This is a genomic window from Pseudomonas abyssi (genome assembly GCF_003444685.1).
Lineage (GTDB): Bacteria > Pseudomonadota > Gammaproteobacteria > Pseudomonadales > Pseudomonadaceae > Halopseudomonas > Halopseudomonas abyssi.
On the sequence record NZ_LMAZ01000003.1, the window covers coordinates 168860 to 225850 of the forward strand.

Annotated in this window: 54 protein-coding genes (2 of these 54 only partly in view); 15 read left to right on the forward strand and 39 right to left on the reverse strand. The window is 62.1% G+C overall.

Annotation, left to right across the window (positions count from 1 at the left end; all coding sequences use genetic code 11):
- The 8 genes from rseP to rpsB form a co-directional block, all read right to left on the reverse strand.
- Positions 1–1303, reverse strand: partial view of an RIP metalloprotease RseP gene (gene rseP / locus ASB58_RS11395; RefSeq protein WP_118130858.1) — the 5' portion only. It extends 59 nt beyond the left edge of the window; 1303 of the gene's 1362 nt are visible here — the first part of the coding sequence; its start codon is at positions 1301–1303; its stop codon lies beyond the left edge, outside the window.
- Between the two features lie 8 nt (positions 1304–1311).
- On the reverse strand, positions 1312–2508 hold the full coding sequence (gene ispC, locus ASB58_RS11400; protein ID WP_118130860.1) for a 1-deoxy-D-xylulose-5-phosphate reductoisomerase: 1197 nt from the start codon (positions 2506–2508) through the stop codon (positions 1312–1314).
- The gene (locus ASB58_RS11405) at positions 2505–3320 is read right to left on the reverse strand and encodes a phosphatidate cytidylyltransferase (RefSeq protein WP_118130862.1); all 816 of its coding nucleotides are present in this window, start codon (positions 3318–3320) and stop codon (positions 2505–2507) included. Before ASB58_RS11405 ends, ispC begins: the two co-directional genes overlap by 4 nt.
- Positions 3320–4072 (reverse strand): polyprenyl diphosphate synthase, encoded by a 753-nt coding sequence (gene uppS / locus ASB58_RS11410; protein WP_118130864.1) that lies wholly within the window; start codon positions 4070–4072, stop codon positions 3320–3322. The genes ASB58_RS11405 and uppS overlap by 1 nt, the downstream gene beginning before the upstream one ends.
- 24 nt (positions 4073–4096) lie before the next feature.
- A complete protein-coding gene (gene frr, locus ASB58_RS11415; RefSeq protein WP_083724557.1) occupies positions 4097–4654 on the reverse strand; it encodes a ribosome recycling factor in 558 nt (185 codons plus the stop codon).
- 4 nt (positions 4655–4658) lie between these two features.
- Positions 4659–5393 (reverse strand): UMP kinase, encoded by a 735-nt coding sequence (pyrH, locus tag ASB58_RS11420; RefSeq protein WP_096002967.1) that lies wholly within the window; start codon positions 5391–5393, stop codon positions 4659–4661.
- Between the two features lie 185 nt (positions 5394–5578).
- Positions 5579–6448 carry a translation elongation factor Ts gene (gene tsf, locus ASB58_RS11425; RefSeq protein ID WP_118130866.1) on the reverse strand — a complete coding sequence of 290 codons (870 nt, stop codon included), beginning with the start codon at positions 6446–6448 and terminating at the stop codon, positions 5579–5581.
- Positions 6449–6586: 138 nt separating this feature from the next.
- A complete protein-coding gene (gene rpsB, locus ASB58_RS11430) occupies positions 6587–7324 on the reverse strand; it encodes a 30S ribosomal protein S2 (protein ID WP_096002969.1) in 738 nt (245 codons plus the stop codon).
- Between the two features lie 282 nt (positions 7325–7606).
- Here rpsB and map point away from each other — a divergent pair, with 282 nt between their 5' ends.
- From map to dapD, 5 genes are read left to right on the forward strand one after another with little or no spacing between them, the layout of a single operon-like run.
- On the forward strand, positions 7607–8395 hold the full coding sequence (gene map / locus ASB58_RS11435; protein WP_096002970.1) for a type I methionyl aminopeptidase: 789 nt from the start codon (positions 7607–7609) through the stop codon (positions 8393–8395).
- A gap of 52 nt (positions 8396–8447) precedes the next feature.
- On the forward strand, positions 8448–11147 hold the full coding sequence (locus ASB58_RS11440; protein ID WP_235827283.1) for a [protein-PII] uridylyltransferase: 2700 nt from the start codon (positions 8448–8450) through the stop codon (positions 11145–11147).
- A gap of 9 nt (positions 11148–11156) precedes the next feature.
- Positions 11157–12353: a succinyldiaminopimelate transaminase gene (dapC, locus tag ASB58_RS11445; protein ID WP_118130870.1), complete on the forward strand. Its 1197-nt coding sequence runs from the start codon at positions 11157–11159 to the stop codon at positions 12351–12353.
- Between the two features lie 3 nt (positions 12354–12356).
- On the forward strand, positions 12357–12710 hold the full coding sequence (locus ASB58_RS11450) for an ArsC family reductase (protein WP_118130872.1): 354 nt from the start codon (positions 12357–12359) through the stop codon (positions 12708–12710).
- A 28-nt stretch (positions 12711–12738) separates the two neighbouring features.
- Positions 12739–13773 carry a 2,3,4,5-tetrahydropyridine-2,6-dicarboxylate N-succinyltransferase gene (gene dapD / locus ASB58_RS11455; protein WP_118130874.1) on the forward strand — a complete coding sequence of 345 codons (1035 nt, stop codon included), beginning with the start codon at positions 12739–12741 and terminating at the stop codon, positions 13771–13773.
- 100 nt (positions 13774–13873) lie between these two features.
- Here dapD and ASB58_RS11460 read toward each other — a convergent pair whose 3' ends face one another.
- Positions 13874–15487, reverse strand: a complete 1614-nt coding sequence (locus ASB58_RS11460) for an ABC-F family ATP-binding cassette domain-containing protein (protein ID WP_118130876.1) — start codon at positions 15485–15487, stop codon at positions 13874–13876.
- 155 nt (positions 15488–15642) lie between these two features.
- On the reverse strand, positions 15643–16425 hold the full coding sequence (gene tcdA, locus ASB58_RS11465; RefSeq protein ID WP_118130878.1) for a tRNA cyclic N6-threonylcarbamoyladenosine(37) synthase TcdA: 783 nt from the start codon (positions 16423–16425) through the stop codon (positions 15643–15645).
- Between the two features lie 200 nt (positions 16426–16625).
- Between tcdA and rlmF the strand changes: the two genes are divergently transcribed.
- The 6 genes from rlmF to trxC all read left to right on the forward strand — a co-directional run bounded on the left by rlmF (position 16626) and on the right by trxC (position 20976).
- Complete coding sequence (rlmF, locus tag ASB58_RS11470) at positions 16626–17582, forward strand: 23S rRNA (adenine(1618)-N(6))-methyltransferase RlmF (RefSeq protein WP_118130880.1); 957 nt, start codon at positions 16626–16628, stop codon at positions 17580–17582.
- Positions 17583–17718: 136 nt separating this feature from the next.
- Positions 17719–18855 (forward strand): succinyl-diaminopimelate desuccinylase, encoded by a 1137-nt coding sequence (dapE, locus tag ASB58_RS11475; protein WP_118130882.1) that lies wholly within the window; start codon positions 17719–17721, stop codon positions 18853–18855.
- Entirely contained in the window at positions 18855–19658 is an 804-nt protein-coding gene (locus tag ASB58_RS11480; protein ID WP_118130884.1) for a putative RNA methyltransferase, read from the forward strand. Before dapE ends, ASB58_RS11480 begins: the two co-directional genes overlap by 1 nt.
- 26 nt (positions 19659–19684) lie before the next feature.
- Positions 19685–20062, forward strand: coding sequence for a hypothetical protein (locus ASB58_RS11485; RefSeq protein ID WP_065335912.1), 378 nt, complete (start codon positions 19685–19687; stop codon positions 20060–20062).
- Positions 20063–20067: 5 nt separating this feature from the next.
- The gene (locus tag ASB58_RS11490) at positions 20068–20529 is read left to right on the forward strand and encodes a potassium channel family protein (RefSeq protein ID WP_118130886.1); all 462 of its coding nucleotides are present in this window, start codon (positions 20068–20070) and stop codon (positions 20527–20529) included.
- Between the two features lie 21 nt (positions 20530–20550).
- The gene (gene trxC / locus ASB58_RS11495) at positions 20551–20976 is read left to right on the forward strand and encodes a thioredoxin TrxC (protein ID WP_096003032.1); all 426 of its coding nucleotides are present in this window, start codon (positions 20551–20553) and stop codon (positions 20974–20976) included.
- Between the two features lie 144 nt (positions 20977–21120).
- On the opposite strand, the gene ASB58_RS11500 is transcribed toward trxC, so the two are convergent.
- From ASB58_RS11500 to ASB58_RS11520, 5 genes are all read right to left on the reverse strand, one after another.
- Positions 21121–21330 carry a cold-shock protein gene (locus ASB58_RS11500; protein ID WP_065336063.1) on the reverse strand — a complete coding sequence of 70 codons (210 nt, stop codon included), beginning with the start codon at positions 21328–21330 and terminating at the stop codon, positions 21121–21123.
- Between the two features lie 148 nt (positions 21331–21478).
- Entirely contained in the window at positions 21479–22447 is a 969-nt protein-coding gene (locus ASB58_RS11505; protein WP_118130888.1) for a DUF4340 domain-containing protein, read from the reverse strand.
- Between the two features lie 10 nt (positions 22448–22457).
- Positions 22458–24299, reverse strand: coding sequence for a GldG family protein (locus tag ASB58_RS11510; protein WP_118130890.1), 1842 nt, complete (start codon positions 24297–24299; stop codon positions 22458–22460).
- Positions 24300–24315: 16 nt separating this feature from the next.
- On the reverse strand, positions 24316–25050 hold the full coding sequence (locus ASB58_RS11515; RefSeq protein WP_096003036.1) for an ABC transporter permease subunit: 735 nt from the start codon (positions 25048–25050) through the stop codon (positions 24316–24318).
- Positions 25047–25976: an ABC transporter ATP-binding protein gene (locus tag ASB58_RS11520; RefSeq protein WP_096003037.1), complete on the reverse strand. Its 930-nt coding sequence runs from the start codon at positions 25974–25976 to the stop codon at positions 25047–25049. Before ASB58_RS11520 ends, ASB58_RS11515 begins: the two co-directional genes overlap by 4 nt.
- 306 nt (positions 25977–26282) lie before the next feature.
- Between ASB58_RS11520 and plsB the strand changes: the two genes are divergently transcribed.
- Positions 26283–28760 (forward strand): glycerol-3-phosphate 1-O-acyltransferase PlsB, encoded by a 2478-nt coding sequence (gene plsB / locus ASB58_RS11525; RefSeq protein ID WP_118130892.1) that lies wholly within the window; start codon positions 26283–26285, stop codon positions 28758–28760.
- A 28-nt stretch (positions 28761–28788) separates the two neighbouring features.
- On the opposite strand, the gene ASB58_RS11530 is transcribed toward plsB, so the two are convergent.
- From ASB58_RS11530 to ppc, 6 genes are all read right to left on the reverse strand, one after another.
- Positions 28789–29577, reverse strand: coding sequence for a class I SAM-dependent methyltransferase (locus ASB58_RS11530; protein ID WP_118130894.1), 789 nt, complete (start codon positions 29575–29577; stop codon positions 28789–28791).
- 16 nt (positions 29578–29593) lie between these two features.
- A complete protein-coding gene (locus ASB58_RS11535) occupies positions 29594–30481 on the reverse strand; it encodes a DUF72 domain-containing protein (RefSeq protein WP_235827284.1) in 888 nt (295 codons plus the stop codon).
- Between the two features lie 4 nt (positions 30482–30485).
- Positions 30486–30800: a hypothetical protein gene (locus tag ASB58_RS19885; protein ID WP_139056973.1), complete on the reverse strand. Its 315-nt coding sequence runs from the start codon at positions 30798–30800 to the stop codon at positions 30486–30488.
- Between the two features lie 30 nt (positions 30801–30830).
- Positions 30831–31505, reverse strand: coding sequence for a tRNA (adenosine(37)-N6)-threonylcarbamoyltransferase complex dimerization subunit type 1 TsaB (gene tsaB / locus ASB58_RS11540; protein ID WP_118130898.1), 675 nt, complete (start codon positions 31503–31505; stop codon positions 30831–30833).
- A gap of 96 nt (positions 31506–31601) precedes the next feature.
- A complete protein-coding gene (adk, locus tag ASB58_RS11545; protein ID WP_096003042.1) occupies positions 31602–32249 on the reverse strand; it encodes an adenylate kinase in 648 nt (215 codons plus the stop codon).
- Between the two features lie 213 nt (positions 32250–32462).
- Positions 32463–35102, reverse strand: a complete 2640-nt coding sequence (gene ppc, locus ASB58_RS11550) for a phosphoenolpyruvate carboxylase (protein WP_118130900.1) — start codon at positions 35100–35102, stop codon at positions 32463–32465.
- A gap of 142 nt (positions 35103–35244) precedes the next feature.
- Between ppc and ASB58_RS11555 the strand changes: the two genes are divergently transcribed.
- A complete protein-coding gene (locus ASB58_RS11555; protein ID WP_096003044.1) occupies positions 35245–35589 on the forward strand; it encodes a pilin assembly protein in 345 nt (114 codons plus the stop codon).
- Positions 35590–35620: 31 nt separating this feature from the next.
- On the opposite strand, the gene mazG is transcribed toward ASB58_RS11555, so the two are convergent.
- Genes mazG through cysM form a run of 4 tightly spaced genes read right to left on the reverse strand, consistent with a single transcriptional unit; the run spans position 35621 to position 40953 of the window.
- On the reverse strand, positions 35621–36439 hold the full coding sequence (mazG, locus tag ASB58_RS11560; protein WP_118130902.1) for a nucleoside triphosphate pyrophosphohydrolase: 819 nt from the start codon (positions 36437–36439) through the stop codon (positions 35621–35623).
- Positions 36436–38685, reverse strand: a complete 2250-nt coding sequence (relA, locus tag ASB58_RS11565) for a GTP diphosphokinase (protein ID WP_096003045.1) — start codon at positions 38683–38685, stop codon at positions 36436–36438. The genes mazG and relA overlap by 4 nt, the downstream gene beginning before the upstream one ends.
- Positions 38686–38710: 25 nt before the next feature.
- Complete coding sequence (gene rlmD, locus ASB58_RS11570) at positions 38711–40054, reverse strand: 23S rRNA (uracil(1939)-C(5))-methyltransferase RlmD (protein WP_118130904.1); 1344 nt, start codon at positions 40052–40054, stop codon at positions 38711–38713.
- Positions 40051–40953: a cysteine synthase CysM gene (gene cysM / locus ASB58_RS11575; protein WP_118130906.1), complete on the reverse strand. Its 903-nt coding sequence runs from the start codon at positions 40951–40953 to the stop codon at positions 40051–40053. Before cysM ends, rlmD begins: the two co-directional genes overlap by 4 nt.
- Positions 40954–41117: 164 nt before the next feature.
- Between cysM and ASB58_RS11580 the strand changes: the two genes are divergently transcribed.
- Positions 41118–43904 carry a response regulator gene (locus ASB58_RS11580; protein ID WP_118130908.1) on the forward strand — a complete coding sequence of 929 codons (2787 nt, stop codon included), beginning with the start codon at positions 41118–41120 and terminating at the stop codon, positions 43902–43904.
- Here the strand turns inward: ASB58_RS11580 and acpS are convergent.
- The 13 genes from acpS to rpoE form a co-directional block, all read right to left on the reverse strand.
- On the reverse strand, positions 43893–44273 hold the full coding sequence (gene acpS / locus ASB58_RS11585) for a holo-ACP synthase (RefSeq protein ID WP_118130910.1): 381 nt from the start codon (positions 44271–44273) through the stop codon (positions 43893–43895). The genes ASB58_RS11580 and acpS overlap by 12 nt on opposite strands.
- The gene (gene pdxJ / locus ASB58_RS11590; RefSeq protein WP_118130912.1) at positions 44270–45010 is read right to left on the reverse strand and encodes a pyridoxine 5'-phosphate synthase; all 741 of its coding nucleotides are present in this window, start codon (positions 45008–45010) and stop codon (positions 44270–44272) included. Before pdxJ ends, acpS begins: the two co-directional genes overlap by 4 nt.
- 49 nt (positions 45011–45059) lie before the next feature.
- Positions 45060–45767, reverse strand: a complete 708-nt coding sequence (gene recO, locus ASB58_RS11595; RefSeq protein WP_118130914.1) for a DNA repair protein RecO — start codon at positions 45765–45767, stop codon at positions 45060–45062.
- A gap of 5 nt (positions 45768–45772) precedes the next feature.
- Positions 45773–46675: a GTPase Era gene (gene era, locus ASB58_RS11600; RefSeq protein ID WP_096003052.1), complete on the reverse strand. Its 903-nt coding sequence runs from the start codon at positions 46673–46675 to the stop codon at positions 45773–45775.
- A complete protein-coding gene (rnc, locus tag ASB58_RS11605) occupies positions 46668–47357 on the reverse strand; it encodes a ribonuclease III (RefSeq protein ID WP_096003053.1) in 690 nt (229 codons plus the stop codon). Before rnc ends, era begins: the two co-directional genes overlap by 8 nt.
- Entirely contained in the window at positions 47354–47731 is a 378-nt protein-coding gene (locus ASB58_RS11610; protein ID WP_096003054.1) for a DUF4845 domain-containing protein, read from the reverse strand. The genes rnc and ASB58_RS11610 overlap by 4 nt, the downstream gene beginning before the upstream one ends.
- 46 nt (positions 47732–47777) lie before the next feature.
- Positions 47778–48656, reverse strand: a complete 879-nt coding sequence (lepB, locus tag ASB58_RS11615; RefSeq protein ID WP_096003339.1) for a signal peptidase I — start codon at positions 48654–48656, stop codon at positions 47778–47780.
- A gap of 21 nt (positions 48657–48677) precedes the next feature.
- A complete protein-coding gene (gene lepA / locus ASB58_RS11620) occupies positions 48678–50477 on the reverse strand; it encodes a translation elongation factor 4 (protein ID WP_118131144.1) in 1800 nt (599 codons plus the stop codon).
- Positions 50478–50635: 158 nt separating this feature from the next.
- Positions 50636–52054: a DegQ family serine endoprotease gene (locus ASB58_RS11625; RefSeq protein ID WP_096003055.1), complete on the reverse strand. Its 1419-nt coding sequence runs from the start codon at positions 52052–52054 to the stop codon at positions 50636–50638.
- Positions 52055–52094: 40 nt separating this feature from the next.
- A complete protein-coding gene (locus tag ASB58_RS11630; RefSeq protein WP_118130916.1) occupies positions 52095–52556 on the reverse strand; it encodes a SoxR reducing system RseC family protein in 462 nt (153 codons plus the stop codon).
- Positions 52553–53467 (reverse strand): MucB/RseB family sigma factor regulatory protein, encoded by a 915-nt coding sequence (locus ASB58_RS11635; protein ID WP_118130920.1) that lies wholly within the window; start codon positions 53465–53467, stop codon positions 52553–52555. The genes ASB58_RS11630 and ASB58_RS11635 overlap by 4 nt, the downstream gene beginning before the upstream one ends.
- Before the next feature lie 41 nt (positions 53468–53508).
- Positions 53509–54141, reverse strand: a complete 633-nt coding sequence (locus ASB58_RS11640; protein WP_118130922.1) for a sigma-E factor negative regulatory protein — start codon at positions 54139–54141, stop codon at positions 53509–53511.
- Positions 54142–54196: 55 nt separating this feature from the next.
- Entirely contained in the window at positions 54197–54772 is a 576-nt protein-coding gene (rpoE, locus tag ASB58_RS11645; protein ID WP_083727312.1) for an RNA polymerase sigma factor RpoE, read from the reverse strand.
- Positions 54773–55155: 383 nt separating this feature from the next.
- Between rpoE and nadB the strand changes: the two genes are divergently transcribed.
- On the forward strand, positions 55156–56769 hold the full coding sequence (gene nadB / locus ASB58_RS11650; RefSeq protein ID WP_096003341.1) for an L-aspartate oxidase: 1614 nt from the start codon (positions 55156–55158) through the stop codon (positions 56767–56769).
- On the opposite strand, the gene ASB58_RS11655 is transcribed toward nadB, so the two are convergent.
- Positions 56738–56991: the 3' portion of a hypothetical protein gene (locus tag ASB58_RS11655; protein WP_096003059.1), read on the reverse strand. It continues 199 nt past the right edge of the window; the window shows 254 of its 453 coding nt (coding positions 200–453); its start codon lies beyond the right edge, outside the window; the stop codon is at positions 56738–56740. The genes nadB and ASB58_RS11655 overlap by 32 nt on opposite strands.

The following is a 56991-nucleotide window of genomic DNA, read 5'->3' on the forward strand; positions in this document are numbered from 1 at the left end:
GGCTTAACCCGATCTGCAGCCCCCATGTCTGAATTCGCTCGGAAAGAGGCTTGCCCCTGATCCACTCGGCCACGTAGTAAACCAGGTGGCCGCCATCCAGAACCGGTATCGGCAAAAGGTTCAACACCCCGAGACTGATACTCAAGTACGCGATAAAACTGAGAAAACTTTCCAGCCCCGACTTGGCCGAGGCGCCCGCCACTTTAGCAATGGTTATCGGGCCACTCAAGTTTTTTGCCGAGACCAGCCCGGTCAGCATTTTCTTCAGCGAGTCCAGCGTCAACGCCGTCATTTCCCAGGTCTTGGTCACCGCTACCGGTATCGCCACCAAGGGGTTGTAGCTGATCTGACGCTGCATGTGTGCCGGCATTTCCACCCCTTCGACACCGGCACCCACATAACCGACGACAACGTCATTGGCCGGCTTGGGGCGCGGCGTCAACGCCAGCTCCACCTGTTCACCGTCGCGCTCGACCAGAATAGTGAGGGTTTGTTGCGCGCTCGCCTGAATCGTCGGTACCACCTCGGTCAGCCAGTCACTAACCGGCTCACCGTCGATCGCCAGAATCAGATCTCCCGGCTGCAGGCCAGCCTCGGCGGCAGCCCCGTCACTGGCAACTTGCCCGAGACGCGGCGGGATCTGCGGCTGCCAACTGGTCAAGCCCAGCGCCGCCATCGGGTCCGGTTCCTCAACGCCTTTGAGCCAGTCGTCCAGCCGCAGTTGGTAGCGGGTCTCGGCGCCGCCTTCAAAGGGCTTGGCTGTCACTTCCAGCATACCGCTTTCACCAAGCCGGCGAATCAACTGCAGGTTGACGTCCTGCCAGCTGCGGATCTGCGTGCCATCAACGCCGGTCAACTCCAGGCCGGAGCGCAAACCCGCCTCGGCGGCCGGGGTACCTGCAGGCACAGGACCAAGCACAGGAGCAACGGTACTAAAACCCACCACAGCGACAATCCAGAAAGCCACGATAGCGAGCAGAAAATTGGCAATAGGACCGGCCGCTACTACCGCGATACGCTGCTTGACGGTCTTGCGATTGAAGGCCTGATCCAGCTCATGCTCGGCGACCGGGGCCTCGCGCTCATCCAGCATTTTGACGTAGCCGCCCAGTGGGATGGCGGCGATGGCATATTCAGTGCCCTTGCGGTCGTGCCAACGCAGCAGCGCCGGCCCAAACCCGATGGAGAAACGCAGCACCTTGATACCGCAGCGGCGGGCCACCCAAAAATGGCCGTATTCATGAATGGTCACCAGCAGCCCCAGGGCAACCACCGTGGCCAGCAACGTAGACAGCAGATCCATTCAGTACCTCACAAGGTGATCGACAGGCTCCGCGCGCGCACCCAGCGCTGCGCGTGAGCCCGAGCCAGCCGATCGGCTGACAGAATGTGCTCCAGATGACTTACCGACTCGCCTGGCAACTGCGTCAGAGCGTCCTCGATAATAACAGGGATATCGGTAAAGCCCACTCGACCCTCGAGAAACGCCTGCACCGCCACTTCATTGGCGGCATTGAGCACCGCACAACTGGTCCCCCCGGCCGCCGCGGCCTCGCGCGCCAGGCGCAGACACGGAAAGCGGACCGGGTCCGGCGCCTCAAAATCCAGACGAGCGGTCAACAACAGATCCAGCGCACTGACCCCCGAATCGATGCGTTCTGGCCAGGCCAGGGCATGGGCGATGGGAGTGCGCATATCCGGATTACCCAGCTGCGCCAGCACCGAGCCGTCGACGTAGTCGACCAGCGAGTGCACCACGCTCTGCGGATGAACAACCACCTCAACCTGATCCGGGCGCGCATCAAACAGCCAGCAGGCCTCAATCAGCTCCAGCCCCTTGTTCATCATGCTGGCCGAGTCGACTGAAATCTTCTGCCCCATCGACCAGTTCGGATGGGCACAGGCCTGGGCCGGCGTCACGTGAGCCAGCTCAGCCTGCGAAAAATTACGGAAAGGACCGCCGGAGGCAGTCAACAGAATACGGCGTACACCGACATGCGCGAGCCCGTCGGCATAGTTGCCCGGCATGCACTGGAAGATCGCGTTGTGTTCGCTGTCGATGGGCAGCAACTGGGCGCCGGAGGCGTGTACGGCCTGCATGAATAGGGCGCCAGACATGACCAGCGCCTCCTTGTTGGCGAGCAATACCCGCTTGCCCGCCTGGGCGGCTGCCAGCGTGGGCCGCAGCCCCGCTGCTCCGACAATGGCGGCCATGACCACATCGACACCGTCGACAGAGGCCACATCGGCCAGCGCATCCTCGCCCCAGCTCACCTCGGTAGGCAGGCCTGCCTCGCGCAAGACCTGCTGCAGCGCCGCTGCCTGCTCGCTCGTAGCGACAACGGCGCGGTCCGGGCGGTGCCGACGACATTGATCAGCCAGCTCCGCCATGCGGCTATGGCCAGTCAGTGCGTAAACCCGATAACGCTCGGGATGACGGGCAATCACATCCAGTGTGCTGACCCCAATAGAGCCGGTTGCCCCCAGCACGGTAACCGACAGGGTCACGCCAGACGACTCCCAAGCAGCAGCCAGACTGCCACGTACATGGGAATAGCCGCCGCCAGACTGTCAATACGATCCAGCACGCCGCCATGCCCGGGCAGCAGATTACTACTGTCCTTCAAACCTTCTTCACGCTTGAACAGGCTTTCGGTCAGATCACCCACAACCGAGATCAACACCACTAGCGCAGCGCCGACCAGGCCCAGCAGGATCGACGGAAACCCCCAACCCAGATACAGCATGGCTGCCAGTGCCAATGACAAACTGACCACCAGCCCACCCAAAAGGCCCTCACGGGTCTTGCCCGGACTGACGTTGGGCAGCAACTTGTTACGACCAAAACGTTTGCCGCTGAAGTAGGCACCGATATCGGCACCGAACACCAGCACGGCCAGCCCCAGCAACATCCACAACCCCTGCTCCTGAGCGCGCAGCCAGACGATACCAGCCCAGGCCGGCAGCAGAATCAGCAGACCGAACAGCTGGCGCACAAAGCTGCCACGCCACAGGCCGCTGCCGTTGGGGTAGCGCAGAATCATCACCGTGGCCATGCACCACCAGACCAGTGCCGGACCAACAAAGAAAATGATCGGCCAGGCATCACGGTACAACCCCACCATGAACAACCCCAGGGTCGCCGCGTAAACAATGCGACCACCCTGCCGAGTCTCACCGCACAGCCGCGCCCACTCCCAGGCCGCGAGCGCCACGATGGCACCAACGAACAAGGCAAACCATGCACCTTGCAGAGATACAAACCCGGCGATTGCCACAATCGCCAGGATAACGCCGGTAATAACCCGTTGCTTGAGCATCAGGCCCCCGTTGCAATCTGTTCGCTGGTTTTGCCAAAGCGGCGTTGACGACCGGCAAAGTCGGCCATCGCCTCACGCAGGGCAGCCTGCTTGAAGTCGGGCCAGTAAAGGTCGGAGAAATACAGCTCGGCATAGGCCAGCTGCCATAACAGGAAGTTGCTGATGCGTTTCTCGCCGCCAGTGCGAATGCACAAATCTGGCAGCGGCAGGTTGGCGGTGCTGAGGCGGGCCTCCAGCGCCGCTTCCGTCAGTGACTCAACGGAGCGCTCACCGCGAACAGCCTCTGCTGCCAGCGAGCGGGCTGCCTGGGCAATATCCCACTGCCCACCGTAGTTGGCTGCAACCACCAGGGTCAGACGACTGTTCTGTGCAGTGGTCTGTTCAGCCTGCTCCATTGCGGCTTGCAACTCGGGGGCAAACCGACTGCGATCACCAATAATCTGAAGTCGCACGCCGTTTTCCCGGAGCTTGCGCACCTCGCGACGCAACGCGCCGAGAAACAGCTCCATCAGCGCACCCACTTCGTCCTCGGGACGGCGCCAGTTTTCACTGGAGAAGGCAAACAAAGTCAGCACTTCTACACCGTCTTCCAGGCAGACCTCGATCATCGCCTTGACCGCATCGACGCCAGCCTTGTGGCCGGCAACACCAGGCATCAACCGCTTGCGCGCCCAGCGGTTGTTACCATCCATGATGATCGCAACGTGACGGGGCGTATTGGTATCCTTGCCAGCGGGACTTGTGATGTTCATTCGGTACTCTTGCAGCTGATGGCCTTAGATGGCCATCAGGTCCTTTTCTTTTACTTCCAGTACTTTCTCAATCTCGGCAACAAACTTGTCGGTGAGCTTCTGGATGTCATCAGCTGCGCGGCGCTCTTCGTCCTCGCTGATTTCCTTTTCTTTCTGCAGATCCTTGAGCTGGCTCAGGGCATCGCGACGAATATTACGTACGGCGATACGACCATTCTCGGCCTCGGCGCGGGCCTGCTTGGTGTAGCCCTTGCGCGTTTCTTCGGTCAGCGCCGGCATGGGTACGCGGATCGTGGTGCCGGAGGTGGCCGGGTTCAGACCCAGATCGGACATCATGATGGCCTTCTCGACCGCCTGGATCATGCCCTTGTCAAACACGCTCAGGGCCAGGGTACGGGAGTCTTCAACGTTAACGTTGGCCACCTGACGCAGCGGAGTATCAGCGCCGTAGTAGGACACGATGATGCTGTCCAGCAGGGCCGGGTGTGCGCGACCGGTACGAATCTTGGCGAAGGCATGCTCCAGCGCTTCGACGGACTTCTTCATGCGCTCCTGCGCGTCTTGCTTGATTTCGTTGATCATTGACTCAACCCTCGATCAGTGTTCCTTCGGCGCTACCGACTACTGCATTGAGCAACGCACCTGGCTTGTTCATATTAAACACCCGCAGGGGCATATTGTGGTCACGGATCAGGCAGATCGCCGTCAGGTCCATGACTTCCAGCTTGAGGTCCAGCACCTGGTCGTAGGTCAGACTCTCAAAGCGCTCGGCATCGGGGTCCTTCATCGGATCGGCGTTGTAAACACCATCAACCTTGGTTGCTTTAAGCACCAGGTCGGCATCGACCTCGATGCCACGCAGGCAGGCTGCGGTATCCGTGGTGAAGAAGGGGTTGCCCGTACCGGCGGAGAATATTACCACGTCGCCACCGGCCAGGTAGCGCATTGCCTTGCGGCGATCATAATGCTCGGTCACGCCTTCCATGGTGATGGCCGACATGACACGTGTCTGAATATTGGAGCGCTCCAGCGAATCACGCATCGCCAGCGCGTTCATGACCGTTGCCAGCATCCCCATGTGATCACCGGTCACCCGATCCATACCCGCCGCGCTCAGCGCAGCGCCGCGGAACAGGTTACCGCCACCAATCACCAGCCCAACCTGCACCCCGATACCGATCAGTTGCCCGACTTCCAGCGCCATGCGATCAAGCACCTTGGGGTCGATACCGAAATCCTCGGTCCCCATCAGGGCTTCACCGCTAAGTTTGAGAAGGATGCGCTTGTACTTGGGTTGGCGGCTACTGGGCACCTGGGCCATGCTTGACTCTCCTGTTCGGGGATGGAGAAACACTCAACGAGTTGCACCAGACAACAACGGCGCGAACTTGTTCAGTGTTTCTTGAAAAAGAGGCTTCACGCCTGCGCGGGAAGCCTCTCATATCAACCTTGTCGCCCCCGCATAATTACGAAAGCGGTGCACCGGTCAGCGTGCACTATAGCGTATTACTGCTTGGCAGCAGCCAGCTGAGCGGCAACTTCGGCAGCAAAGTCAGCTTCGGCACGCTCGATGCCCTCACCCACTTCAAAACGCACAAAAGAAACAACTTCAGCACCGGCTTTCTTGGCCAGCTCACCCACCTTCAGGTCGGGATCCTTGACGAAAGGCTGCTCGATCAGGCTGCCTTCGGAAACGAACTTGTTGATACGGCCCTTGACCATGTTTTCAACAATGTTTTCCGGCTTGCCAGCGATTTTGTCAGCGTTCAGCGCCAGGAAGATTTCCTTCTCTTTAGCGATCGCTTCTTCGGATACCTGAGAGGCATCCAGGAATTGCGGGTTGCTGGCAGCAACGTGCATGGCGATATCGCGAGCCAGCTCTTCGTTACCACCGTTCAGGGTAACAACGACACCGATACGGTGACCGTGCAGGTAGGCACCAACAACATCACCCTCAACGCGAGTCAGGCGACGGATGTTGACGTTCTCGCCCGTCTTGGCAACCAGCGCCTCACGGGCCGGCTCCTGATCAGCGATCAGCGGGGCAGCTTCGGTGTAACCCGCTTCAAATGCCTTGTCCAGGCTGGCGGCAACGAACGCCTTGAAGTCTTCCTGCAGAGCCAGGAAGTCAGTCTGGGAGTTGACCTCAATAATCACGGCGGACTTGTTGTCGGCAGCAACCTTGACGGCGATGGAGCCTTCAGCGGCGATGTTGCCGGCTTTCTTGGCAGCCTTGATGGCGCCGGAAGCGCGCATGTCGTCAATGGCTTTCTCGATGTCGCCTTCGGCGGCAACCAGTGCCTTCTTGCATTCCATCATGCCCTGACCAGTGCGCTCACGCAGTTCTTTGACCAGTGCTGCAGTAATTTCTGCCATGGACTCTTCCTCACATAACTGGATTAGTTCCTGCTTCCGTTTGACAGCAGGAAGCAACGAATCATCTTGCGGTAAACATATTGCAAAAAGGGGGCAAGGCCCCCTTTTTGCTACGGCATTGCATCAGCCGTATGCACCTCAGCCTTCAGAGGCTTCCGGAGCAGCTTCTTCAACGAACTCGTCAGCGGCGCCAGAGTTGCTCTTGCCACGCAGAACAGCGTCAGCAACAGCAGCTGCGTACAGCTTGATGGCGCGGATGGCGTCGTCGTTACCGGGGATGACGTAGTCAACGCCTTCCGGGCTGCTGTTGGTATCAACGATGCCGATAACCGGAATACCCAGTTTGTTGGCTTCGGTGATAGCGATACGCTCGTGCTCAACGTCGATGACGAACAGGGCATCAGGCAGACCGCCCATGTCCTTGATACCACCCAGGCTGCGATCCAGTTTTTCCAGATCACGGGAGCGCATCAGCGCTTCCTTCTTGGTCAGTTTGGCGAAGGTGCCGTCCTGGGACTGAACTTCCAGGTCGCGCAGACGCTTGATGGACTGACGGATGGTTTTGTAGTTGGTCAGCATGCCGCCGAGCCAGCGGTGATCAACATAGGGCTGACCAGCACGAGCCGCTTCATCAGCAATGATCTTGCTGGCAGCGCGCTTGGTGCCGACGAACAGGATCTTGTTCTTGCCGGCAGCCAGTTTTTCCACAAAGCTCAGCGCTTCGTGGAACATCGGCATGGTCTTTTCCAGGTTGATGATGTGAATCTTGTTGCGAGCGCCGAAAATGAACTTGCCCATTTTCGGGTTCCAGTAGCGGGTCTGGTGGCCGAAGTGCGCACCGGCCTTCAGCATGTCGCGCATAGAGACTTGGGTCATGATAACTCCAGTAAGTCGGGTTGGGCCTCCACGCATCCCAGCATCCAACCCCAAAGGGCACCCAGGATACCGTGTCGATACGTGTGCGGATTTAGTTTGATTTGCTGGCCGAGCCTACAGCTCTGCATTCAGCGGGGCGCTTTATACCACATCAACCCCGACGAAGAAAGCATCGGCTGCGCGGCGCAGACAAGCGGCCAGTTCAACAGCAGGCCGCAGGTCTGATAGAATCCGGGGTTTTTCCACCAACGCCAGCCGGCGCCCAATCGAGAGAGTCCAGCCATGACCGTCACCATCAAGACCGCCGAAGACATTGCCGGCATGCGGGTCGCCGGCCGCCTGGCAGCCGAGGTTCTGGAAATGATCGGCGAGCACGTCAAGCCTGGCGTCACCACCGACGAGCTGGATCGCATCTGCCATGACTATATTGTCAACGTTCAGCAAGCGATCCCCGCCCCCCTCAACTACGGCGGCGCCCCCGGCCGCATGCCCTTTCCCAAGTCCATCTGCACCTCGCTCAACCATGTGGTCTGTCACGGCATTCCGAATGACAAACCGCTGAAGAGCGGCGACTCGCTGAATATCGACGTTACCGTCATCAAGGACGGCTATCACGGCGACACCAGCAAGATGTTCATGGTCGGCGAGGTGCCGGAGTGGGCCGAACGCCTGGCACGCATTACGCAGGAATGCATGTACAAGGGTATTTCCGTCGTGCGCCCGGGCGCACGTCTGGGTGACATCGGTGCCATCATTCAGGAGCACGCCCACGCCAACCGCTACAGCGTGGTGCGCGAGTACTGCGGGCACGGCATCGGCAAGGTATTCCACGAAGACCCGCAGATCCTGCACTACGGCCGCGCCGGTACCGGTATGGAGATGCAGGAAGGCATGATCTTCACCATCGAACCAATGATCAACCAGGGCCGCCCGGAAACCCGCCTGCTGGGAGATAATTGGACTGCGATCACCAAAGATCGCAAATTGTCCGCGCAGTGGGAGCACACCATTCTGGTCACTGCCGACGGCTACGAGGTACTGACCCTGCGCAGCGAAGAGACCTTCCGCTAACAGGCAACTGATTCGCTGTCCGGCCACACCGACCTGCCGAGGAACTGAAATGATGGATGACGCGCTTTTCGATCCCGGCCAGTTTCAGGCCGAACTGGCTCTCAAGAGCAGCCCGATCGCGGCCTTCAAAAAGGCCATACGTCAGGCTGACACCGTGCTGTCCCAGCGTTTTGCCGAGGGCCGCGACATTCATCAACTGATCCATGAACGAGCCTGGGTTACCGATCAGATTCTGCAACAGGCCTGGGCGCGTCTGCCCTGCGCTGGCGACGCCGGCATCTCTTTGCTGGCGGTCGGCGGCTACGGTCGCGGCGAGCTGCACCCGCACTCTGACATCGACCTGCTGATCCTGCTGCGGGGCGATGTCGAACCCTACCGCGACGCCATCGAAGCCTTTTTGCTGCTGCTTTGGGATATCGGCCTGGAAGTCGGACAGAGTGTGCGCAGCATTGAAGAGTGCCAGCAGGAGGCGGCGGCCGACATCACCGTCATCACCAACCTGATGGAGTCGCGCACGCTGGCGGGCGACGAGGCACTGCGTCAGGACATGATGCAGGCGATCGATACCAGCCACATGTGGAACGATGCCGAGTTCTTCCGCGCCAAACGGGCGGAACAGCAGGCACGCCATGCCAAGTTCAACGATACCGAATACAACCTCGAACCCAACGTCAAAAGCTCTCCGGGCGGCCTGCGTGACATCCAGACCATCGCCTGGGTCGCCTTGCGCCACTTTGGCACCAACGACCTGCGTGAGCTGGTGCAGCAAGGTTTTCTGAACGAGCCGGAATACACCATTCTCGCGGCCGGTCGCGCCTTCCTGTGGAAGGTTCGCTTCGCCCTGCACACCCTCGCCGGGCGCGCTGAAGACCGCCTGCTGTTCGATCACCAGCGGGCGCTGGCCAAGTTACTGGGCTACGAGGGCACCGACAGCAAACTGGCGGTCGAGCGCTTCATGCAGAAGTATTACCGGGTGGTGATGTCGCTGTCGGAGTTGAACGACCTGCTGATGCAGCATTTTGAAGAGATCCTGCTGCGTGACGCCGAAGCCGCGGACATCCGCCCGCTCAACAGCCGCTTTCAGGTACGCAACCACTACATCGAAGTCACCAACCCGAACGTCTTCCAGCGCACGCCCTTTGCCATTCTGGAGATTTTCCTGCTGATGGCGCAAAATCCGGATATCCGCGGCGTGCGCGCCGACAGCATTCGCCTGCTGCGTGACCACCGCCACCTGATTGACGACGCCTTCCGCAGCGACATCCGCAACACCAGCCTGTTTATCGAGCTGTTCCGCTGCAAGGAAGGCATTCACCGCAACCTGCGCCGCATGAACCGCTACGGCATTCTCGGCCGCTACCTGCCCGAGTTCGGCAAGATCGTCGGCCAGATGCAGCACGACCTGTTCCATATCTATACGGTCGATGCGCACACGCTGAATCTGATCAAGCACCTGCGCAAGTTAAGCTGGCCCGAATACCAGGATCGCTACCCGCTGGCCTGGCGTATCTTCTGCCGCCTGCCCAAACCGGACCTGCTATATATGGCCGGGCTGTATCACGACATCGCCAAAGGGCGCGGCGGCGACCATTCGGAGCTGGGCGCGGTCGACGCCGAGCTGTTCTGCCAACGCCATCACCTGCCGGCCTGGGACACCCACCTGGTCAGCTGGCTGGTCGAAAACCATCTGCTGATGTCCACCACCGCCCAGCGCAAGGACATTTCCGACCCGCTGGAAATTCACGACTTTGCCACCAAGGTCGGCAATCAGGTGCGGCTCGACTACCTCTATGTGCTAACCATCGCCGACATCAACGCCACCAACCCGACGCTGTGGAACTCCTGGCGCGCATCGCTGTTGCGCCAGCTCTACACCGAGACCAAGCGCGCCCTGCGTCGTGGCCTGGACAACCCGCCGGATCGCGAAGAGCACATTCGCCAGACGCAGCAGGCCGCACTCGACATCCTGGTTCGCAACGGCGTGGACGAAGACGACGCCGAAGCCCTCTGGGACGAGCTGGGTGACGACTATTTTCTGCGCCACACCGCCAGCGACGTAGCCTGGCACACCGAGGCCATTGCCCAGCACGGCCAGCGCCAAAGCCCACTGGTACTGATCAAGGAAACGGCCCAGCGCGAGTTTGAGGGCGCAACTCAGATCTTCATTTACACCCCGGAGCAGAACGACCTCTTCGCGGCCACCGTGTCGGCGATGGATCAGCTCAACCTGAGCATTCAGGACGCTCGCATCATCACCTCGACCAGCCAGTTCAGCCTGGACACCTATATCGTGCTCGACTCCGACGGCGGCTCCATCGGCGACAACCCGGAGCGCATCCGCCAGATCAAGCACGACCTGGTCGACGCCCTCTCCGATCCGGACGCCTTCCCGACCATCATCCAGCGCCGCGTACCGCGCCAGCTCAAGCACTTTGCCTTTGCCCCAGAGGTCACCATCTCCAACGACCCGAGCGGGCAGCACACCATCCTTGAGCTGAGCGCACCCGACCGTCCCGGCCTGCTGGCCCGCATGGGCCGCATTCTGCTGGACTTCGATATCAGCGTGCAGAACGCCAAGATTGTCACCCTGGGCGAGCGCGTCGACGACGTGTTCGTCATTACCGACGCCAACAATCAGGCGCTGTCAGACCCGCAACTGTGCGAGCGTCTGCAGCAAACCATTATCGACACACTCAGCAGTACCCAGCCGACCGCGCAGGAGTACAGCAGCCCCATTGCCATCGGCCCCTGAGGACACAGAATGAATCACGACCTGCAGCGCCTGCAGCCCTACCCCTTTGAAAAGCTGCGCGCGCTGATCGCCGACGTCACGCCCAACCCGGCGCTGCGCCCGATCTCGCTGTCGATCGGCGAGCCCAAGCACCCGTCACCGCCCTTCGTGCTGCAGGCGCTGGCCGACAACCTCAACCAGGCGGCGGTCTACCCGACCACCCAGGGCAAGCCCGAGCTGCGCCAAAGCATCGCCGACTGGCTGACCAAACGCTTTGCGCTAAGCGCCGGCAGCCTGGATATCAACGGCAACATCATCCCGGTCAACGGCACCCGCGAGGCGCTGTTTTCCTTTACCCAGGCACTGATCGCCCGCGATCCGCAGGGGCTGGTGGTCAGCCCCAACCCCTTCTATCAGATCTATGAAGGCGCGGCGTTTCTGGCCGGCGTTGAGCCGCACTACCTTGCCTGCGACGGCAGCAACGGTTTTATCCCGGATTTCAGCGCCGTCCCGGCTGACGTCTGGCAGCGCTGTCAGCTGCTGTTTATCTGCACACCGGGTAACCCGACCGGTGCAGTCATTCCGCTGGACACCCTGCAGCAGTTGATCAAGCTGGCCGACCAGTACGACTTCGTGATTGCCTCGGACGAGTGCTACAGCGAAATCTACGCCCCGGACGGCCCCGCGCCGGTCGGTCTGCTGCAGGCCTGCGCCGCCATGGGTCGTGACGACTACGCCCGCTGCGTGGTATTCCACAGCCTGTCCAAGCGCTCCAACCTGCCGGGCCTGCGCTCGGGCTTCGTCGCCGGCGACGCCAGCCTGCTCAAACCGTACCTGACGTACCGCACCTACCACGGCTGCGCCATGCCGGTTCACAGCCAGATTGCCAGCATTGCGGCCTGGAATGACGAAGCCCACGTAGCCGACAACCGCGCCCAGTATCAGGCCAAGTTCGACGCTGTACTTGCCATTCTCGGCGAGGTGATGGAAGCGGAGCGCCCCGACGCCGGTTTCTACCTGTGGCCCAAGACGCCGATCGATGACGAGACCTTCACCACCCGCCTGCTGGCCGAGCAGAATGTCGCCGTAGTGCCCGGGCGTTACCTGTCACGGGAAATTGATGGTTATAATCCCGGCGCCGGACGGGTCCGCATGGCGCTGGTCGCCCCGCTGGACGAGTGTATTGAAGCGGCCGAACGCATCCGCGACTTCATCAGGAGCCTGTAAGCCATGATCACCCTGTACGGCATCAAGGCCTGCGACACCATGAAAAAGGCCCGAACCTGGCTGGACGAGCACGGCGTCGCCTACCAGTTTCACGACTACAAGACACAAAGCATCGACGCCGAACGGCTGCGTGCCTGGTGCACCGAACACGGCTGGGAAGTGATCCTAAACCGCAAGGGCACCACCTTCCGCAAGCTAGGCGACGCGGACAAGGAAAACATCGATACAGACAAGGCGGTTGCGCTGATGCAAGCCAACCCCTCAATGATAAAAAGACCGGTACTGGATATCGGCTCGCAGCGCCTGGTCGGCTTCAAGCCGGAGTGGTACGCCAGCGCGTTTGAATCCAATGCATAGACAGCACTAGCATCAAAGGAACCGCCCCATGAGTGAATGTTTCAGTCTGGCCTTTGGCATCGGCACCCAGAACAGCGCAGGTGAATGGCTGGAGGTGTTCTATCCGCAGCCCCTGCTCAACCCCGGCAACGCCCTGATCGACGTGATCAAGGCCGAGCTTGGCTACGCCGAAGGCAACCAGGCCATCAGCTTTGCCGCCAGCCAATGCGGCGCACTGAGCCAGGCACTGAATGCGGCCGGTTTCAGCGAGCAGGCCACCCTGGTCGCGCAGATGGCCGACAGCGCCCGCCCGCTGGTCGCCACCGTGCTGGCCAGCGACGAAGCGCCCAGCTCCACCCCGGAAGCCTACCTCAAGCTGCACCTGCTCTCGCACCGCCTGGTCAAGCCGCACGGCGTGGTCCTGGCCGGCATCTTCCCGCTGCTGCCGAACGTCGCCTGGACCACCCAGGGCGCGATCGACATCAGCGAACTGCCGCAGCGCCAGATGGCTGCCCGCATGAAGGGTGAGTCGCTGGTCGTGCACAGCATCGACAAGTTCCCGTCGATGACCGACTACGTGGTCCCGGCCGGCATCCGCATCGCCGATACTGCCCGTGTACGTCTGGGCGCCTATGTGGGCGAAGGCACCACCGTCATGCACGAAGGCTTTATCAACTTCAACGCCGGTACCGCAGGCACCAGCATGGTCGAAGGCCGCATCTCCGCCGGCGTATTCGTTGGCAAGGGTTCCGACCTGGGCGGCGGCTGCTCCACCATGGGCACCCTGTCCGGTGGCGGCAACATCGTCATCTCTGTGGGCGAAGGCTGCCTGATCGGCGCCAACGCCGGTATCGGTATCCCGCTGGGCGATCGCTGCACCGTTGAAGCCGGCCTGTACATCACCGCCGGCATCAAGGTGGCGCTGCTGGACGATGCCGACAACCTGGTCGAAATCGTCAAGGCCCGCGACCTGGCCAACCAGTCCGACCTGCTGTTCCGCCGCAACTCGCAGACTGGCGCCATCGAGTGCAAGACCAACAAGAGCGCGATTCAGCTGAACGATATGCTGCACGCCCACAACTAATCGCGTTGTGGGAGCTGCAAGCGGCAAGCTATAAGCCGCACGCAGTCCGCGAAGAGGCCCGTACCGGTTATCGGTTCGGGCCTTTTTTGGTTACTGGCGCTCACGCCGGCTGGCTGCACCAACCGTCCTCGGTCGCACGCAACCAATCGGTCAGGCCAAGACTGTGCAAAAAGGCATCATCGTGCGAGACCACCAACATCGCGCCACCGTAACTGCGCAGCATCTCCTCTACCGCCTGCAATGAGGGCAGATCCAGATGATTGCAGGGCTCGTCGAGCAACAGCAGTCGAGGTGGCACATCGGCGTACAACACGCACGCAAGCGCTGCCTTCACACGCTCTCCGCCACTCAACAGGCGACTGGCGATAGCCAACCTCTGGCCGTCCAGACCAAGCCGCGCCAGCCGGGTACGTAACTCGCCCTCAGCCGTCGTGCGATTGACTGAACGAAGCTGATCCCAAACACACCTATTCGGATCAAGGTTACGCAGGTTCTGGTCCAGATAGGCCATCTCCCCCGTCACCCAGCAGGAGCCGCCCAGCGGATCCAACTCACCGGCCAGCACACGTAGTAACGTCGACTTGCCGACCCCATTCGGGCCGACAACGCCTGTTCGCTGCTGACCGCGGACCAGCAAACTGATATGTCCAGCGGGCCTGGGGACGTAAGGCAACTGCACATCGGTCAGCTCGACAACACGGCGAGTTGAAGGCTGCACCACAGGCAGCGCATGCAACAGAATCTGCGCCTCGGCCTCCACTTTTCGCGCGGCTTCATGCACGCGCAGAGTCAACTGCTCATGGCTGGCGACCTGCTTCTTGCGCAACGCACCGGACGACGCTTCACTACGCTCCCTCTGACGGTCCAGCAAGATCTTCGCCTGATTGGCGTGCTTGCCCTGCCGACTGCCTCGCGCCTGCCGCCTGTCTACACGCTCGCGCTGGGCCTGCGCTACGCGCTGCTGGCGACGACGCTCAGCCTTGCAGGCGTGCAAATGCTCAAGAGCATTGTGGCGCTCGTGCTCTTTCGCTGCCGCATAAAAGCCGTAGTTGCCGCCATAACTGGCAAGACCGGCGGGGGACAGCTCGACAATGCGCGTCATGCATTCCAGCAGGTGCCGGTCGTGACTGATCACGATCAACCCGCGCTGCCAGCGCTGCAGCTGCGCCATCAGCGCCTGACGACTTTCTCGGTCAAGGTGGTTACTCGGCTCATCGAGAATCAAAAAATCAGCGCCCGACAGCGAGGCACCAAGCAACGACACACGCATGGCCTCGCCGCCACTGAGCGCACTCGCTGGCGCGTCTGGTCTGAGATAACCCAGCTGTTCGCGCTCCAGCGCCTGCTGCAGCCGCTGGGGCATATCCCAATGGTCGCCAACAATGTCGAAGTCTTCATCCGCAACACTGCCCGACTCTATTCGCCGCAAGGCCTCAAGCGTAGGGGCAACGCCAGCCAGACCAGCGACCGACTGATCGGCTGACAAGACGACCTGCTGAGCCAGATAGTGCACTCGACCGGTGCACCGGCACACACCGGAGGTGGGCAGCAGCAGGCCCGCGAGGATCCGCGCCAGAACACTTTTGCCCACCCCGTTGCGGCCAACCAGGCCGGTTGGGCGTTGGTCGAACTGCTCGCAGAGGTCGATGAACAGGGGGCTGCCGTCGGGCAGCAGGTAAGAAACGTCCTTCAGGACGATAGAGGTATCGGTCATGCGCACATTCCAAGATGCCAAGAACTCCCCCTGCTAGCGGGGGCGGGTGGAGACTGGCCGTCATTACAACGGCGGCATCAATGGCGCATCGGACTAATACCTCATAAAAAGGGAATGAGCAAAAATCGTACAGTTAACCTCAGCACAACACAATATCAGCGCAGCAACCGCTGCACCGCCTGCGCCGCGGCTACCATGCCGAAGGTGGCGGTAACCATGGTGACCGCGCCGAAACCGCCGGAGCAGTCCAGACGTACGCCTTCCCCAACAAAGGACTTCTGGGTGCAGACGCTGCCGTCGGGTTTGGGATAGCGCAGTTGCTCTTTCGAGTAGACGCAGGGCACGCCGAAACTGCGTTTGCTGTCGGCACGGGGGAAGTTGTGGTCGCGGCGCAGCAGTGAGCGGGCCTTGGCGGCCAGCGGGTCGTTGACGGTTTTGGACAAGTCCGCGACGGTAATCTGCGTCGGGTCGATCTGCCCGCCTGCCCCACCGGTGGTGATCACCGGGATCTTGCGGCGGCGGCACCAGGCAATCAGCGCCACCTTGGCGTTGACGCTGTCGATGCAGTCGACAACGCAATTGATGTCGTCGGTAATCAGCTTGGCCAGATTGCTGGGGGTGACAAAATCCATCACCGCGCGCACCTCGCACTCCGGGCTGATCGCCCGCAGACGTTCGGCCATCACCTCGACCTTGGGCTTACCCACCTGACCGTCCAGCGCATGCAACTGCCGGTTGACGTTGCTGACACAGACCTCGTCCATATCGATCAGACTGATACGACCAATACCGCTACGCGCCAGCGCCTCGGCCACCCAGCTGCCGACCCCGCCGATCCCGACCACCACCACATGGCTGGTCGCCAGACGCGCAAGCGCCTCTGTGCCATACAAACGGCCAATTCCGGCAAAACGGGGGTCTTCGGTGATCATGGGCATCCTCCTGCGGCGGCACAGTATACCAGCGCCCTCTTGCGCTGCATTGCGCAAAAAACAGCCAGTTTTGCGCAGCCACCAGCCTTACTGGCATTGGCATGGATATCCTGCAGTTATCCACAGCTTCATCCCCAGCTTCTGTGAACAACGGGTGACAAGGCGGCATCGGCGTGGGATGCTCCCCCTCCAGCTCAGGAGTCAACATGTCGCGCCCCCCGTCCAAGCCACCAGCACTGCATCCACGCAACCGTTATCAGGGCCGTTACGACTTTCCCCTGCTGGCCCGCAAGTGCCCGCCACTAAAGGCTTTTATCCGCCAGGGCAAGGATGGGCAGACGACCATCGACTTTGCTGATCCGGCTGCCCTGCGCTGCCTTAACGGTGCCCTGCTGACGCACTGGTACGACATCACTGGCTGGCAGATCCCGCCGGCCGCGCTGTGCCCACCCATCCCCGGGCGCGCTGACCTTATCCACCATCTGGCAGACCTGCTTGCCAGCAGCCACGACGGGGTTATCCCCAAGGGAGAGCGGCTGCGTGGCCTGGACGTCGGTACCGGCGCCAATCTGATTTATCCCCTGATCGGCAATGCTGAATACGGCTGGCAATTCGTCGGCAGCGACATTGATGCAGAGGCGCTGCGCAACGGCGAGCAGATCCTCGCGGCCAACCCGACCCTGCAGTCCCGGATCGAACTACGCCGGCAGGCCGACCCTGCGTGCATTTTCGCTGGCATCATTGGCGCAGACGAGCAATTCGACTTCACGCTCTGCAATCCGCCGTTCTATGCCAGCGCTGGCGAGGCGCAGAAAGCCAATGAGCGCAAGTGGCACGGGCTGGGCAAAGCGGCCGCCGGGCGCAACTTCGGCGGCCGCCCCAATGAGCTGTATTGCGCCGATGGCGAAGCGGGCTTTCTGCAACGCATGGCCGAGCAGAGCAAGCGCTACGCACAGCAGGTGTTCTGGTTTTCCACTCTGGTCGCCAATGCCGCCAGTCTCAAAGTGCTGCCCGAGCAACTGCGCGCCCTCGGCGCTACCGACGTGCGGGTTGTCGACATGGGCCAGGGACATAAACGCAGTCGGCTGCTGGCCTGGACCTTCCTCGACAAGAAGCAGCGGCGAGCCTGGCGGCGGGCGCGCTGGCCCGACACGCGAATCTGAACAACCGGCTCCGGTCGGTGACCAAGACCGGAGCCGAACGGTGGTCACTGAGGCAAGCTGCGCCACGATCCGGCGGGAAGCGCACCGCATGACTCTGGTATGATGGCGCCTTTCTCTGCCCAGACGAACCGGAACCATGACCGAGCTATCTCCTACCCTGCAGCTGGCCTGCGAGCTGATCTCCCGCAACTCCACCACGCCAGAGGACGCTGGCTGTCAGCAACTGATGGGCGAACGACTGGCAGCGGTCGGCTTTGCGCTGGAGCCGCTGCGTTTTGGCGAGGTCGAGAACCTGTGGGCAAGACGCGGTAGCGAAGGTCCTGTGCTGTGTTTTGCCGGTCACACCGATGTGGTGCCAACCGGCCCGGTCGAGCAGTGGCAGACCAACCCCTTTATACCGCAGATCGTTGACGGCATGCTGCACGGGCGCGGCGCAGCCGATATGAAAGGCAGCCTGGCGGCGATGCTTGTCGCGGTTGAGCGCTTTGTTGCCGCCCATCCCGAACACAAGGGTTCCATCGCTTTTCTGATCACCAGTGATGAGGAAGGCCCGGCAACCGAGGGCACAGTGAAGGTAGTGGAGACGCTGGTTGAGCGCGGCGAGAAGGTCGACTGGTGCATCGTCGGCGAGCCCTCCAGCACCGAGCTGGTGGGCGATATCGTCAAGAACGGGCGCCGCGGCTCACTCAACGCCCGTCTGGTGATTCGCGGCAAACAGGGTCACGTGGCCTACCCGCATCTGGCGCGCAACCCGATCCATTTGGCTGCTCCGGCGCTGGCTGCACTGGCCAGTGAGGTCTGGGACGAAGGCAACGCCTTCTTCCCGCCGACCAGCTTCCAGATCTCCAACGTTCACTCCGGCACCGGTGCCACCAATGTCGTGCCGGGCGAGCTGGAAGCGCTGATCAACTTCCGCTTCTCGACCGAGTCCACCGTCGAGGGCCTGCAACAGCGTGTGCGCGATCTGCTGGACAGCCATGGATTGGAGTATGAGCTGCACTGGACGGTGTCCGGCCTGCCGTTTCTGACCGAACCAGGCGCTCTGCTCGACGGTGTCTCAGCCGCGATCAAGCAGGTCACCGGCCGTGACACCCAGCCTTCGACCTCCGGTGGCACCTCGGACGGTCGCTTTATTGCCACCATGGGCACGCAAGTAGTCGAGCTAGGCCCGGTCAACGCGACCATTCACCAGGTCAACGAGTGCATCAAGGCCGATGACCTCGACTTGCTGACCGATATCTATCAGGTCACGCTGGAACGGTTGCTGACCTGATGCTGCAGCTGATCTGCCCCCACTGTCACGCCCTGCTCAGCAACACTGAGCGCCAATGGCGCTGCGCGGCCGGGCACAGTTATGACCAGGCCCGTCAGGGTTACCTGAATCTGCTACTGGTGCAGCACAAGAACAGCAAGCAGCCGGGTGACACGCCGCAGATGCTGGCCTGCCGTCAGGCGTTTCTCGATGCGGGCCACTACCAGCCGGTCAGCGACGCGATCAACCAGCTATTCGCCGCGCTGGCGCCAAAGACCCTGCTCGATATGGGCTGCGGTGAAGGCTACTACACCGAACGGCTGGCCCGCGCCCTGCCGGATGCCGCCATCGGCGGATTCGACATCAGCAAAGACGCCATCCTCAAGGCCTGCCGGCGCAGCCGCAGCATCCGCTGGATGGTTGCTTCCAGCGCAAGACTACCAGTGGCCGACCAGAGTCTGGACGCCGCGCTTAGCGTGTTCAGCCCCTGGTCGGCGGACGAGTGCCTGCGCACCGTCAAACCCGGCGGCCGGGTGCTGATCGTTGGGCCCCACGGGGATCACCTGCTGGCCCTGCGTGAACGCCTGTACGATCAGATTCACCCGACACCGGCGCTGATCAAGGCACTGCCGGACGGGCTGCGCATCGCCTCGGAGCAGACCCTGCGCTATCCTCTGCAACTGACGGGTGAAGATCTGGGTAACCTGATCGGCATGACACCGCACGGTGTGCGCAGCCGCCCCGAGCGCCAGCAGGCCATCGCAGAGCAAGGTATCGACGGGCTCGATGTGGCCATGCAAATGATCATGCTGGAACGTTGCTGAGACCACGAACACGCCAAGGAGTAGCCGTGCGCCAACCCGATATCGAGATCTACCTGCGCGATGACCACGTTAACGACCTGCTGGACTGGCTGCACAGGGTCATGGGGCCACTGACACTGGACGAGCCCAAGGGCCTGACCCAGCACGGCGCACTACACGCAGATCAAACCATCCCGCTGATGGTGGTACGTAAAGCGGCAGGCAAGTGGGCCAGCATCTGGTTTGACAGCGATGCCACCCCCTGGCAAAGCGACCGCGACTGCGCCCGCGCCGTGCATGCAGCGCTCGGCCACGAGGTGCGCTGCTCGGTGGGCGGCTGGGAAGAAGCCGATGGCGAGGCTGACGCCGACCGCTGGCTGAAGGTAAACGCCGAGGGCGAAGCCGAGTTCAACTGGGCGCACTGAAACGCATGCTGCCTGACATAGATAGCTTCCATTGGATTACCGTCGGCGTCAGCTGCCTGATCGTCGCCATCGCGGTGGTATTGCATTACGAGGTTCTGTCGCGCCTGCACCGCTTCCTCGATACCACGCACATGGGTGAGCGCCCACGTATTCTCACCCTGATTTTTGTGCTGCTGTTTACGCATATTGCAGAGATCTGGCTGTTCGGCCTGGGCGCCCTCTACCTGCTGCAGACGCCGGAGCTGGGTGGCATAGCCAACCTGCAGCACGTCACCCTGTTCGATACCGTCTATCTGTCAGCGACCACCTACACCACCCTGGGCTACGGCGATCTGACGCCCACCGGCAATATTCGCTTTTTGTACGGTATGGAATCGCTAACCGGCCTGGTGCTGGTGACCTGGTCAGCCTCACTGACCTTTATCGAGCTGCAACGCCAGTGGCAAGGCATGCGGCGCAAGCCCTGAAACCCCTGACGAGATCCTGCTATGCTGATTTGCTGCCCACACTGCCTGCGCAAAAATCGACTGGAGGCCACCCGCCTGACGGCCAATCCGGTCTGCGGCGCCTGCAAGCAGCCGCTGTTCACCGGTCAGCCAAGCGCAGTCGATGCTGCCGGGTTTGACCGCCATGCCAGTGCAGATTTGCCACTGGTCATCGACTTCTGGGCCAGTTGGTGCGGCCCCTGCCAGCAGTTTGCGCCCACCTTCAGCCAGAGCTGCGCCGCTACCGAACCACGGGCGCGCTTTTTAAAAGTGGATACAGAAGCAGCCCCGGAGCTGGCTGCCCGCTTCGCCATCCGCAGCATCCCGACACTGATCATCATCCAGCAGGGCAAGGAACTGGCGCGCCTCAACGGTGCCCTGCCACCGGGCGAGTTCGCCCGCTGGCTGCAACAGCAGCTGCCGGGTTGATGGTCGGCTCGGAGCAAGCACAGCGCCAAGCCAACAGGCCCGACGTGAACAGTCGGCCAGCGTACTGAAAAAGAAACGCAAGCAAGCGACCGGCCAGCGCGCAGGCTAGCCGGGCAAGACACGGAGCTGGCGCAGCAGTCGTGTCTAAAGCTTGGTCACGTCCTCAGCTTGCAGGCCCTTCTGGCCCTGGGTCACGGTAAATTCAACCTTTTGACCCTCTACCAACGTGCGGTGCCCGTCACCGCGAATGGCGCGAAAGTGCACAAACACATCCGGCCCGGATTCGCGCTGGATAAAACCAAAGCCCTTGGCATCGTTGAACCACTTAACGGACCCCTGCTCACGCTCAGCCATTACTACATTCCTCACAACACCGATCTGATCCGTTGCCGTCGCGCGGCAACACGTACGTACCCCGCCTGCTGGCAGGGTATTGTTGGAGTCTAGTAGAAGATACTGGGGCCGCAAGCGGCCACCGGATGGTGGCCGCGGCAACGGCGAGTTACTGCTGGGCGGGGGTCTCTGTGGCCTGCAGGTCTGACTGACGCAACGCCATGCGGTCGTGCTGAGCGACGCCGAGCTGGAAGGCCCAGCGCGCGTCATCATAAACCTTAAGCGGCTGCTCCTCGCTCTGAGTCAGCGCATCAATGGTCAGCCAGTAGGCGCCATCGACTTCATACATCGACGCCTTGAGCTGGGCACCAGACCAGCTTACCAACTGCATCTGCAGCGTAGGCGCAGGCAACGCAAGACTGCTGCGCAGCGCCACGTTCTGCGCCCGCAGGTCAGCCAATGCGAGCACCATGGAGTTCAACTCCCGCTCGTGGCCGCCGGCGTCACCCTCAGTCAGCTTGAAGTTATAGTCACCCTCACTGGCCTTATCCAGCTGCAGGGATTCGCCATCAGCGTACTGCCACTGGGCGCGAGCCACCTGTTCCAGCGGGATCTGACTGACCTGCAGATCCAGCCAGTCCTGCGCATTGACCGACATGTTCAGGGCGCGGTTGATCAACCAGACCTGATCCTCGCCGTCCATACGCACCAGCTGATCGCTGCCAACAGGGTTGCCAAACAGCACACCGTATTGGCTTTGATCGGACGCTACGCTCACACGCAGGGCGGCATCGCTGGCCAGCCCCAGACGGGCGTGATACTCGGGATTGCCGGTCTTGGCCTCCAATACGCGAGCCTCACGCAGCGCCAGCAGCAGCGCCGCCAGACGCTCACGCTGCAGCGGGTACTGATCACGGTTGGCAACGGTCCAGTCGCTGCCGTCGCGTTGCAGCACGACCTCCTGCTCGCCGCGTGCCAGGGTGAGCTGCTCTACGTCGGCCAGAGCGGCCTGCTGAGCCTCATCCAAAAGCGGACGACTCTCAAGGTCCGCGACCCGGTCGCTGTCACGCACCTGCAGCGCCACCGCCACCAGGGCGATGGCGACCAGCAGCAGGGCGATAAAAATGATCTTGCGCATGACTATCTCCTCACCCCTTGCGACGCGCGCGGCCCAGCAACCACCAGAGCAGCACGGCCAGCGTCAGCAGCAGCGGCATGAGCATGGTGTTGAGCAGCTTGAGCTGGGTACCCAGGGCGTCGATGTCGGCATTCAGCTGGAAACGCACATCGCGTAGCTGCTTGCGAATCGCCACCTTCTCATCCAGGAAGGACTGAATGGTCTCGCGCTGCTCGGCAGTCAGCTCGCTCAGCTGGGTCGGGTCCTGCCCCTGCTGCAGCTGGGCGAGCTTCTGGTCGGTTTCGGCCAGACGTTCCTGCAGGCGCTGCTCACTGGCACGGAAGCGGCTTTCCGCCTTGCGCTGCAGCTCTTCCACCACAGTAAAGGGACGGCTGAAATCACCGCGCGAGCGCACGCTGATCAGGGCGTCGGAGCCGGACAGGTTGTCCAGCGCGTTCACCAGCAATCCACCGTTGTCAGCCCAGGGTTGGGAGATGCGCTGACCAAACAGATCCTGCACCTGCACCCACATGCGATCACTCAGCATGTCAGTGTCGGCCACCACCACCACGTTGATGTTGTCAGCCTCTTGCAAGCCCGCCTCACGCCCTTCCAGACCATCCGGGAAGGCAGTCGCAGCCGGACCACTCAGACGCGCGGCCAGGGTATAGGTCTCGGCGTCCGGGGCAAAGCCCTGCAGCAGCTCTTCCGGGTCCTGCAGCTTGGTAAAGCGTTCGCTGGGTACCAGTGCACTGTCAGCGGTGCTTTGCAGCAGCGGGGTGAACTCGGTCTGGCTACCCTCGACCGGCACCAGCGCGCCACCGGTGGCCACGGTCAGCAGCTGCAGCGGTGCGGTGATGGTGTCTTCACGATTGATCTGCGCGGGCTCAACCTCGAGCCAGCCGATGTGTCGTGCCGGACGCTGTCCCTGACCACGGCCAACGGCCATGCCCTGACGCGCATCAACCACCACCCGCTCCGGGTTATAGGCGACGCCCCAGGCCTGCAGCAGCGGGCCCAAATCCGACGCCTTGCCGTCAGCCATGCCTTCGATCATCGCCTCCATGCCCTGATCTGCCTCGGCGAACGGGTCAACAAAGGCCAGCAGCTTGCCACCGCGCAGCACAAACTGATCAACCGCGTAGAGCGCCGCCTCGCTGAGTGCCTTGGGATGGATCAGCAGCAAGACCTGGATGTCCTCGGGAATCGCATCCACATCCTCAGCCAGGGTTTTGACATCAAACACCTGACGCATCTGCTCGATAGCGACCCAAGGCGCCTGCGGCTGCTGCGAATAGGGATTCATGCCGCCCTCGACGGGCAGGCCGCTGATCAAGCCAACCTGCGGCTTGTCGGGCTTGGCCAGGGTGCTGACCAGACGACTCAACTCGTACTCGAGCATGTTTTCCTGCTCAAGTGCGAAGAAGGGGATGATTTCGCGCTGGGCCAGCTCGTTGGTGCCGGCCAGACCGAAATAAAGCGAATCACCGCTCTCACTCAGCGGGATAGCCTGCAGACCAAATTCAGCAGCACGATCTTCCGCCTCGGAGAAGGGTTCCGGGTCAATAATGTGCAGACGGATCATGCCATCGGCACGGCGCTCATACTCCTTGAGCATTTCCGCCACACGGCGCTGATAGTTGCGCAGCACCACCAGGTCCTTGCTGGCGCCCTCGGAGAAGAAGAAATACAGATCAATCGGCTCTTCCAGCTCTTGCAGAATCTCCCGGGTGCCGTCCGACAGGGTGTACAGCTTCTGTTCGGTCAGATCCAGGCGAGCTCCCGGCAGCAAAACCCCGGTCGCCATGTTGAAGGCAAAGAAGGCCAGCAGCAGTACCAGCAAGCCGGCACCGGAATACATAATACGTTTCATCTCAAGCTCCTTTGCCTCAATCGGCCTTTTTCAGGTCGATGACGATCGCCGTGGCAAACAGCCAGACGGCCATCAGCGAGAAGAAATACAGCAAGTCACGCAGATCCAGCACGCCCTTGCTGATGGCATCGAAGCGAATCAGGAAACTGAATGAGGCAATGGTGTCCAGCACCCACTGGGGAGCCCAGCCGCTGAACAGGTTCTGCACCATGGACACGCCACTGACGATAAACACGAAGCAGGCAACCACGCTGACGATAAAGGCAATCACCTGGTTCTTGGTCAGTGCCGACATGCACGAGCCGATCGCCAGATAGCCGCCAGCCAGCAGCCAGCTACCGATGTAACCGGTGATGATGGCGCCGTTGTCCGGGTTACCGAGATAGTTGACCGTCAGCACCATCGGGAAGGTCAGCAGCAGAGCAATGCCGATAAACACCCACGCGGCGAGAAACTTGCCCAGCACCATGGCACCGCGCGACACCGGCAGAGTCATCAACAGCTCGATGGTGCCGGACTTGCGTTCCTCGGCCCACAACCGCATGGCGACGGCAGGGATCAGAAACAGGTACAGCCAGGGGTGAAAGTTGAAAAAGGCATTCAGGTCGGCCTGACCGGCCTCGTAGAACGCCCCCAGATAAAAGGTGAAGACCGAAGCCAGCACCAGAAAGATCACAATAAAGATATAGGCCAGCGGCGTGGCGAAGTAGCCACCCAGCTCGCGCTTGAAGATCACGCCCAGATTGTTCATGCCGCCTCCCCGGAGGTCAGGGTACGGAAAACCTCGTCCAGGCGACCGCGCTCCACCGACAACTCATTGACCTGCCATTGCTGCTCCCGAGCCAGCTGCCCCACCGCAGGGAAGATCACCTCACCCGGCTTGGCCAGCACGGTCAGCAGCTGTCCATCACGCTGCGACTCCACCGCCAGTACGCCCGGCAGGCTCTCCAGCGGAGCTGTGGATACCGCTTGTCCCAATGACAGCGTGACCGCCTGGTGATAACGCGAGCGCGCCTCCAGCTCGTCCGGCGTGCCATCGGCCAGCAGACGCCCACGCCCGATGATCACGGCGCGTGAACACACGGCGCTGACTTCTTCGAGGATATGCGTGGAAATCACCACCATCTTGTTGCTGCCTTCAGCCAGCTGCTGAATCAGGCGGCGCACATGGTGCTTCTGGTTTGGATCCAGACCGTCGGTCGGCTCGTCCAGAATCAGCACCTGAGGGTCGTGAAGAATGGCCTGAGCCAGACCAACGCGGCGCTTGAAGCCCTTGGAGAGGGTTTCGATGCGCTGTTCGAGCACGCCCTGCAGCTCCACCTGCTCGACCGCCCTATCCACATGGCGCTGGCGCTCGGCGCCGCTCAAACCACGGACATCGGCGATAAACTGCAAAAAGCCCTTGACCCGCATATCGCCGTAGCAGGGCGCGCCCTCAGGCAGATAGCCCATTTTCTGCTGGGCCTGCAGGGTCTGACGCTGAATATCGAAGCCGCAGACCGAGGCAGAACCGCCATCGGGTGTCAGAAAGCCCGTCAGCATTTTCATGGTGGTGGATTTGCCGGCCCCGTTGGGCCCGAGAAAACCGAGCACTTCGCCCGGCTTGACGTCAAACGACAGATTGTCGACGGCGGTGTGATCGCCGAAGCGCTTGGTCAGGCTGTTTATGCTTATCATGCCTTTTATTGTTCCCCCAGAATGGTCATTCGTGCGGTCCGTACCGTCCAGCGGTTACCTCTCAAACATCCATGCCGGACTACGACAGCCCAGGCGTGAACTGGTTCACAGTCGGCAGATATCTGCCTGGCCAGTCGGCGGATGCGGTCGCGCACGAGCCAGAGACTATATGAATCCCCTCCCCGCATTTCAAGGGCCGCAAACAGCCGGCGACGCCCGTGCCCCGCAAACGCCGGAGCTGCTAGAATCCCCAGCATTCTCCGCGTCGCGCCACCGGCCGGCATCACTGCCCAGTTCGAGAGTCCCATGTCTGCTTCCTATGCTTCCCTGTTTGGTCGATTGCGCTTTGGTCTGGCTCGCCGACTGCTGTATCTCTGGGCACGCTCCAGCCGCATTGGAGACAGCAACGAGGAGCTGGCTATCGACCCGCAGCAACCGGTGATCTACGTGCTGCCCTACCGCTCGCTGACCGACCTGATCGTGGCCGATCGCGAATGCGTGCGAGCCGGCCTGCCGCGCCCGGTGCGCGCGCCGCTGCCGCCGCTGGACGAGCGCGATGCCTTTATTTTCCTTAGCCGCGAACGCTCATGGGTGGGCCGGCCCGACCCGCGCGGCCAGTCGCCGCGGCTGGGCAAGGTGCTGGAGCACCCGGAGAGTGTGCAGCTGATTCCGATCACCGTGTTCTGGGGCCAGTCGCCGGACAGCGAGTCCTCCGCCATCAAGCTGCTGTTTGCCTGGAACTGGGTTGGCGGACGGCTGCGCAAGCTGCTGGCCATCATGCTGCACGGTCGCAAAATCCGCGTGCACTTTGGCCCGCGCCTGGCACTGCCGGAGCTGATCACCCCGCAGATGGACCCGGAACGCCGCGTGCGCCGCATCAACCGCGTGCTGCGCGTGCACTTCCGCCAGCAGCGCGCCGCCGTGGTTGGCCCGGAACTGGTACACCGCCGTACCCTGCTCAAGGGCCTGCTGCACGCGCCGCTGGTGCGCGCCGCCATTGCCCGTGAAGCCAGCGAAAAGGGCATCAGCGAGAGCAAGGCCCAGGCCATCGCAGCGCGCTACGCCAACGAGGTGGCCTCGGACTTCACCTATACCATCATCCGCTTTCTGGAAGTGGTCCTGAGCTGGTTCTGGAACAAGCTGTATGACGGCATCCGCGTCAACAACCTCAAGCCCATTCAGGACATCGCCCGCGGCAACGAAATCATCTACGTGCCCTGCCATCGCAGCCATATCGACTACCTGCTGCTGTCCTACCTGCTGTTTCGCAACAGCATGACACCGCCCCACATTGCCGCCGGCATCAACCTCAACATGCCGGTGCTCGGCGGCATTCTGCGACGCGGCGGTGCCTTCTTCATGCGCCGCAGCTTCAAGGGCAACCAGCTGTACACCGCTGTTTTCAACGAATACCTGCATGCGCTGTTCAGCCGCGGCTTTCCGGTCGAATACTTCATCGAGGGCGGGCGCTCACGCACCGGCCGCATGCTCAGCCCCAAGACCGGCATGCTGGCGATCACCCTGCGCAGCTTCCTGCGTTCCTCGCGTCGCCCTATCGTGTTTGTGCCGGTGTATATCGGTTATGAGCGGGTGCTGGAAGGCCGCACCTACCTGGGCGAGCTGCGTGGGCAGGCGAAGAAGAAGGAGTCGGTGTTTGACCTGTTTCGGGTGCTTTCGGCGCTCAAGCTGCGTTTTGGCCAGGTCGCGGTGAACTTTGGCGAGCCGCTGGCCTTGGCGGACTTTCTTGATCGCGAGCAGCCAGGCTGGCGACAACAGGCGCTGGCCCCCGACTACCGTCCAAGTTGGCTGAACGCCACCACCAACACCCTTGCACGCGAGCTGACCAGCGGCATCAGCGCCGCAGCCGACGTCAACCCGGTCAACCTGGTCGCCCTGGTGATGCTGTCCACCGCCCGTCTGGCGCTGGACGAAACATCCCTGGCACGGGCACTGGACCGCTACAAGGCGCTGCTGCAAACAGTCCCCTACAGCCCTGGCGTGACCCTGACCGGACTGGACGGCCAGGCGATGATCGAACACGTAGAGGCCATGCAGATGATCGGCCGCCAATCCGATGCCCTTGGCGAAATCATGCGTCTGGACGAGCCCCAGGCGGTGCTGATGACCTACTACCGCAACAACGTGCTGCACCTGGTAGTCTTGCCGGCGCTGATCGCCTGCCTGTTCCAGAACAATCCACGCATGAAACGCGAACAGATCGAACGTCTGGTCATGGGCATTTATCCGTACCTGCAGGGCGAGCTGTTCCTGCAGTGGCGCGAGGACGAGCTGCCCGCCGTCATTCAGCAATGGATCGACAGCCTGGTCGAACAACAACTGCTGCGCGAGGCAGACGGGCAGATCCATCGCCCGGACCTGAGTTCGGTAGAGTTTGTCATGCTCAGCCTGCTGTCACGCAGCATCATCCAGATTCTGGAACGCTTCTACATGGCTTCGGCATTGCTGCTGAACTATCCCAACGGCAGCCAGACCGCCGAACAGCTGGAAGCACGCTGTACCATCATGGCGCAGCGCCTGTCGATTCTGCATGGCCTGAACGCACCCGAGTTCTTCGACAAAACCCTGTTCCGCCAGTTTATCCAGCGCCTGACTGATGAACAGGTGTTGCGGGCAGACGACGAGGGTCGGCTGCACTATGCAGCCGGACTGGAGGACATTGCCGAGAACACCGCCAAGCGGGTGCTCAGTGCCGAGGTGCGCCTGTCGATTCGGCAGGTGGCGCGGAGCGCAGAAGCGGCTGACAGTCAGGCTGCGGCCCAATAGTCCTGCACAAAACCGGAACGGCCGGCACTCAGTCCAGCTTTTTTTTGCCGTAGATATCGTAGCGGCTGGACTGGCCGACCAGCTCAGCGCTGGGCCGCTGGCCGGCAATCGCCGGCGCCTTGCGCGGGCGCTTGACCGCCACCCGGTGGGAGGCCAACTGCAGCGCCGCCGCCAGCAGTTGGGGCGCATCATCGTCATCACCGGCCAGCGGCCGGAACAGGCGCATCTCTTTTTTCACCAACGCGGACTTGTCCCGGTGCGGGAACATCGGGTCCAGATGAATGACCTGGGGAGTCGGCAAAGACCAGTCGCCCATGGCCGCAATCGCATCGCACTGCAGCAGCTGCATCCGCGCAGCGATCTCGGCCACCTCACCACCGGCGGCTCTGGCTCTTTGCAAGCCGTCTTCCAGCAGCGCCGCAATCACCGGCTGACGCTCCAGCAGCGTCACTTCGCAGCCCAGCGCGGCAATCACAAAGGCGTCGCGCCCCAAACCTGCGGTGGCATCCAGCACACTGGGTCTGACACTGCCGCGAATACCCACCGCCCGCGCGACCATCTGCCCCGCCCCACCGCCAAACTGACGGCGATGCGCCAGCCCCCCGCCAACAAAGTCCACCCGCACCGCACCCGGCGCGCCGGCTTCGGTGCTGCGCAGGGCAAGCCCGCCCTCTGCCGGCTCCAGCAGCAGCGCCGCATCAGCTGCCGACTCGGCCAGCACCGGCAGTTGCAGGCGTTCGGCCAGCGCCTCGGCGCTGGCTTGCCATTGCGGGTCGGACCAGGTGACGGCCAGTGACAGGGGGGCATGTTCGCTCATGGATATTCCTGTGGCATCAGAACAGACCCGCCTGCTGCGGCGTCTGCGCAGCCTCGCGCTCGCCGGGCCAGGCCGGCATGGGCGCCAGCGCCGGCACCCGCTCACGCAGGGCATGGTAAAAGTCTCGGGCCAATTGGGGCGCCATCTGGTTATCCGGGGTGTGCATGAACAGCATCGGCTGATAGCCGGCCTGCAACCACTGGACGCACTTGTCGAGCCAGGGTGCCAGCGCCTGCCAATTGGCGTCCGTATCCATACCACCAACAAAGCGCACACTGGGCCGCTGCGACAGCGCAATGGCATGCACCGGCAGGCGCGGCTTGCGCTGCTTGGCTTCAAGCGTTGAGGGATCGGTGGCGGTACTGGCGAACAACGCACGAGTGTCGAAGCTGATGCGCTCGACACCCCACCCGTGCAGTAGGCGGTTGAGCTGCCGTTCGACGTCGTCCTTGCGGAAAAACCCGGGATGGCGCACTTCGACCGCATATTGGTAGTCAGCAGGCAAGCCAGCCAGAAACTCAGCCAGTATCCCCAACGCATCCGGTGCAACACGCTCGGGCAACTGCAGCCAGATCGGCCCAAGGCGTTGCTCCAGCGGTGCCATCCGGCTGAAGAACGCCTTCAGTGCCGGATGATCGGCATCCAGACGCCCGCCATGACTGACCTCACGGGGCAACTTGGCGCAGAAGTGAAAGTCCTCACTCAGCAGTTCAGCCCAACGGGCAACGCGCGCAGCACTGGGCAGGGAGTAGAAGGTGGTATTGCCCTCAACCGCGCCAAACACGCGGCTGTACTGCGCCAGCCGTTCGTCGGCGTCGCTGCCACGGGTATAGAGCTGACCACCCCAGGCGGGCTCAGACCACAGTGGGCAACCGGTGATAAAACGCGGGGGTAACGCAGTCACGGCATCAGGCGTAGACGTCAATGCCGGCCAGGGTATCGACCGCCGAGTCGGCAGCCATGTTGGCCGTATTCTGGTAACTGGCCAGCGCCTGGTTGGCTCGGCCATAAACCGGCTCATAGGACTCTCGGCGCGCGGGGATATATTCGGCAGTGGGCGCCGACGAGGGGACCACCTGCGCTGACGGCAGACGATTGGCAGCAACCCCGGCCTGCTCGTTGCCCGGCACAGACGCAGGCGCGCTGTTGCCAGAGGTATTGGCAACCGCTCGACTGCTGCGCTCGGGCAGCGATGAATAGGGATTGAAACCGTCCAGACGCACCGAATGTACTCCTCAGACAATGGCGCCAGCTTACGCCTGCCCCTTGGGCGTGGCAACTTTGTCGCGCAGGTAGACCGGCTGCGCATCCGCCGCATCAACCACCTCGCCGGCCAGCCAGCGCGGCAAGGCCAGGGTGATCAGATCGCTGGCATCGGGCAGCATCTGCGGCCAGCTCTGCGTCGCGGTCACCGCCAGACGCTCGGCGTACTGCCAGCCGGTACCGGCACCGGCCACGCTGCTAACCCCCGCCGGCAAGCTGACCACTTCAGGCGCACAAACCCGCTCATCATCCAGCAACTGCATGACGCCGTCCTGCAGGCCGTAGAGGCCCCAATAGACTTCATCCATGCGTGCATCAATGGCGGCGGCCACGGTCTCTGCACCGTGCTCGCGCCAGGCCCGTTGAGCCAGCGCCGCCAGGTTGGATACCGCGATCACCGGCTTGTCGGCGGCAAACGCCAGCCCCTGCACCATGCCGGTGGCAATGCGCACGCCGGTAAAGGCGCCGGGGCCGCGACCAAATACCAGGGCATCAACCTCCTGCAAGCGCAGCTGACGCTCGCCAAGCAGCTCCTCGATCATCGGCAGCAGGCGCTGGGCATGCTGACGCGGAATCACTTCGCTGCGCGCGGTGACGGCGCCATCATGCAGCAAGGCGGCGGAACAGCACTCGGTGGCGGTATCCAGAGCAAGCAGTGTGGTCATGGTCGAACTCTGCATTCAGGGGGCGGGCATTGTACAAAAATGCAAAGACCCGTGCGACCGAAGTCAGCACGGGTCTTTTGCTCCAGCGAGCAGGGCTCAGTCCAGCGCGCTGATGACCTTGGCAGTGATCTGCTCTACGCTGCCGATACCTTCCACCTTGGCGCACTTGGGCGTGCCCTTGGCAGCAGACAGGCCCTGATAGAACTCAACCAGCGGCTTGGTCTGAGTGTGATAAACCTGCAGGCGCTTGCGAACGGTTTCTTCCTTGTCGTCATCACGCTGAATCAGGTCATCACCGGTCACGTCGTCCTTGCCGGCGACTTTGGGCGGGTTGTGATCAACGTGATAAACACGACCCGAACCCGGGTGCACACGACGACCGGACAGGCGAGCAACAATTTCCTCGTCGGCCACAGCGATTTCCAGCACGCGATCAATATCGATACCGGCTTCTACCAGCGCCTCGGCCTGCGGAATGGTGCGCGGGAAGCCATCAAACAGAAAGCCCTTGGCGCAATCATCCTGGGTGATACGCTCCTTGATCAGGCCGATGATCAGGTCATCGGAGACCAGGCCGCCCGTATCCATGACTTCCTTGACCTGCTTGCCAAGCTCGGTACCGGCCTTGACCGCTGCACGCAGCATGTCGCCGGTGGAGATTTGCGGAATGCCGAAGCGCTCGCAGATGAACTGGGCCTGTGTACCCTTGCCCGCCCCTGGGGCGCCCAACAGGATAACTCGCATGATGTACTCCTCGTCTAACTGAAACCGGGCATTGAGCGGTCCTCAACCAGCGACCTGCCAGGCACTCGCGGCCAGCGCGAATGCGGTAAATACGGTGCGTCCAGAGCGTGCTGGTTCGCAAAGGGCGTTCAACATACACGCCCACGCGGCCATGCACAAGACGGACCATTGTCGCAGGCAAACGCGCCCGCAGGATACTTGACGACCGACCGGTCAGCCGGTGTTGCGCATGCCTGCCGCGATACCGGCCATGGTCACCATCAGCGCCCGCTCCAGATCAGGATCGACACGCTCGCCCTGGGCACGGGTACGCTTCATAAGCTCGGCCTGCAGCACATGCAGCGGGTCGGTGTAGGGGTTGCGCACCGCCACCGACTCGCCCAGCGCCGGGTTGTGCGCCAGCAGTGCATCGCTGTCACGCAGCTGCAGCACCACCGCGGTGGCCTGCGCCAGCGCCGTGCGCAAACGTTCACCCAGCGGCCACAGGTCCGGACTGGCCAGGCGTTGCTCATAGAAGCGCGCGATATCCACATCGGCCTTGGACAGCACCATCTCCAGCATCTCCACACGCGCCAGGAAAAACGGCCAGGCCTCCATCATCTGCGTGAGCTGAGCCTGCTTGCCGGCGTCCAGCGCTTCACGTAGCGCCTGTCCGGCACCCAGCCAGGCCGGCAGCATCAGGCGCGTCTGAGTCCAGGCAAAGATCCAGGGGATAGCACGCAGACTCTCGATGCCGCCCTGACTGCGGCGCTTGGCCGGCCGGCTGCCCAACGGCAGGCGACCCAGCTCCTGCTCGGGTGTCGCCTGACGGAAATACTCGACAAACTGCGGCTCGCCGCGCACCACGCCCCGGTAGACTTCAACCGAGCGATCAGCCAACTGCTGCATCAGCTCACGCCAGGCCGGCTCGGGTGCCGGTGGCGGCAGCAGGCTGGCCTCCATGACGGCGCTGGTATAGAGCAGCATGCTCTGCACGGCGATCCCGGGCAGGCCAAACTTGAAGCGGATCATCTCGCCCTGTTCGGTGACCCGCAGTTGACCGCGTACCGAACCCGGTGGCTGCGAGAGAATGGCCATGTGAGCAGGTGCACCACCGCGACCCACGGTGCCGCCGCGACCGTGAAACAGCCGCAGATGCACACCGTGGCGCTGACACACACCCACCAACGCTTCCTGGGCACGGTACTGCGCCCAGCCTGCCGCGAGCGTGCCGGCGTCCTTGGCCGAGTCGGAATAGCCGATCATGACCTCCTGTTCATCCCCCGCCAGCGCGCGGTACTGCTCCAGCGACAGCAGGCGATCAATCGCGTCGGCAGCATGATCAAGGTCACTCAGGGTCTCGAACAACGGCGCCACCCGCATCGGCCAGCGGACGCCGGTTTCCTTGAGCAACAGCTTGACCGCCAGCACATCCGATGGGTGCGAGGCCATGGAAATAACATAGGAGCCGAGCAGTTCCTCTGGCTGGCTGGCCACGACCCGGCAGGTCGCCAGCACTTCTGCGACATCGGCCGATGGCTGCCATTCCGGCGGCAGCAGCGGGCGCCGGCTGTGCAACTCCTCCAGCAGAAAGCGGCAACGGGCCTCTTCATCCCACTCGGCATAGTTGCCTAACTGCAGGTATTCGGTCAGCTCGCTGAGTACCTGCGCGTGACGCGCCGCATCCTGCCGGATATCCAGGCGTACCAGCCCCAGACCAAAGGCGTTGACCCGACGCAGGGTGTCGAGCAAGGGACCGTTGGCGATGCGCTTGAGGCCAAAGGCAAGCAGCGACTGATAACACAGCTCCAACGGACCGCGCAGATCGTCGAGCTGGCGCAGCACCTCGGCGGGCATGGCCACATCAGCCGTCAGCGACTGCTCTGCCCAGTCGCGGGTCGCCTGCAGTCGGGTACGCAGTTGCTTGAGCACGGCCCGGTAGGGCTCATCGACGTTACCGGCTGCGGCCAGCAGCTCATCGCTGGCCGCATGCATGGACAGCTGGTTGCCCAGCGCCTCGATATCGCGCAAGTACAGATCAGCCGCCATCCAGCGCCCCAGCAGCAGTACCTCGCGGGTGACGGGCGCGGTGACGTTGGGGTTGCCATCGCGGTCGCCGCCCATCCAGGAGGCAATGCGCACTGGCGCGGCACGCACATCCAGGTGCTGGCCGGTGGCGCCGTGCACATCGGCATCCAGGCGACGCAGGAACTGCGGCAGTGCCTGCCACAGCGAGTGTTCGATGACCGCAAAGCCCCACTTGGCCTCATCGACCGGCGTGGGTCGGCTGCGCCGGATCTCATCGGTATGCCAGGCCTCGCTGATCAGACGCGCCAGATCCTGACGCACCTCTTCACGCTCGGTAGCCGTCAGGTCGTCATGGTCGCCACGCGCCAGCGCATCAGCGATGGCGTCGTACTTCTGGATCAGCGTACGGCGGGTGACTTCGGTCGGGTGGGCGGTCAGCACCAGCTCGATATCCAGCCCGTTGACCTGCTGGACGATGGCGTCAGTACTGAAATTCTCCGCCTTCAGGCGCTGCAGCAGCTCGTTGACACAGCGCAATTCAAAGGCCTGCGGCTCATCGGCCCGGCGCCGGCGGATACGGTGATGCTGCTCGGCAATATTGGCCAGGTTGAGAAACTGGTTAAAGGCCCGACACACCGGCAACAACTGGCTGTCAGGCAAATCCTGCAGGGCGCCCAGCAGCGCGTCATTGGCTGCCTGGTCGGCCTTGCGGCCCTTTTTGGCACCCAGACGAATACGCTCGATGCGTTGCAGAAAGTCGTCCCCCAGGTGGGCCTGAATGGTCTGCCCCAGCAGCGTACCGAGGTTATGGACGTCTTCACGCAAACGGGCATCAATATCGGTCATGACTCTGTCTCCAGGCAAACGGGACGCCCAGCATGCGATGCAACCTTGCCGCTGACAAGGGGTCTCAAGACCTGTACACCCCCGCAAATGGTCTATGCTGGGGGTGTCGCCACAAGCGACAACACGCAATAAAGGGGGAACCATGAAGATCCGTGAACTCACCCAAGCCTGGGAAAAGAACGCCAAGGGCCGCGTGACCCGCAACAGCTATGCGGTCCATCTCACGCTGGAAGATGCGGCGCGCCTGGAAGCGCTGCACGAGATGTACCCCAAACGTCAGGTTGAAGACCTGATCACCGACCTGCTGGGCGCAGCGCTTGAAGAACTGGAAGCCAGTCTGCCCTACCGGGCGGGAAAGGAAGTGATAGCCATCGATGAGATGGGCGACCCTCAGTACAAGGACGAGGGGCCGACGCCACGCTATCTGGAACTGAGCCGCAAGCATCTGCAGGAGCTGATCGAGCGCCAGCAGGAAACCCAGCACTGAGTGAGTGCAACAGGGCGCGGTAGACCGCGCCCTAAAGACCTTGCTGCTTGGCCCTGTCCCACAGGGCGTCGAGCTCAGCCAGGTCGCGCCCGGCCACGGTCGCGCCCTGCTCTCTGAGCTGCTCTTCGATAAACCGAAAACGCCGCTCAAATTTGGCATTGCCCTGACGCAAGGCGTTCTCGGCATCGACACCAAGGTGCCGGGCAAGATTGACCACGCAGAACAGCAGGTCGCCCATCTCCTCGGCGACGGCGGCGTTGTCACCCGCCGCCAGTGCCTCGCGCACTTCATCCAATTCTTCGCTGATCTTGTCAACCACCGGCGCCGCCTCGGGCCAGTCGAAACCGGCCGATGCAGCGCGCTTTTGCAGCTTCTGCGCACGGCTCAGTGCCGGCAGTGCGGTGGGCACGTCGTCCAATAGCGACAGCTGTTCGGGACGCGCCGCTTTCGCTGCCCGCTCCTCCGCCTTGATCTGCTCCCAACGGCGCTTGACCTGCTCTGGCGCCAGGGCCTGGCTGCCCGGCGGCGTACGCAGATTGCCGTCGGGAAACACGTGCGGGTGGCGACGTACCAGCTTGCGGGTGATGCCATCCACCACCTCGGCCCAGCCAAAACGGCTTTCCTCGCCCGCCAGCTGGGCGTAGTAGACGACCTGAAAGAGCAAATCGCCCAGCTCGCCACGCAGCTGCTCGAAATCTCCCTGCTCGATGGCGTCTGCCACCTCATAGGCCTCTTCCAGCGTGTGCGGCACGATACTGGCGTAATTCTGTTGCAGATCCCAGGGACAGCCATGCTGCGGATCACGCAGACGCTGCATCAGATACAGCAGGTCGTCCAACTGGTAACTCATGCGCGGTTTTCCTGGCGATTGCGTCGCGCTTCGATGACGTTCGGCAGTTGGCTGATACGCGTCAGCAGGCGGCTGAGCATGCCGAGATTGGGAATTTCAATGGTCAGCAGCATCGCCGCGTAGTTATCGTCCTTGTTCGTCCGCGTACTGACCTCCAGTACGTTGATCTTCTCATTGGCCAGCAGCAGCGAGACGTCACGCAGCAGACCAGAGCGATCATAGGCCTTGATGTAGATTTCCACCGGATAGGTCTGCACCGGCGCGCCGCCCCAGCTGACTTCGATCAGACGTTCCGAGTCGCGATCTTGCAGCTGCATGGCATTGGCGCAGTCGGCGCGATGCACGGTCACGCCACGGCCCAGCGTGATGTAGCCGATGATGGGATCGCCCGGCACTGGCTGACAACAACCAGCCAGTTGGGTCATCAGGTTGCCGACCCCCTGAATATAGACATCGCCGCGGCGGCCGACATTGCGGCTGGGCTTTTTGGGAATCAGCTCCAGCTGTTCGCTGTGACGATCCGGCTCGACCAGTTGTTGCGCCACATTGACCACATGGGCCAGGCGCATGTCACCAGCCCCAACGGCAACAAAAAGATCCTCCTGGCTCTTGAGCCCGAGGCGATCAATCAGTTGCGCATAATCGGCGCCGTTCAGTGCCATGCGGGTCAGCTCGCGTTCGACCATCAGCTTGCCCGCTTGCGCGTTCTGCTCGCGGGCCTGCTCCTTGAACCAATGCTGTACCTTGGCGCGCGCGCGCGAGGTGTTCAGATAGCCGAGATTGGGGTTGAGCCAATCGCGGCTTGGGCCGCTTTGCTTGCCGGTGATGATCTCCACCTGCTCGCCGGTCTGCAGCACGTAATTCAGCGGCACGATACGCCCGTTGACCTTGGCGCCGCGGCAATTGTGGCCAATTTCGGTGTGCACCCGATAGGCGAAGTCCAGCGGCGTTGCCCCCTTGGCCATGTCCAGCACGTGGCCATCGGGCGTAAACAGGTAGATGCGGTCCGGTTCAAAGTCGACCCGCAGCTGCTCAGCCAAGCCGCCGATGTCGCCCATCTCCTCGTGCCATTCCAGCACCTGACGCAGCCAGGCGATCTTGTCTTCATAGGCGTTGGAGTTGCTGTCGAGATCGGTGCCCTTGTAGCGCCAGTGGGCGCAGACGCCCAGCTCAGCCTCCTCGTGCATGCCCTGGGTACGGATCTGCACCTCCAGCACCTTGCCCTCGGGACCGATCACCGCAGTATGCAGCGAGCGGTAGCCGTTCTCCTTCGGATTGGCGACATAATCGTCAAACTCGTTGGGAATATGCCGCCACAGGCTATGAACAACACCCAGCGCGGTGTAGCAGTCACGGACCTGAGGTACCAGAATACGCACCGCGCGCACGTCATAGACCTGACTGAAATCGATGCCCTTGCGCTGCATCTTGCGCCAGATGGAATAGATGTGTTTTGCCCGGCCGGTGATATCGGCATGAATCGACGCCTCTTCCAGCGACTCGCGCAGCTGGGCCATCACAGCATCGATGTACTGCTGGCGGTCGAGCCGACGCTCGTCCAGCAGTTTGGCAATCTGTTTGTATTGTGTGGGCTCGAGATAGCGGAACGAGAGGTCTTCCAGCTCCCATTTGATATGCCCGATACCCAGGCGGTGCGCCAGCGGCGCGTAGATGTCGAATACTTCGCGGGCGACGCGGTAGCGCTTTTCTTCCGGCGCATCCTTGACCGCCCGGATGGCGCAGGTGCGCTCGGCCAGCTTGATCAGTGCCACACGAACATCATCGACCAGCGTCACCAGCATCTTGCGCAGGTTCTCCACCTGCGCCTGCGGACTAAAGCTCGCCGTATTGCCCGGGTTCTGCGACACGCTGATGGCCGCCATGCGCTGCACACCATCCACCAAGTGGGCAACGGTCGGCCCAAAGCGGTGTTCCACTTCGGTCAGGTCGGTCTTGCGCTCGCGCACCGCGCGGTAGACCACGGCAGCGACCAGTGAGTCCTGGTCCAGTTTGAGGTCAGCCAGAATCTCGGCCATTTCCAGGCCAGTGCGGTAACTGCTCGCACCGTCCGCCCAGATGTTCTCCGCTTCGATGGCGGCCTGCTCCAGCTCTTGGGCCCACTCGCATGCTTCATGCAGCGTCTGGGGATCGACAAGCTGCGTGCGCTCCCCGATACGTTCGATCCAGGCGTCGATATTGACGCTGCCATCCTGATTGGTCGGGTGTGCTGCTCTGACCTGTACCATCTTCTTGTCCTCGCCCGGCGGCGATCTATTGCCTCCGGAACAGTGCCATGGCCTCGACATGGGCGGTCTGGGGGAACATGTCCATGATGCCCGCCCGAACCAGGGTGTAGCCCTTGCCTGCCAGAATGCCTGCATCGCGCGCCAGCGTGGCCGGATTGCAGGAAATGTAAAGTATCCGCTCGACCGCCAGGGCGGCCAGATCAACTACCATTTGCTCGGCGCCGTCACGCGGCGGATCAAGCAACGCTGCCGTGTACTGCGGTGACCCCGGCGGCACTTCAAGGGGCTTCGACAAGTCGGCAGCGAAAAAGTGCACCTCATCAAGGCCGTTTTTCCGGGCATTGTCTGCCGCCCGGCCCACCATTTCCACACTACCTTCGATACCCGTCACCTTAGCCCCGGCACGCGCCAACGCCAGGGCAAAGTTGCCGACACCGCAGAACAGATCCAGCACCGCCTCCCCAGGTTCCGGCACCAACCAGTCCAGCGCCTGATTGACCATCGCCTGGTTGATCTGCGGATTGACCTGGGTAAAGTCCCCGGGCGCAAACCCCAGCATCAACTGCTGGTCGACCAGACGATAGGCCGGTTCAAGCGCACCACTCACGGGCACAGCGCCCGACTCGTCACCCTGCAGCCACAAGCCCAGCCCATGCTCAACAGCAAAGGCCAGCAGGCATTCGCGATCTGCCTCGCCCAAGGGACGCAGGTGGCGCAGTACCAGCGCCGGGTGTTCGGCCCCAATCAATTCGACGTGCCCCAGCGCATCGGCGCCGTTCAAACTGCGCAACAGCGCCGGCAGACGGATCAGCACGCGCTCCAGCTCAGGCACCAGGACGGGGCATTGCTCGACATTGACCAGCTCACTGCTGGCACGTTGACGAAAGCCGACAGCCAGCTGCCGGCACCCGCGATCCCAGCGCAGCGCAACCCGCGTACGCTGGCGGTAGCCATAGGCAGGCCCTTCCAGCGCCGGCGCCCACTCCTGTGGTTCAACCTGAGCGAAGTGCTGCAATTGCTGCGCCAAGGCCTGCTGTTTGATCTCCAGCTGCTGTTCGCGCGCCATATGCTGCAGGCTGCAACCACCGCACAAATCGGCGTGTACACAGCGCAGCGGCTGGCGCCGCTCACTGGCTTGCTGCAGGCTTTCCAGCCGCGTCTCGATCAGCTTGCTGCGCGCCCGCAATACCCGCGCCTGCACCTGCTCACCGGGCAGCCCGCCTTCGACAAACACCGTGCGCCCGCGCCAACGGCCAATGCCTCGGCCGTCGTGGGTCAGGCGCTCGAGTTGCAGTTCGATGCGCTGGCCGATCGCCGCCGGGGCATCCGCTGCCGGCGCCGCGCGCGGACGTCCACGCCCGCGCTTCATGCCGGGCCGTCGTAAACGCCGGTGGACAGATAACGGTCGCCGCGATCACAGATGATGGCAACAATGACCGCGTTTTCCACCTCGGCACTCAGACGCAGCGCCGCAGCCACCGCGCCACCGGAAGACACACCGCAGAAGATGCCTTCTTCGCGGGCCAGCCGGCGCATGGTGACCTCGGCTTCCTGTTGCCCCATATCGATCACCAGATCAACCCGGGTTTCATCAAAGATGGTGGGCAGGTACTCCTTGGGCCAACGGCGGATACCGGGAATCGCCGCCCCTTCGATCGGTTGCAGACCGACAATCTGGATAGCCGGATTCTGTTCCTTGAGGTAACGGGAGGTGCCCATAATGGTGCCGGTGGTGCCCATCGAGCTGACGAAGTGCGTCACCGTCCCCTGGGTATCGCGCCAGATCTCGGGGCCGGTGCCACGATAATGCGCCTCGGGGTTGTCCTGATTGCCGAACTGGTCCAGCACCTTGCCCTGGCCCTCGGCCTGCATGCGCAAAGCCAGGTCGCGTGCACCTTCCATACCCTGGGCCTGGGTCACTTCAATCAGCTGCGCGCCATAGGCGGTCATCGCCGCCTTGCGCTCGGCGCTCATGTTGTCCGGCATGATCAGCACCATGCGGTAGCCTTTGATAGCCGCCGCCATGGCCAGCGCGATACCGGTATTGCCGGAGGTCGCCTCGATCAGTGTATCGCCGGGCTGGATATCGCCACGGGCCTCGGCCCGCTCGATCATCGACAGCGCCGGGCGGTCCTTCACCGATCCGGCCGGGTTATTGCCTTCCAGCTTGACCAGAATGGTGTTGCTGGTCTGGCCCGGCAGGCGCTGCAGCCTGACTAGCGGGGTGTTGCCGATGCAATCGGCGATGGTGGGATAATGCTGCGTCATGGAGTCACCGTAGCGGCCTTGACCGTCGCCAGGAGGGTCGGCAAGGCTGTGCTTTTTGCTCAAGCCGCCTATGATACCGACAACAACCTAATTTGGCCCACCCAAGTGCGTATTTCGCGCCGCCCCTGAATGCACGGCTGACGAGGAAACGGGAACACATCTCCATGAACGACATTGGCATCAAGGCCCGACTCCTGCTGATGACCCTGATCCCGGCCGGGATACTGGCCGCCGCAGTGGGCGTCTACTTCAGCTGGCAACACCTGGGTGATCTGCAAAAGCAATTGCTCGAGCGCGGGCAGCTCACCGCCGAGCACCTGCAACGCCCCGCTACCGAGGCCCTGCTGGCCGGGCAACCACAGCGCATGCGCACCACCCTGGCCAACACTCTCAATTACCAGGACGTGCGCGCGGTCACCTTGTATGACGCCGACAATCAGCCCCTGGAGCACAGCGGCCCGCAGATGCTCGCTGCCAATCGCGCGCTGCCGGAAAGCCCGCTGGCCGCCGGCACCGGCCTGCAAGTGCGCACCGGCGAGCGCAGCACCCGCTTTATACTGCCGCTGCAGGCGAGCCCCGAGCTACTCAGCGCGGCCGAGCGCAGTGACCTGGAAGCCGATGCCCTGATCGGCTGGCTGGAAGTGGAGCTGAGCCACGGCAACACCCAGCTGCGCAGCTACCAGACACTGCTGACCACGCTGGTCCTGATTCTGCTCGGCTTGCTGATCACCGGCCTGATGGTCAGTACCATGGGGCGCCATATCATCGACCCGATTGTCGAGATCAACCAGGCCATTGCCCGCATCAGCAAGGGCCAGCTGGACGTGCGCCTGCCCCGTCAGGGTGCCCGCGAGCTGGACGACCTGGCGGAGGGCGTCAACACCATGACCCAGGCGTTGCAAAGCGCCCAGGGCGAGCTGCAGCAAAACGTCGAGCAAGCTACTGAAGACCTGCGCCAGACGCTGGAGACCATTGAGGTACAGAACATCGAGCTGGACATGGCGCGCAAGGCAGCCCAGGAGGCCAGCCGCATCAAGTCCGAGTTTCTGGCCAACATGAGTCATGAGCTGCGCACGCCGCTCAACGGCATCCTCGGCTTCAGCAACCTGCTGCAGCGCACCGAAATGACCCCGCGCCAGATCGAATACCTGGACACCATCAGCAAGTCGGCCAAAAGCCTGCAAGACATCATCAACGAGATACTCGACTTTTCGAAGATCGAGGCCGGCAAGCTGGTATTGGACAATCTGCCGTTCAACCTGCGCGATCTGGTCGAGGAAACCCTGACCATGCTGGCACCGGCGGCGCATCAGAAACAGGTGGAACTGGTCAGCCTGATCTACCGCGACGTGCCACTCGGGCTGAGTGGCGATGCGCTGCGCCTCAAGCAGGTGTTATCCAACCTGCTGAGCAATGCCATCAAATTCACCCACGACGGCTCGGTGTGCCTGCGGGTCATGCTGGAGGAGGACAACGACAGCAGCGCGGTGCTGCGCATCAGCGTAACGGACACCGGCGTAGGCCTGACCGAGGCGCAGCAAAAGTCCCTGTTCCGAGCCTTCAGCCAGGTCGACAACTCTCCAACCCGCCAGGCCGGCGGCACTGGCCTTGGCCTGGTCATCACCAAACGCCTGGTCGAGCAGATGCATGGTGAGATTCACTTGCACAGCACCCCCGGCTCCGGCTCCGAGTTCTGGTTTACTGCCAGCCTGAACAAGTCCAGCCAAGCCGACGACGACCTGCCCAACCGCCCGTTCGAAGGCTTGTACGCCGGCGTATTTGAACCTAACCCGCTGAGCCGCCAGGCCTTGCTGCACGCGCTGGAAGACCTGGGCCTGCAAACGCGTATCTTCAGCACCCTGAGCAGCCTCGACGAAGCCGTGCTCGAGGGCGGACCCAGCGCGCCCCAACTCGCCCTGGTCAGCAGCGAAAGCCCAGAGCATCGCCTGACCGACAGCCTGCAGTACGTGCAGCGCTGGGCCGGGCATGGCTGCGCCAGCATCCTGCTGGTCAACGCGGTCGCGCAGCCGCCGCAGCTGGATCAGTTGCCCGAAGGCCGTTGCGCGGTGCTCTCGCGCCCACTGTGCATGCGCAAACTGTTCCGTGCCACCGGCCAACTGCTGCAACCCAGGCCCAGCGCTCTGCCCGACCTGCCAGCCGCCGACGCGGAACAGGAGCGGCGCGCCAACCCGGACAGCGTCACCATTCTCTGTGTCGACGACAATCCCGCCAACCTCAAGCTGGTTGAAACCTTTCTACAGGAAATGGGCACCCGGGTTCGCGCGGTCGACAGCGGTGAAGCGGCCCTGGAGGTACTGGCCGAGCAACGCTTCGATCTGATTTTCATGGATGTCCAGATGCCCGGCATGGACGGGCGACAGACTACCGAAGAGATTCGTCTGCAGGAGGAGCTGAGCGAGCAGCCGGCCACCCCCATTGTTGCGCTCACCGCCCACGCCCTGGCCGAGGAGCGGCGCAAGTTGCTCAAGTGCGGCATGAACGACTACCTGAGCAAACCCATCAGTCCTGAACAGCTGCGCGAGAGTATCCGCAAGTGGACCGGACAGGATCTCGGTACAGAGCCTGTCGCGGCGCCGACCAGCCCCCCGCCCGCGGCCCCGCCCAGCAACCCGGTGCTCGACCATGAAGAAGGCTTGCGTCTGGCCGCCGGTAAAGCCGACTTGGCCCAGGACATGCTGGATATGCTGCTGCAGAACCTGCCCAACGATCGGCAGGCGATTGAAGAAAGCCTGAAAGCGGGGGACCAGCAAAGACTGTTGGAAAGTGTGCACCGGCTGCATGGCGCCACGCGCTATTGCGGCGTACCTGAATTGCGCCGGCGCTGCCTGCAGGCAGAAACCCGGCTCAAACAGAATGCCCCGGCGGATACAGAGATTCAGCAGCTGTTTGCCGCCATGGAGCGGCTGCAGGAGAGCCTCTCAGTCCAGTGACCAGACGGCGAACGCGAGCGCCTGCTCGCGCTCGTCGCTCAATGACAACAACATGCGTCCACCACCACCTGCGGCCAGCTTGTCGGCGGCCACACCGCTGAGCACGACCTGCGGGGCGCCCAGCTCGTCACGATCAATCTGCATATGCTGCCATGACAGGCCGCCAGCCAACCCGGTGCCAAGCGCCTTGAGAATCGCCTCCTTGGCGGCAAAGCGCTTGGCCAGATAACGAGCAGGCTGGCCGTGGGCGGCAAAACGCTCAAACTCGTCAGCGGTCAGAATCCGCCTGGCAAAGCGCTCACCCTGGCGCGTCAGCACCGCTTCAATCCGGCTGACCAGCACCAGGTCGGTGCCGATACCTCGAATCATTGGCGCGCCGATTCCAAAATCAGCTGGCGCATGTCACGCACCGCGCCAGCCAGACCGGAAAACAGGGCACGCGCAATGATCGCGTGGCCGATGTTCAGCTCGTTGATGCCGGGGATAGCGGCAATATCCTGCACGTTATGGTAGTGCAAACCATGCCCGGCATTCACCACCAAACCCAGCTTGCGCGCATAATTGACCGACTCGCGGATGCGCGACAGCGCCTTCTGCTGCTCAGCGCCCTCGGTGTCGGCATAGTGCCCGGTGTGCAGCTCAATGACCGGCGCACCAAGACGCTTAGCGGCCTCGATCTGGCGTGGATCCGGGTCGATAAACAGCGACACTTCGCACCCTGCGGCAGCCAGGCGCTCAATGGCCGAGTGCACCCGCGCCTCGTTACCGCAAACGTCCAGGCCGCCTTCGGTGGTCAGCTCCTCGCGGCGCTCCGGCACCAGGCACACATGCGCCGGGCGGATCTCTTCGGCAAAGGCGACCATCTCGTCGGTCACCGCCATTTCAAAGTTCATGCGAGTCTGCAGTACCTGAGACAGCAGACGCACATCGCGCTCCTGAATATGGCGGCGATCTTCGCGCAGGTGCACGGTAATGCCATCGGCACCGGCCTGCTCGGCTTCAATGGCGGCCTGCACCGGATCGGGATAACGCGTGCCGCGCGCCTGGCGCAAGGTCGCCACGTGGTCGATATTGACACCCAACAGCACCCGGTCTGACTGACTCATGCACGATTCTCCCATTGGTAGCGACGGCGCCCTGGCGCCGTAAAAAGATTCAGGATTGGCCGGCGCTTCGCGCCGCCGCAAACAGCTGCCGACTGACCAGCGGCTTGCCCCCCAGATGCACCGCCAGGGCCTGACGCATCAGGCGTTTAGCGGTCGGCAGCGCGTCGGGCTGCTGCCAATCGGCGCTCGCCATAGCCAGCAGCCCCGCCCCAGGCAAGGCACCATTATTGCCCGCCGGTACAGAGTACAGCCCCTGCTCGGCACTCCAGGCGTAGCAGCCGTGAGCCAGCAACGGCTGCTGCCAAGCGTCCTCTGTCAAGCTGAAACCGTACCCCAGCAACTGCAGCAGCTGCCATTCAAAGCTGCGCAAGATCGGCTCGACGCTGTCGAGTGGCGCAGCCAATTGCTCCAGCGCGTGTTGGTAGGCGGCAAACAGCAACGTCTGCGCATCACCCGGCGAGAGCAGACGCACCAGCAATTCGTTAAGGTAGAGACCACTGAACAGCGCATCGCTCTGCAACCGGGCGTGCCCCCCGGCCACCTCGGCCTGCTGCAGGGTCTTCAGCTCGCCCCGCCCGTACCAGCTTGCCAACAGCGGTACAAAGGGCTGCGGGCGCGTGCCTCGGCCCTTGCCGCGTGCACCGCGCCAGACCACCCGCTGCAGCCCGTCACGCAGGCTGAGCAGGTCTACCAGGGCACTGGTGTCACGGTAAGGCCGACTGTGCAACACATAGGCGGGCTGCAGCGGTTCAGACATCGGCGTCAGTCGTCGAAGCGATAGCCCAGCGAGCCCAGCGCGCGCTCATCATCAGACCAGCCGCGACGCACCTTGACCCACAGGTTGAGCATGATCTTGCTGCCGAACAGCTTCTGCATGTCCAGCCGGGCTTCCTGGCCGATCTTCTTCAGTCGCTCACCACCATCGCCAATGATGATTTTTTTCTGACCATCGCGCTCAACCAGGATCAGCGCATGAATATGCAGAATGCGCCCTTCCTGCTTGAACTGCTCGATCTCGACCGCGACCTGATAGGGAATCTCGGCGCCCAGCTGACGCATGACCTTTTCGCGCACCAGCTCGGCAGCCAAAAAGCGCGAGCTTTTGTCGGTCAGCTGGTCTTCCGGATAAAAGTGCTCGCTTTCCGGCAGACGCTCGGCAATCAGCGACTCCAGGCGATCGATATTGCGCCCCTGTAGCGCGGACACCGGAACGACCTCGGCCTCAGGCAACTGCTTGGTCAGCCATTCCAGGTGCGGCAACAGCTCGTTCTTGTCTTCCATCCGATCAAGCTTGTTAACCACGATCAGCACCGGGCAGGTCAGATACTGGATGCGCTCCAGTACCATCTGATCCTCGTCGGTCCAGCGCAGACGATCGACCACAAACAGCACAACGTCGACATCGCGCAGTGCCTGGCTGGCACTCTTGTTCATGAAGCGATTGAGCGCTTTCTCGTTTTCCTTGTGCAGGCCGGGTGTATCGACGTAGATCGCTTGCACCTCGCCCTCAGTCTTGATGCCGAGCAACGTGTGTCGGGTTGTCTGCGGCTTGCGCGAGGTAATAGCCAGCTTCTGGCCGAGAATATGGTTCAGCAAGGTCGACTTGCCGACATTCGGGCGGCCAACGATCGCAACGTAGCCGCAACGGGAAATAGCATCAGTCATCGGCTCGCTCCACGCCCAGGGCAACCAGCGCATGCTGCGCTGCCTGCTGTTCCGCCAGACGACGACTGCTGCCGACGCCGTAGGTCGGCTCGGCCAGCAGGGCAATCTGACAATTTACCTTGAAAGTACGACAATGTGCCTCGCCACTACTCTCGATCACTTCATAGCGCGGCAGGTCGGCCTGACGCGACTGCAGAAACTCCTGCAGCCGGGTTTTCGGGTCCTTGTTGTTGTCGACCAGCGTCAGGTCGGCAATGTGGCCGGTAAGCCAGTGCAGGATGCGCTCGCGCACCACCTCCAGCCCGCTGTCCAGGTAGATGGCGCCGATGATCGCTTCCGTGGCGTCAGCCAGAATCGACTCACGGCGAAAGCCGCCACTCTTCAACTCGCCGGACCCCAGGCGCAGGTATTCACCCAGCTCAAACCCCTTGGCAAGCTCGGCCAATGTCACGCCCTTGACCAGGCGGGCACGCAGGCGCGACAGCTGCCCTTCGCGGGCTTGGGGAAAGTGTTGGAAAAGCATTTCGGCGGCGACGAAATTGAGAATCGAGTCACCCAGAAACTCCAGGCGCTCATTGTTGCGCCCACCCAGACTGCGGTGGGTCAAGGCCAGCAGCAACAGCTCCTGGTCCTTGAAGGTATAGCCAATCTTGCGTTCGAGTCGGTCTAGCTTATTGCTCACTTGAGAGGTCTGACAATAAAGGTTTCGTCAAAGTGCACCAGCAGGTCCACCGTGTTGAGGAGTGGCGCGCGCACTTCGTACTTGAGCACCACAGTGTAGGCATTCTGGCCACTCTGGGTCGTGGTGACGGCATCCTTGGCCTTGATGTCACGGATACCATTGAGTCGCATGCCCTTCTCAATGTACATGTTCAGGTCACGCAGTGAACCGACCTTCACGTTCGGGTCTTCATTGACCGTGGTGATGATGTTGCGCAGCGAGTAGTGGTCCATGTAGATGGGTACCAGTTTCATCGCAATGACCATGCCGAATACCAGCAGGGCGATAACCGCAAGCCAGCCGAAGAAGGAAGCCCCTTTTTGGGAGTGGCGCATAATAACCTCGTAGTCCGTTGTTGATGTTATGTACTGCCTGCCACCCTCAGTGAATCAGGGCGACGCTCGAGAAGCTTGGCAAATTGCTCAGCTTCGGCTCCGGCCAGTGCATCCACACTGCGAAGGCCTTGCCTACAATATAGTTGTCCGGAACCATTCCCCACAACTCTTGCGGCATCTCGGCTGAATGCCAGAAACGGCTGTCGTTCGAGTTATCGCGATTGTCTCCCATCATGAAGTAGTAGCCCTGCGGCACCACCCACTCTTTCGGCTTGGGTGTCTGCGACAATTGCTTCTGCCTGATCAGATGCGTCACCTCACCCAACTGCTCGCGATAGATTGCCGCGTTAGCCAGGGTTTGCAGGGGATGACCGGCGGGCACTTCATCGTCGGGCACAATCTCGACCAGTTCATGCTCGACCTTCTGGCCGTTCACATACAGCTGCTTTCCAGCATAGCGGATGTGGTCGCCGGGCAAGCCGACAACGCGCTTGATGTAGTTGATCGAGGGGTTGTTCGGGTAGCGAAAGACCATGACGTCGCCGCGCTGCGGGTCACCGATCGGGATCACCTTGGTGTCGATCACCGGCAGGCGAATACCGTATGCAAACTTGTTGACCAGAATGAAATCACCCACCTCCAGGGTGGGCTTCATGGAACCGGACGGAATCTGAAAGGGCTCGACCAGAAAGGAGCGCAGCACCAGCACAACGGCCAATACCGGAAAGAACGACTTGCCGTACTCGACCAGCAACGGCTCCTTCTCAAGCCGCTCGATGGTCTGCGGGTCCGCCACGTCAACCTGGGCTTCGTAGCTGGCAACAGCCTTGCGACGACGCGGCGCCAGCACCACGCGGTCCAGCAACGCCAGAAAACCGCTGACTGCAACAGCAATCACCAGCACCAGCGGAAAGTTGAGATGCATCATCGTCCGAGCTTACCGTCCCTAATTGTCGACCTTGAGCACCGCGAGGAATGCATCCTGCGGTATTTCTACGCTACCCACCTGCTTCATGCGCTTCTTACCGGCCTTCTGCTTCTCAAGCAGCTTTTTCTTCCGGCTGGCGTCGCCACCATAACACTTGGCCAGTACGTTCTTGCGCAGCGCCTTCACCGTAGAGCGCGCCACAATCTGCCCGCCAATGGCGGCCTGAATAGCGACATCGAACATCTGCCGGGGAATCAGGTCCTTCATCTTCTCGACCAGCTGACGTCCCTTGTACGCGGCATTGTCACGGTGCACGATCAGTGCCAGCGCGTCGACCTTCTCGCCGTTGATCAGGATATCCAGGCGCACCAGCTTGGCAGCCTGGAAGCGATCGAAACTGTAATCCAGAGAAGCATAACCGCGGCTGACCGACTTTAACCGGTCGAAGAAGTCGAGTACCACCTCGTTCATCGGCAGATCATAGGTAACCTGAACCTGAGTGCCGAGAAAAACCATGTCATGCTGAACGCCGCGCTTTTCGATGCAGAGCGTAATAACGCTACCCAGATGGTCCTGCGGCACCAGAATGTTGGCGCGAACAATCGGCTCGCGCATCTCTTCAATGACCGAAGGGTCGGGCAGCAGCGAGGGGTTGTCGACGTAGATGACGTCGCCGCCCTTCTTGACCACCTCAAACACGACCGTGGGCGCGGTGGTGATCAGATCCAGGTCGTATTCGCGCTCCAGGCGCTCCTGGATGATCTCCATGTGCAGCATGCCGAGGAAGCCGATGCGGAAACCGAAGCCCAGTGCCTCTGAGCTCTCCGGCTCAAACTGCAGCGCCGCATCGTTGAGAGTCAGCTTCTGCAGTGCCTCGCGGAAATCCTCAAAGTCATCGGAGCTGACCGGAAACAGGCCGGCATACACCTGCGGCTTGACCTTCTGGAAGCCAGGCAGCGGCGCTACGTCCGGGGTAGCGGACAAGGTCAGGGTATCGCCCACCGGCGCACCGTGAATATCCTTGATACCCGCAATGATAAAGCCCACCTCGCCCGCCTTCAGATCGGCGGTCTCGGTGTGCTTGGGGCTGAATACGCCCACGCTGTCGACTTGATGGAACTTGCCGGTCGATTTGACCAGCACCTTGTCGCCCTTCTTGATGCGGCCATGCTTGACGCGCACCAGCGATACCACACCGAGATAGTTGTCAAACCAAGAATCGATGATCAGAGCCTGTAGCGGCGCTTCGATTTCGCCTTCAGGCGCGGGAATGGTCTTGATCAGCGCCTCCAGTACGTCCTCAACACCAATACCGCTCTTGGCCGAACAGGCGACTGCGTCAGTTGCATCGATACCGATGACGCTCTCGATCTCGCCCTTGACCCGCTCGGGCTCAGCCTGCGGCAGATCGATCTTGTTGAGAACCGGCATGACCTCCAGGCCCTGTTCGATCGCTGTGTAGCAGTTGGCTACCGATTGCGCCTCGACACCCTGAGCGGCATCCACCACCAGCAGTGCGCCTTCGCAGGCGGCCAGCGAGCGGCTGACTTCGTAGTGAAAGTCAACGTGGCCGGGCGTGTCGATAAAGTTGAGCTGATAGGTTTTGCCATCTTTGGCGGTGTAATACAGCGTGACGCTATGCGCCTTGATGGTAATACCGCGCTCACGCTCAAGATCCATCGAATCCAGCACCTGAGCTTCCATCTCACGTTCGCTCAGCGCACCACACAGCTGAATAAAGCGGTCAGCCAGTGTCGACTTGCCGTGGTCGATATGGGCGATGATGGAAAAGTTGCGAATCAGGCTCAGGTCACTCACGGCGCGGATCATCCAGACAGGGTTGCCAGACATGGCGATGACGGGGAAGAGTCCCCAAAACAGCCGGCGAGTTTACCTGATTAGCGGCGATGTCGCTATCGCCGCCGGGGCCGGTCATCGGGAGCGTGCTACCACCGATAACCGACCCACAGAGCGGATCACTCCGCCAGACGGAAGGTAATATAGCTGGCGCGACCCTGGCGAATCACGCGCATCGAGATGGAACGATTGTCCGGCAGCTCGCCAGCAATCTGGGTGAAAGTCTCAACCGAATCCACCGACTGGTTATCCAGGTTGGTGATGATGTCGCCCGGACGCAGACCCACCATGGCGCCCGGCCCGCGCATGACTTCGCGCACCACTACACCGGAGTGAATATCCAGGTTCTTCTTTTGCTCGTCACTGAGCTCGACGACCGTCACACCCAGGCGGTTAGAGGACGTCGCCTGGGCCGGGGCATCGCTGGCCAGCGCCGCCACGTTGTCGTCATCCGGCAGTGCACCCACTTCCATGCGCAAGGTCTTGCGCTCCTTGTCACGCATGACCACCAGCGATGCCTCCGCGCCCGGACGGACACGGCCAACCGCGTGAGGCAGATCGGAAGAGCGCACCACCTCGTGACCGTTGAACTCCAGAATCACATCACCCACCTTCAGGCCACCCTTGTCTGCCGGGCCACCCGGCATGATCTGGGCAACCAGCGCCCCGGCGGGCTTGGGTAGATCAAACGACTCAGCCAGATCCTTGTTGACCTCCTGAATCACCACACCCAGCCAGCCACGCTGTACGCTGCCGCTGTCCTTGATTTGCTCGACCACATCCATCGCCACATCCATAGGAATGGCAAACGACAGGCCCATAAACCCACCCGAGCGGGTAAAGATCTGCGAGTTGATACCAACAACCTCGCCATCCAGGTTGAACAGCGGACCACCGGAGTTGCCCGGATTGATCGCCACGTCGGTCTGAATGAACGGCACGTAGTTCTCGTTCGGCAGGCTGCGACCCTTGGCACTGACGATACCCGCTGTTACCGAATAGTCGAAACCGAAGGGCGAGCCAATCGCCAATACCCACTCCCCCGGCTTGAGATCAGCCGACTTGCCGATCTTCACTACCGGCAGGTCATCGCCGGCATCGATCTTCAGCAGCGCCAGATCAGAGCGCGGATCAGCCCCAACCAGCTCTGCCTGGAGTTCGCGTCGGTCAGACAGGCGGACAAAGATTTCGTCGGCATCGGCAACCACATGATTGTTGGTCAACACATAGCCGTCATGGGAGATAATAAAGCCGGAACCGAGGGATTGCGGCGCCTCGCGCTCACGCTGCGAAGGGCCTTGCGGAAAACTGCGCTCGAAAAACTCGCGAAACAGTGGCGGCATACTGTCGAGGTCAGGCATGCCCTGCACTACATTCTGGCTGGCCGCCTTCTGGCGCGTACTGATGTTAACGATGGCCGGCGAGGCTTCCTCGACCAGCTCGGTGAAGTCCGGCAAGTCGGTCGCCAGTGCCAGCGACTGCCACCCCATCACCAGAATACTTGTGGCCACCAGGGCCCAACGTCTCAACGACATCATACGCCGCACTCTCCTCACTTGTTTCTAGCAACAACCCACATCACAACTGTGTCAGCGGCACCCCGGTGAACCCGGCAGCACCCAGGACCTGGGGCGTCAGTAGCGGATCATGACTGGCCCGCACGGCGCGCCAGCGAAGCAGAACAAAACCAAACGCCAGCCCAGCAAGCGCCGCCAGAATGACCTGTGGCTCACCGGCACCCAGCGCCTGTGCCGACAGCGCGGCAACAAACAGGGCAAACAGCGGCATCAGGTACACCCACAAGGCACCGCGCACCAGCGCGTCCTCGGGCACACCGATGATCACCTCGTCCCCAACCTGCCATTGCCGGTCAGTCAGGGCCCGAACAAAACCACGGGCAGCGCCGCTACCCAGCCGCTGCAGCAATCCCTGGCCGCAACCTGCCTTGGCAGCGCAATTGCCGCAGGTACTGCTACGCACGGTTTCTACCCAGACAGCACCGGGCTCGACACTCAGCACCCGACCACGCTCTTCAATCACGGCGCGGCCTCAGCAGCCACGGCGGCGTGCGGAAAGGAGGCAGCAATGCGCTCGGCCGTCGCCGGCGGAATTTCGCCTACGATGGTCGCCAGATAGTCCTGCCCTTGGACCTGAAGACGACGACTGATCGCCACGGTCGGTCCAAGCTGCGCAGCCAGGTTGTCGGCCAGTCGCTCTTCGCTCAGGGGTTCGACAAACACGGTAAAGCGTGCCAGCCCATCACTGTAGACCTGGGTCATGACCGGGGGCTCACCAGCGGAAAGCGCGCGGACCATGGACTCGCCGGCACTGTAGCCTGGCGGCAACCAGCCGGGCAGCCAGCCAGAATCATCTACCAGCTTCTCGGGCTGTGCCGCTTCCAGCGACAGGCAACGTGAGCCAGCTTCCAGCGCCGCGTCACTCAGCTCGGAGAAATCCAAGTCAACAAACTGGAAGCGCTCCAGCAAGACATTGCGCTCGTTGATCAGCAGGGATTTAAGCAACAAGCCGGTATCCTCATCCAGATACAGCTCATAGGCATAGCGGAAAGGGTCTCTCGGCTTGAGCGCCACAACCGTTGCGGGACGATCTGCGACACGCGTGCCGCCAAGCACTTCGAAGGCGTACCACCGCTCCAGGCGGGCGGGATCGATTTCCTGGGGGGCGGTTGCCTGCCAGTCCGACACGGTTGCGAAGGAGGTTGCACACTGCAGCCGGCCATCACGCCGCACCCACTCCTGAGGATCGCCGTCAGCCCTGAGCAGTCGCTCGGAGACACCGTCCTCATCTGCGCGATGCCAGATGTGATGAGTGCTAAAACTGCCGGAGCGCTCGTAAACGAACGCTCCGCTGTAACTCTGTTGGTCCACTGCATCGGCCATGCCGCGCAGCCATTGTCCCGCATCCTTCGCCTGCGCCAGCGGTGCTGTCATCAGCACCGCGGCAGAGGCAAGGCAAAGCGACCTCTTCACCACTAGCGACCTTCCATGCTCGCCGCGCGGGCATAGGGCACCAGCTGGGGTGTGTTGGACTGGGCACCTGCCTCTGCATGCTCGCGCAGATAACGACTGATACGCTGCTCATGCCAGGCCGACGGGGCTTGGGCCGGAGCCAGTGGCTCGGCAGCTGTCTCTGCAGCACCGTTTTGCGAATAACCCGCCAGCACGGCGCCGGTACGAGCAGCCGGGTTCGCCTGCAGCATGGACGGTGCCGGAGTGTTTGCGGCGGTCATCGGCTGCGTCGGCGCGTCCCCCTGATTGACCATGCGCACGCCTACCAGAACAGCCAGCGTGACCGATGCGGCCACAGCCATCCGGCCGAAGTTACGCCACAACACAGACCCTTGGGCAGTAGCGGGCGTCGCCTGCTCGGACTCCATCTGCAGTGCCGGCTCGTCCTGCAGCGCGGCGGCAATGCCGGCCGACAGGTCGATCGAGCCCTGCCAGGGCTCCTTATGCATCACCGAGCGTGCCATCTGGTAGCGCGCCCAGGTACTACGCAGTGCCGGATCCTGATCAGCTGCCTGGAGAACACGGCGCACTTCCAGTTCATCAGCCTCGTTGTCCATGAGAGCGGAAAGAGACTCCTGCAAGACTTCGTTTCTCATTGCTTTACCTCTGCTGTTGGCCCATGGGGCTCACTGCGTTGCACCCTGTTGCCGATCACGCTTCGAGCAGCGGTTTCAGGGCTTTATCTATTGCCTCACGAGCCCGGAAGATCCGGGAGCGGACCGTCCCGACCGGACAGTCCATCACGTTGGCAATGTCTTCGTAGCTCAACCCTTCAAACTCACGCAGGGTTAAAGCCGTTCTTAAATCATCAGGCAACTGTTCGAGGGTTTTGTTCACTACCTGCTCGATTTCGTCGCGCAACATCTCGCGTTCAGGGGAGTGAATATCCTTGAGGATGCTGTCACCCTCGTAATACTCAGCCTCATCAGCGGCGATGTCCGAGTCCGGCGGCCGGCGATTGCGGGCCACCAGATAATTTTTCGCGGTATTGATCGCGATGCGGTACAGCCATGTATAGAACGCACTGTCACCGCGGAAGTTAGCCAGCGCGCGGTACGCCTTGATGAAAGCCTCTTGGGCCACATCCTGCGCTTCGTGGCTGTCATGCACGAAGCGCGTCACCAGCGCGAGGATCTTGTGCTGGTACTTGAGTACCAACAGATCAAAGGCGCGCTTGTCCCCTTTTTGAACACGTTCAACCAGTTGCTGGTCGCTCTGCCCTGTCATGGCGATTTCACTCTGCAGGGTCCGCGACCGGACTTGTTATCGTAGACACAGGATGTAACCAAAAGTTCTCCCCTCACTCAGGTACAGCAATAGGAACGTCGCTGTCGGCAAAAAGTTCCCCCATGAGTGCACATTGCCAGCATCCTGCCAGCACGCGGGGCTCGGCGCACTCACCCATGGGTGGCAGTATTGTGCGGCAGCGCGCTTCTATATACTAGGGAAGCGCCGACGAATTCCATACGCCCCCTGCGCGCACTCCAGGGCGCCAAGACCGAGCGCAAGTGGCCGCCACCAGCAAAGCTGCCGGCGTCACCGACAACGCCAAAGATGCACGCGTGAGCGCTCCCCTGGGCATTCATACCACCCTGCAGTTGAATAAAGACATGACCCAACAACGCCAATACGACGTACTGGTCATCGGCAGCGGCGCTGCCGGCCTGACCCTCGCCCTGCACCTGGCCAGCGACCTGAGAGTAGCCGTCCTGAGCAAGGGCCAGCTCTCCGAAGGCTCTACTTTCTGGGCCCAGGGTGGCGTAGCGGCAGTGCTCGACGATGCCGACACCGTGGATGCCCATGTCCAGGACACGCTGATCGCCGGCGGCGGCCTGTGCCACGAGGACGCGGTCCGCCAGATTGTCGGTGACAGCCGGGATGCCATCGGCTGGCTGGTAGAGCAAGGTGTACCCTTCACCCGCGAGCGCCGGGAAGACGGCAGCGAGGCCGACGACTTTCACCTCACCCGCGAAGGGGGGCACAGCCACCGACGCATCATTCACGCCGCCGATGCGACTGGTGCGGCCATCTTCAATACCCTGCTGCAACGGGCCGAGGAACACAGCAACATCGAGCTGCTGGACAACCGCGTAGCCGTTGACCTGATCACCAGCAAAAAACTTGGCCGCGACGGCAATCAATGCCTGGGCGCCTATGTGCTCAATCGCTCAAGCGGCCACGTCGAAACCGTCGCAGCGCGTTTTACCGTACTGGCCACCGGCGGCGCGAGCAAAGTCTATCTGTACACCAGCAACCCGGACAGCGCCTCTGGTGACGGCATTGCCATGGCCTGGCGCGCGGGCTGCCGTGTCGCCAACATGGAGTTCAACCAGTTCCACCCGACCTGCCTGTACCACCCCAAGGCAAAGAGTTTCCTGATTACCGAGGCACTGCGCGGCGAAGGCGCTCTGCTGCGCCTGCCCAACGGCGATCGCTTCATGCCGCGCTTTGACGAGCGCGCCGAACTGGCCCCGCGCGACATCGTGGCCCGCGCCATCGACCATGAGATGAAGCGCCTGGGTCTGGACTGTGTTTATCTGGACATCACCCACAAGCCTGCCGATTTCATTCGCAGCCACTTTCCGACCGTGCACGAGCGCTGCCTGGCCTTTGGTATCGACATCACCCGCGAGCCCATTCCCGTGGTACCGGCGGCTCACTACACCTGCGGCGGTGTGATGGTGGACAGCACCGGGCGCACTGATCTGGAGCAGCTCTACGCCATCGGCGAGACCAGCTTCACCGGCCTGCACGGCGCCAACCGCATGGCCAGCAACTCGCTGCTTGAGTGCATTGTCTACGGTCGCGCGGCGAGCCGCGACATCCTTGAACGCCTGGCCAGCACCGAGATGCCGACCGCGCTACCAAACTGGGATGAGAGCCAGGTGACCGACTCGGACGAGGACGTGATCATTTCTCACAACTGGGATGAGCTGCGGCGCTTCATGTGGGACTACGTGGGCATCGTGCGCACATCCAAACGCCTGCAGCGAGCCAAGCACCGGGTTGATCTGCTGCTGGCAGAAATCCATGAGTTCTACAGCAACTACCGGGTCAGCCGAGACTTGCTGGAGCTGCGTAATCTGGCCGTGGTTGCCGACCTGATCATCCGCTCAGCCATGCAGCGCAACGAAAGCCGCGGCTTGCACTACACCCTGGACTACCCGGCGCAGCTGGAGGAGGCGGTGGACACTATTCTGCCGCCACCCAGCGCTGGCGACTGAAGCGCAGCCGCAAACGCAGTCGGCGCAGGCTCTCCTCGGAGGCGGCGTCGGCTGGCAGCACCACCGACACCGGGCACCAGCGACCCTGCTCGCGCAGACGCACCACCGTCAGCATGGCACTGACATAAGTATCGGCCAGCAGCCGCGCCGCCACCTCGGAACCATCACGGCGCAGGATGTGCCAGCCCTCGCTATCAAAGCGCAGCCCGGTCACCGAGTGCG

What these genes read in the sequence shown, in the direction of transcription:
- ASB58_RS11405 (WP_118130862.1), bottom strand. Translation starts at nt 3,320, where the DNA reads ATGCTCAAGCAACGGGTTATTACCGGCGTTATCCTGGCGATTGTGGCA.
- uppS (WP_118130864.1), bottom strand. Translation starts at nt 4,072, where the DNA reads ATGAACATCACAAGTCCCGCTGGCAAGGATACCAATACGCCCCGTCAC.
- frr (WP_083724557.1), bottom strand. Translation starts at nt 4,654, where the DNA reads ATGATCAACGAAATCAAGCAAGACGCGCAGGAGCGCATGAAGAAGTCC.
- pyrH (WP_096002967.1), bottom strand. Translation starts at nt 5,393, where the DNA reads ATGGCCCAGGTGCCCAGTAGCCGCCAACCCAAGTACAAGCGCATCCTT.
- tsf (WP_118130866.1), bottom strand. Translation starts at nt 6,448, where the DNA reads ATGGCAGAAATTACTGCAGCACTGGTCAAAGAACTGCGTGAGCGCACT.
- rpsB (WP_096002969.1), bottom strand. Translation starts at nt 7,324, where the DNA reads ATGACCCAAGTCTCTATGCGCGACATGCTGAAGGCCGGTGCGCACTTC.
- map (WP_096002970.1), top strand. Translation starts at nt 7,607, where the DNA reads ATGACCGTCACCATCAAGACCGCCGAAGACATTGCCGGCATGCGGGTC.
- ASB58_RS11440 (WP_235827283.1), top strand. Translation starts at nt 8,448, where the DNA reads ATGGATGACGCGCTTTTCGATCCCGGCCAGTTTCAGGCCGAACTGGCT.
- dapC (WP_118130870.1), top strand. Translation starts at nt 11,157, where the DNA reads ATGAATCACGACCTGCAGCGCCTGCAGCCCTACCCCTTTGAAAAGCTG.
- ASB58_RS11450 (WP_118130872.1), top strand. Translation starts at nt 12,357, where the DNA reads ATGATCACCCTGTACGGCATCAAGGCCTGCGACACCATGAAAAAGGCC.
- dapD (WP_118130874.1), top strand. Translation starts at nt 12,739, where the DNA reads ATGAGTGAATGTTTCAGTCTGGCCTTTGGCATCGGCACCCAGAACAGC.
- ASB58_RS11460 (WP_118130876.1), bottom strand. Translation starts at nt 15,487, where the DNA reads ATGACCGATACCTCTATCGTCCTGAAGGACGTTTCTTACCTGCTGCCC.
- tcdA (WP_118130878.1), bottom strand. Translation starts at nt 16,425, where the DNA reads ATGCCCATGATCACCGAAGACCCCCGTTTTGCCGGAATTGGCCGTTTG.
- rlmF (WP_118130880.1), top strand. Translation starts at nt 16,626, where the DNA reads ATGTCGCGCCCCCCGTCCAAGCCACCAGCACTGCATCCACGCAACCGT.
- dapE (WP_118130882.1), top strand. Translation starts at nt 17,719, where the DNA reads ATGACCGAGCTATCTCCTACCCTGCAGCTGGCCTGCGAGCTGATCTCC.
- ASB58_RS11480 (WP_118130884.1), top strand. Translation starts at nt 18,855, where the DNA reads ATGCTGCAGCTGATCTGCCCCCACTGTCACGCCCTGCTCAGCAACACT.
- ASB58_RS11490 (WP_118130886.1), top strand. Translation starts at nt 20,068, where the DNA reads ATGCTGCCTGACATAGATAGCTTCCATTGGATTACCGTCGGCGTCAGC.
- trxC (WP_096003032.1), top strand. Translation starts at nt 20,551, where the DNA reads ATGCTGATTTGCTGCCCACACTGCCTGCGCAAAAATCGACTGGAGGCC.
- ASB58_RS11500 (WP_065336063.1), bottom strand. Translation starts at nt 21,330, where the DNA reads ATGGCTGAGCGTGAGCAGGGGTCCGTTAAGTGGTTCAACGATGCCAAG.
- ASB58_RS11505 (WP_118130888.1), bottom strand. Translation starts at nt 22,447, where the DNA reads ATGCGCAAGATCATTTTTATCGCCCTGCTGCTGGTCGCCATCGCCCTG.
- ASB58_RS11510 (WP_118130890.1), bottom strand. Translation starts at nt 24,299, where the DNA reads ATGAAACGTATTATGTATTCCGGTGCCGGCTTGCTGGTACTGCTGCTG.
- ASB58_RS11515 (WP_096003036.1), bottom strand. Translation starts at nt 25,050, where the DNA reads ATGAACAATCTGGGCGTGATCTTCAAGCGCGAGCTGGGTGGCTACTTC.
- ASB58_RS11520 (WP_096003037.1), bottom strand. Translation starts at nt 25,976, where the DNA reads ATGATAAGCATAAACAGCCTGACCAAGCGCTTCGGCGATCACACCGCC.
- plsB (WP_118130892.1), top strand. Translation starts at nt 26,283, where the DNA reads ATGTCTGCTTCCTATGCTTCCCTGTTTGGTCGATTGCGCTTTGGTCTG.
- ASB58_RS11530 (WP_118130894.1), bottom strand. Translation starts at nt 29,577, where the DNA reads ATGAGCGAACATGCCCCCCTGTCACTGGCCGTCACCTGGTCCGACCCG.
- tsaB (WP_118130898.1), bottom strand. Translation starts at nt 31,505, where the DNA reads ATGACCACACTGCTTGCTCTGGATACCGCCACCGAGTGCTGTTCCGCC.
- adk (WP_096003042.1), bottom strand. Translation starts at nt 32,249, where the DNA reads ATGCGAGTTATCCTGTTGGGCGCCCCAGGGGCGGGCAAGGGTACACAG.
- ppc (WP_118130900.1), bottom strand. Translation starts at nt 35,102, where the DNA reads ATGACCGATATTGATGCCCGTTTGCGTGAAGACGTCCATAACCTCGGT.
- ASB58_RS11555 (WP_096003044.1), top strand. Translation starts at nt 35,245, where the DNA reads ATGAAGATCCGTGAACTCACCCAAGCCTGGGAAAAGAACGCCAAGGGC.
- mazG (WP_118130902.1), bottom strand. Translation starts at nt 36,439, where the DNA reads ATGAGTTACCAGTTGGACGACCTGCTGTATCTGATGCAGCGTCTGCGT.
- relA (WP_096003045.1), bottom strand. Translation starts at nt 38,685, where the DNA reads ATGGTACAGGTCAGAGCAGCACACCCGACCAATCAGGATGGCAGCGTC.
- rlmD (WP_118130904.1), bottom strand. Translation starts at nt 40,054, where the DNA reads ATGAAGCGCGGGCGTGGACGTCCGCGCGCGGCGCCGGCAGCGGATGCC.
- cysM (WP_118130906.1), bottom strand. Translation starts at nt 40,953, where the DNA reads ATGACGCAGCATTATCCCACCATCGCCGATTGCATCGGCAACACCCCG.
- ASB58_RS11580 (WP_118130908.1), top strand. Translation starts at nt 41,118, where the DNA reads ATGAACGACATTGGCATCAAGGCCCGACTCCTGCTGATGACCCTGATC.
- acpS (WP_118130910.1), bottom strand. Translation starts at nt 44,273, where the DNA reads ATGATTCGAGGTATCGGCACCGACCTGGTGCTGGTCAGCCGGATTGAA.
- pdxJ (WP_118130912.1), bottom strand. Translation starts at nt 45,010, where the DNA reads ATGAGTCAGTCAGACCGGGTGCTGTTGGGTGTCAATATCGACCACGTG.
- recO (WP_118130914.1), bottom strand. Translation starts at nt 45,767, where the DNA reads ATGTCTGAACCGCTGCAGCCCGCCTATGTGTTGCACAGTCGGCCTTAC.
- era (WP_096003052.1), bottom strand. Translation starts at nt 46,675, where the DNA reads ATGACTGATGCTATTTCCCGTTGCGGCTACGTTGCGATCGTTGGCCGC.
- ASB58_RS11610 (WP_096003054.1), bottom strand. Translation starts at nt 47,731, where the DNA reads ATGCGCCACTCCCAAAAAGGGGCTTCCTTCTTCGGCTGGCTTGCGGTT.
- lepB (WP_096003339.1), bottom strand. Translation starts at nt 48,656, where the DNA reads ATGCATCTCAACTTTCCGCTGGTGCTGGTGATTGCTGTTGCAGTCAGC.
- ASB58_RS11625 (WP_096003055.1), bottom strand. Translation starts at nt 52,054, where the DNA reads ATGATGTCGTTGAGACGTTGGGCCCTGGTGGCCACAAGTATTCTGGTG.
- ASB58_RS11635 (WP_118130920.1), bottom strand. Translation starts at nt 53,467, where the DNA reads ATGACAGCACCGCTGGCGCAGGCGAAGGATGCGGGACAATGGCTGCGC.
- ASB58_RS11640 (WP_118130922.1), bottom strand. Translation starts at nt 54,141, where the DNA reads ATGAGAAACGAAGTCTTGCAGGAGTCTCTTTCCGCTCTCATGGACAAC.
- rpoE (WP_083727312.1), bottom strand. Translation starts at nt 54,772, where the DNA reads ATGACAGGGCAGAGCGACCAGCAACTGGTTGAACGTGTTCAAAAAGGG.
- nadB (WP_096003341.1), top strand. Translation starts at nt 55,156, where the DNA reads ATGACCCAACAACGCCAATACGACGTACTGGTCATCGGCAGCGGCGCT.